Source organism: Paenibacillus endophyticus (assembly GCF_014192395.1).
GTDB classification, from domain to species: Bacteria; Bacillota; Bacilli; order Paenibacillales; family Paenibacillaceae; genus Pristimantibacillus; species Pristimantibacillus endophyticus.
Window position 1 is genome coordinate 225,331 of the sequence record NZ_JACHXW010000004.1, and the last position, 57,671, is coordinate 283,001.

General features: G+C 46.2%; 55 protein-coding genes and 1 pseudogene (1 of these 56 running past the window's edge). 15 read left to right on the plus strand and 41 right to left on the minus strand.

The features are described from left to right. Window positions 1-162 precede the first annotated feature (162 nt). From FHS16_RS08620 to FHS16_RS08640, 5 genes are all read right to left on the minus strand, one after another. On the minus strand, window positions 163-1,131 hold the full coding sequence (locus tag FHS16_RS08620) for an aromatic acid exporter family protein (RefSeq protein WP_183560940.1): 969 nt from the start codon (window positions 1,129-1,131) through the stop codon (window positions 163-165). 39 nt (window positions 1,132-1,170) lie between these two features. Beyond that, a complete protein-coding gene (locus FHS16_RS08625; RefSeq protein WP_183561391.1) occupies window positions 1,171-1,992 on the minus strand; it encodes an ABC transporter permease in 822 nt (273 codons plus the stop codon). Between the two features lie 49 nt (window positions 1,993-2,041). Next, window positions 2,042-2,848 (minus strand): ABC transporter ATP-binding protein, encoded by an 807-nt coding sequence (locus tag FHS16_RS08630; RefSeq protein WP_183560942.1) that lies wholly within the window; start codon window positions 2,846-2,848, stop codon window positions 2,042-2,044. A gap of 29 nt (window positions 2,849-2,877) precedes the next feature. Further along, complete coding sequence (locus FHS16_RS08635; protein ID WP_183560944.1) at window positions 2,878-3,888, minus strand: ABC transporter substrate-binding protein; 1,011 nt, start codon at window positions 3,886-3,888, stop codon at window positions 2,878-2,880. Window positions 3,889-4,034: 146 nt separating this feature from the next. Continuing rightward, complete coding sequence (locus tag FHS16_RS08640; RefSeq protein WP_183560945.1) at window positions 4,035-5,549, minus strand: carboxypeptidase M32; 1,515 nt, start codon at window positions 5,547-5,549, stop codon at window positions 4,035-4,037. Between the two features lie 150 nt (window positions 5,550-5,699). Here FHS16_RS08640 and FHS16_RS08645 point away from each other — a divergent pair, with 150 nt between their 5' ends. Together FHS16_RS08645 and FHS16_RS08650 are read left to right on the plus strand one after the other, a co-directional pair. Continuing rightward, on the plus strand, window positions 5,700-6,032 hold the full coding sequence (locus FHS16_RS08645) for an iron-sulfur cluster biosynthesis family protein (protein ID WP_183560946.1): 333 nt from the start codon (window positions 5,700-5,702) through the stop codon (window positions 6,030-6,032). Beyond that, on the plus strand, window positions 6,029-6,595 hold the full coding sequence (locus FHS16_RS08650) for a beta-class carbonic anhydrase (RefSeq protein ID WP_183560947.1): 567 nt from the start codon (window positions 6,029-6,031) through the stop codon (window positions 6,593-6,595). Before FHS16_RS08645 ends, FHS16_RS08650 begins: the two co-directional genes overlap by 4 nt. 31 nt (window positions 6,596-6,626) lie before the next feature. Here FHS16_RS08650 and FHS16_RS08655 read toward each other — a convergent pair whose 3' ends face one another. Then, complete coding sequence (locus tag FHS16_RS08655; RefSeq protein ID WP_183560948.1) at window positions 6,627-7,163, minus strand: DUF309 domain-containing protein; 537 nt, start codon at window positions 7,161-7,163, stop codon at window positions 6,627-6,629. A gap of 194 nt (window positions 7,164-7,357) precedes the next feature. Here FHS16_RS08655 and FHS16_RS08660 point away from each other — a divergent pair, with 194 nt between their 5' ends. From FHS16_RS08660 to FHS16_RS08670, 3 genes are all read left to right on the plus strand, one after another. After that, window positions 7,358-7,777, plus strand: a complete 420-nt coding sequence (locus tag FHS16_RS08660; protein WP_183560949.1) for an ABC transporter permease — start codon at window positions 7,358-7,360, stop codon at window positions 7,775-7,777. A gap of 2 nt (window positions 7,778-7,779) precedes the next feature. Next, window positions 7,780-8,061, plus strand: coding sequence for a YxcD family protein (locus FHS16_RS08665; RefSeq protein ID WP_183560950.1), 282 nt, complete (start codon window positions 7,780-7,782; stop codon window positions 8,059-8,061). Between the two features lie 184 nt (window positions 8,062-8,245). Then, window positions 8,246-10,165 (plus strand): glycosyl hydrolase family 18 protein, encoded by a 1,920-nt coding sequence (locus FHS16_RS08670; protein WP_183560951.1) that lies wholly within the window; start codon window positions 8,246-8,248, stop codon window positions 10,163-10,165. 167 nt (window positions 10,166-10,332) lie between these two features. Here FHS16_RS08670 and FHS16_RS08675 read toward each other — a convergent pair whose 3' ends face one another. The 9 genes from FHS16_RS08675 to FHS16_RS08715 form a co-directional block, all read right to left on the minus strand. Continuing rightward, window positions 10,333-11,601, minus strand: a complete 1,269-nt coding sequence (locus FHS16_RS08675; protein ID WP_183560953.1) for an ATP-binding protein — start codon at window positions 11,599-11,601, stop codon at window positions 10,333-10,335. 130 nt (window positions 11,602-11,731) lie between these two features. Further along, window positions 11,732-12,817 (minus strand): GerAB/ArcD/ProY family transporter, encoded by a 1,086-nt coding sequence (locus tag FHS16_RS08680; protein ID WP_183560955.1) that lies wholly within the window; start codon window positions 12,815-12,817, stop codon window positions 11,732-11,734. A gap of 20 nt (window positions 12,818-12,837) precedes the next feature. Continuing rightward, complete coding sequence (locus FHS16_RS08685; protein WP_183560957.1) at window positions 12,838-13,068, minus strand: hypothetical protein; 231 nt, start codon at window positions 13,066-13,068, stop codon at window positions 12,838-12,840. Between the two features lies 1 nt (window position 13,069). Further along, window positions 13,070-14,242 (minus strand): Ger(x)C family spore germination protein, encoded by a 1,173-nt coding sequence (locus tag FHS16_RS08690; protein ID WP_183560959.1) that lies wholly within the window; start codon window positions 14,240-14,242, stop codon window positions 13,070-13,072. Window positions 14,243-14,305: 63 nt separating this feature from the next. After that, window positions 14,306-15,886, minus strand: a complete 1,581-nt coding sequence (locus FHS16_RS08695; protein WP_183560961.1) for a spore germination protein — start codon at window positions 15,884-15,886, stop codon at window positions 14,306-14,308. A 236-nt stretch (window positions 15,887-16,122) separates the two neighbouring features. Next, window positions 16,123-16,887, minus strand: coding sequence for an SDR family NAD(P)-dependent oxidoreductase (locus FHS16_RS08700; protein ID WP_183560963.1), 765 nt, complete (start codon window positions 16,885-16,887; stop codon window positions 16,123-16,125). 65 nt (window positions 16,888-16,952) lie between these two features. Next, window positions 16,953-17,366: a hypothetical protein gene (locus FHS16_RS08705; protein ID WP_183560965.1), complete on the minus strand. Its 414-nt coding sequence runs from the start codon at window positions 17,364-17,366 to the stop codon at window positions 16,953-16,955. Window positions 17,367-17,436: 70 nt separating this feature from the next. Continuing rightward, window positions 17,437-18,012 carry a TetR/AcrR family transcriptional regulator gene (locus tag FHS16_RS08710; protein WP_183560967.1) on the minus strand — a complete coding sequence of 192 codons (576 nt, stop codon included), beginning with the start codon at window positions 18,010-18,012 and terminating at the stop codon, window positions 17,437-17,439. A 100-nt stretch (window positions 18,013-18,112) separates the two neighbouring features. Further along, the gene (locus FHS16_RS08715) at window positions 18,113-18,847 is read right to left on the minus strand and encodes a DUF7002 family protein (protein WP_183560969.1); all 735 of its coding nucleotides are present in this window, start codon (window positions 18,845-18,847) and stop codon (window positions 18,113-18,115) included. A gap of 710 nt (window positions 18,848-19,557) precedes the next feature. Between FHS16_RS08715 and FHS16_RS08720 the strand changes: the two genes are divergently transcribed. Further along, the gene (locus FHS16_RS08720) at window positions 19,558-19,986 is read left to right on the plus strand and encodes a VOC family protein (RefSeq protein WP_183560971.1); all 429 of its coding nucleotides are present in this window, start codon (window positions 19,558-19,560) and stop codon (window positions 19,984-19,986) included. Between the two features lie 106 nt (window positions 19,987-20,092). Here the strand turns inward: FHS16_RS08720 and FHS16_RS08725 are convergent, their stop codons facing one another. Continuing rightward, window positions 20,093-20,224 carry a DUF1697 domain-containing protein gene (locus tag FHS16_RS08725; protein ID WP_183560974.1) on the minus strand — a complete coding sequence of 44 codons (132 nt, stop codon included), beginning with the start codon at window positions 20,222-20,224 and terminating at the stop codon, window positions 20,093-20,095. A gap of 144 nt (window positions 20,225-20,368) precedes the next feature. Here FHS16_RS08725 and FHS16_RS08730 point away from each other — a divergent pair, with 144 nt between their 5' ends. After that, window positions 20,369-20,662: a hypothetical protein gene (locus tag FHS16_RS08730; RefSeq protein ID WP_183560976.1), complete on the plus strand. Its 294-nt coding sequence runs from the start codon at window positions 20,369-20,371 to the stop codon at window positions 20,660-20,662. A gap of 95 nt (window positions 20,663-20,757) precedes the next feature. Here the strand turns inward: FHS16_RS08730 and FHS16_RS08735 are convergent, their stop codons facing one another. The 3 genes from FHS16_RS08735 to FHS16_RS08745 form a co-directional block, all read right to left on the minus strand. After that, window positions 20,758-21,657 (minus strand): hypothetical protein, encoded by a 900-nt coding sequence (locus FHS16_RS08735; protein ID WP_183560978.1) that lies wholly within the window; start codon window positions 21,655-21,657, stop codon window positions 20,758-20,760. Window positions 21,658-21,817: 160 nt separating this feature from the next. Next, a complete protein-coding gene (locus FHS16_RS08740) occupies window positions 21,818-22,201 on the minus strand; it encodes a hypothetical protein (protein WP_183560980.1) in 384 nt (127 codons plus the stop codon). A 60-nt stretch (window positions 22,202-22,261) separates the two neighbouring features. Then, complete coding sequence (locus FHS16_RS08745; RefSeq protein ID WP_183560982.1) at window positions 22,262-22,876, minus strand: acyl-CoA thioesterase; 615 nt, start codon at window positions 22,874-22,876, stop codon at window positions 22,262-22,264. 139 nt (window positions 22,877-23,015) lie between these two features. Here FHS16_RS08745 and FHS16_RS08750 point away from each other — a divergent pair, with 139 nt between their 5' ends. Further along, the gene (locus FHS16_RS08750; protein ID WP_183560984.1) at window positions 23,016-23,918 is read left to right on the plus strand and encodes a LysR family transcriptional regulator; all 903 of its coding nucleotides are present in this window, start codon (window positions 23,016-23,018) and stop codon (window positions 23,916-23,918) included. 245 nt (window positions 23,919-24,163) lie between these two features. Here FHS16_RS08750 and FHS16_RS31675 read toward each other — a convergent pair whose 3' ends face one another. The 4 genes and pseudogenes from FHS16_RS31675 to FHS16_RS08765 all read right to left on the minus strand — a co-directional run bounded on the left by FHS16_RS31675 (window position 24,164) and on the right by FHS16_RS08765 (window position 27,588). After that, a complete protein-coding gene (locus FHS16_RS31675) occupies window positions 24,164-24,835 on the minus strand; it encodes a vWA domain-containing protein (RefSeq protein WP_312890819.1) in 672 nt (223 codons plus the stop codon). A gap of 66 nt (window positions 24,836-24,901) precedes the next feature. Continuing rightward, a pseudogene (locus FHS16_RS31680) lies at window positions 24,902-25,420 on the minus strand (TerD family protein); the annotation flags it as partial. A gap of 156 nt (window positions 25,421-25,576) precedes the next feature. Further along, a complete protein-coding gene (locus tag FHS16_RS08760) occupies window positions 25,577-26,536 on the minus strand; it encodes a diacylglycerol kinase catalytic domain-containing protein (RefSeq protein WP_183560988.1) in 960 nt (319 codons plus the stop codon). Then, the gene (locus FHS16_RS08765; RefSeq protein WP_183560990.1) at window positions 26,533-27,588 is read right to left on the minus strand and encodes an SPFH domain-containing protein; all 1,056 of its coding nucleotides are present in this window, start codon (window positions 27,586-27,588) and stop codon (window positions 26,533-26,535) included. Before FHS16_RS08765 ends, FHS16_RS08760 begins: the two co-directional genes overlap by 4 nt. A gap of 247 nt (window positions 27,589-27,835) precedes the next feature. Here FHS16_RS08765 and FHS16_RS08770 point away from each other — a divergent pair, with 247 nt between their 5' ends. Beyond that, window positions 27,836-28,207: a hypothetical protein gene (locus tag FHS16_RS08770; RefSeq protein WP_183560992.1), complete on the plus strand. Its 372-nt coding sequence runs from the start codon at window positions 27,836-27,838 to the stop codon at window positions 28,205-28,207. Between the two features lie 131 nt (window positions 28,208-28,338). On the opposite strand, the gene FHS16_RS08775 is transcribed toward FHS16_RS08770, so the two are convergent. The 5 genes from FHS16_RS08775 to FHS16_RS08795 all read right to left on the minus strand — a co-directional run bounded on the left by FHS16_RS08775 (window position 28,339) and on the right by FHS16_RS08795 (window position 33,122). After that, window positions 28,339-28,680, minus strand: coding sequence for an antibiotic biosynthesis monooxygenase (locus FHS16_RS08775; protein WP_312890808.1), 342 nt, complete (start codon window positions 28,678-28,680; stop codon window positions 28,339-28,341). Window positions 28,681-28,743: 63 nt separating this feature from the next. Beyond that, window positions 28,744-29,235 (minus strand): hypothetical protein, encoded by a 492-nt coding sequence (locus FHS16_RS08780; protein ID WP_183560994.1) that lies wholly within the window; start codon window positions 29,233-29,235, stop codon window positions 28,744-28,746. Window positions 29,236-29,395: 160 nt separating this feature from the next. After that, window positions 29,396-30,388 (minus strand): ABC transporter permease, encoded by a 993-nt coding sequence (locus FHS16_RS08785; protein WP_246431668.1) that lies wholly within the window; start codon window positions 30,386-30,388, stop codon window positions 29,396-29,398. Further along, on the minus strand, window positions 30,385-31,875 hold the full coding sequence (locus FHS16_RS08790; RefSeq protein ID WP_183561397.1) for a sugar ABC transporter ATP-binding protein: 1,491 nt from the start codon (window positions 31,873-31,875) through the stop codon (window positions 30,385-30,387). The genes FHS16_RS08785 and FHS16_RS08790 overlap by 4 nt, the downstream gene beginning before the upstream one ends. 122 nt (window positions 31,876-31,997) lie before the next feature. Continuing rightward, window positions 31,998-33,122 carry a sugar ABC transporter substrate-binding protein gene (locus FHS16_RS08795; protein ID WP_183560996.1) on the minus strand — a complete coding sequence of 375 codons (1,125 nt, stop codon included), beginning with the start codon at window positions 33,120-33,122 and terminating at the stop codon, window positions 31,998-32,000. Window positions 33,123-33,500: 378 nt separating this feature from the next. Between FHS16_RS08795 and FHS16_RS08800 the strand changes: the two genes are divergently transcribed. After that, a complete protein-coding gene (locus FHS16_RS08800; RefSeq protein ID WP_183560998.1) occupies window positions 33,501-34,271 on the plus strand; it encodes a hypothetical protein in 771 nt (256 codons plus the stop codon). 263 nt (window positions 34,272-34,534) lie between these two features. Here FHS16_RS08800 and FHS16_RS08805 read toward each other — a convergent pair whose 3' ends face one another. Further along, window positions 34,535-34,720, minus strand: a complete 186-nt coding sequence (locus tag FHS16_RS08805; protein ID WP_183561000.1) for a hypothetical protein — start codon at window positions 34,718-34,720, stop codon at window positions 34,535-34,537. Window positions 34,721-34,932: 212 nt separating this feature from the next. Between FHS16_RS08805 and FHS16_RS08810 the strand changes: the two genes are divergently transcribed. From FHS16_RS08810 to FHS16_RS08820, 3 genes are read left to right on the plus strand one after another with little or no spacing between them, the layout of a single operon-like run. Beyond that, window positions 34,933-35,799: a class I SAM-dependent methyltransferase gene (locus FHS16_RS08810; protein ID WP_183561002.1), complete on the plus strand. Its 867-nt coding sequence runs from the start codon at window positions 34,933-34,935 to the stop codon at window positions 35,797-35,799. Further along, window positions 35,799-36,512, plus strand: a complete 714-nt coding sequence (locus FHS16_RS08815; protein ID WP_183561004.1) for an RluA family pseudouridine synthase — start codon at window positions 35,799-35,801, stop codon at window positions 36,510-36,512. Before FHS16_RS08810 ends, FHS16_RS08815 begins: the two co-directional genes overlap by 1 nt. Before the next feature lie 17 nt (window positions 36,513-36,529). Next, complete coding sequence (locus FHS16_RS08820) at window positions 36,530-37,789, plus strand: CapA family protein (protein ID WP_246431669.1); 1,260 nt, start codon at window positions 36,530-36,532, stop codon at window positions 37,787-37,789. Window positions 37,790-37,810: 21 nt separating this feature from the next. Here FHS16_RS08820 and FHS16_RS08825 read toward each other — a convergent pair whose 3' ends face one another. Next, entirely contained in the window at window positions 37,811-38,215 is a 405-nt protein-coding gene (locus FHS16_RS08825) for a MarR family winged helix-turn-helix transcriptional regulator (protein WP_183561006.1), read from the minus strand. A 204-nt stretch (window positions 38,216-38,419) separates the two neighbouring features. Between FHS16_RS08825 and FHS16_RS08830 the strand changes: the two genes are divergently transcribed. Beyond that, entirely contained in the window at window positions 38,420-38,587 is a 168-nt protein-coding gene (locus tag FHS16_RS08830) for a hypothetical protein (RefSeq protein ID WP_179089723.1), read from the plus strand. Here the strand turns inward: FHS16_RS08830 and gyrA are convergent. Then, window positions 38,568-41,030 carry a DNA gyrase subunit A gene (gyrA, locus tag FHS16_RS08835; protein ID WP_183561008.1) on the minus strand — a complete coding sequence of 821 codons (2,463 nt, stop codon included), beginning with the start codon at window positions 41,028-41,030 and terminating at the stop codon, window positions 38,568-38,570. The two genes, FHS16_RS08830 and gyrA, sit on opposite strands and share 20 nt — an antisense overlap. A gap of 12 nt (window positions 41,031-41,042) precedes the next feature. After that, the gene (gene parE, locus FHS16_RS08840) at window positions 41,043-43,013 is read right to left on the minus strand and encodes a DNA topoisomerase IV subunit B (RefSeq protein ID WP_183561010.1); all 1,971 of its coding nucleotides are present in this window, start codon (window positions 43,011-43,013) and stop codon (window positions 41,043-41,045) included. A 531-nt stretch (window positions 43,014-43,544) separates the two neighbouring features. Between parE and FHS16_RS08845 the strand changes: the two genes are divergently transcribed. Beyond that, window positions 43,545-43,721 (plus strand): uracil-DNA glycosylase, encoded by a 177-nt coding sequence (locus tag FHS16_RS08845; RefSeq protein WP_183561012.1) that lies wholly within the window; start codon window positions 43,545-43,547, stop codon window positions 43,719-43,721. A gap of 141 nt (window positions 43,722-43,862) precedes the next feature. Here the strand turns inward: FHS16_RS08845 and FHS16_RS08850 are convergent, their stop codons facing one another. The 9 genes from FHS16_RS08850 to FHS16_RS08890 all read right to left on the minus strand — a co-directional run. Beyond that, entirely contained in the window at window positions 43,863-44,138 is a 276-nt protein-coding gene (locus FHS16_RS08850; protein WP_183561014.1) for a YqkE family protein, read from the minus strand. Between the two features lie 99 nt (window positions 44,139-44,237). Then, window positions 44,238-46,355: a methyl-accepting chemotaxis protein gene (locus FHS16_RS08855; RefSeq protein ID WP_183561016.1), complete on the minus strand. Its 2,118-nt coding sequence runs from the start codon at window positions 46,353-46,355 to the stop codon at window positions 44,238-44,240. Between the two features lie 171 nt (window positions 46,356-46,526). Further along, on the minus strand, window positions 46,527-47,708 hold the full coding sequence (gene purT, locus FHS16_RS08860; RefSeq protein ID WP_183561018.1) for a formate-dependent phosphoribosylglycinamide formyltransferase: 1,182 nt from the start codon (window positions 47,706-47,708) through the stop codon (window positions 46,527-46,529). Window positions 47,709-47,844: 136 nt separating this feature from the next. Next, entirely contained in the window at window positions 47,845-49,668 is a 1,824-nt protein-coding gene (locus FHS16_RS08865) for an ABC transporter ATP-binding protein (protein WP_183561020.1), read from the minus strand. Beyond that, on the minus strand, window positions 49,668-51,455 hold the full coding sequence (locus tag FHS16_RS08870; RefSeq protein ID WP_183561023.1) for an ABC transporter ATP-binding protein: 1,788 nt from the start codon (window positions 51,453-51,455) through the stop codon (window positions 49,668-49,670). The genes FHS16_RS08865 and FHS16_RS08870 overlap by 1 nt, the downstream gene beginning before the upstream one ends. A 295-nt stretch (window positions 51,456-51,750) precedes the next feature. Further along, window positions 51,751-55,416 (minus strand): dynamin family protein, encoded by a 3,666-nt coding sequence (locus FHS16_RS08875; RefSeq protein WP_183561025.1) that lies wholly within the window; start codon window positions 55,414-55,416, stop codon window positions 51,751-51,753. Window positions 55,417-55,426: 10 nt separating this feature from the next. Further along, window positions 55,427-55,699, minus strand: a complete 273-nt coding sequence (locus FHS16_RS08880) for an NAD/NADP transhydrogenase alpha subunit (RefSeq protein ID WP_183561027.1) — start codon at window positions 55,697-55,699, stop codon at window positions 55,427-55,429. Window positions 55,700-55,704: 5 nt separating this feature from the next. Beyond that, window positions 55,705-56,400, minus strand: coding sequence for an endonuclease III (gene nth / locus FHS16_RS08885; RefSeq protein ID WP_183561029.1), 696 nt, complete (start codon window positions 56,398-56,400; stop codon window positions 55,705-55,707). A gap of 163 nt (window positions 56,401-56,563) precedes the next feature. Beyond that, a protein-coding gene (locus FHS16_RS08890) for an S-layer homology domain-containing protein (protein WP_183561030.1) crosses the window boundary here: on the minus strand, window positions 56,564-57,671 show its 3' portion. It continues 1,379 nt past the right edge of the window; the window shows 1,108 of its 2,487 coding nt (coding positions 1,380-2,487); the start codon falls outside the window, past its right edge; its stop codon occupies window positions 56,564-56,566.

The window sequence follows — 57,671 nt, forward strand, 5'->3', positions numbered from 1 at the left end:
GCCTCCATTTGTCGTCACAGCCGTTTACGCTTGAAATGCAAGACCTTATAGGTTTCTCCCTATAGCGCTGCGCTTGTATTTCTTCGCGAAACGAAAGCTGCGCCTCCATTTGTCGTCACAGCCGTTTACGCTTGCATCGCAACGAATTTTTCCCTTTACATTCTATGGCTGAAGTTCGGACAACATGACTTTTCTTTTTTTAAGCCGCTTCGCAATACCCAAATACCGCTCCAGCTCTCGAAGCAGCATAAGCAGTGATGCCCTTATCTCGAACTCCTCACGCGTTTTCGGAAGCTCCATCGCACGGAATAGCTGGGACAGCTCACTTAGGCGCTCCTCGACTGTACCTTGGTACACATCCGATTTCACGTCGCTTGAAAGCTGGTCTAGCAAATCCGCGATCATGACTGCCTGCGGGAATTTCTGATAAACGAATGCCAGCTCCACCAGCATTTGCTGGACCGACTCCAGCTGCTGCCGTCTCATCTCGAAATAACTGGACCAGTAATGCTCTTGCCCCCAAAGTCTGTTCTCCCGATTGCGTACTGAACGCAGCGCACCTTCCTCAATCGCGGTGAATGCTTCCAGAATCTCGCCGCCATTCCACACATGCGTAGGATTGCGGAGCGTGACCGCCATCTCTTGAAACATGACTCCCAAGCACTGCTCGATAGAAGATCGATAATCGTTAAGCCGATGCTCATCCTTCGGCATATAAATGATATTCACAACCGTTGCCCAGCCTAAGCCCGCGAACAACAGTAAAATTTCATTGCCGATTATATCCGTCGTTACTTCTCCATGATTAAACAAATGGAAAACGATAACCGAGCTTGTCACGATGCCATCCTTAAGCTGGAATCGTGACAGCACTGGAAACGTGATGAGGATAAAGATGGCCACTGCCCAGATATGAAAACCAAGCAAGGAAAAGACTAGCGATGCGAAAAAAAGTCCAAGCGCAGAGGCTACGAACCGAACAAAGGCGCTTTTCAGCCCCTTCATCCGCGTCACTTCAACGCCGAGTATTGCAAGAATTCCTGCGCCAAGCGGCGGCTCCAGTCCTAAATATACAGCGGTGTAAATAGCTGCGATGGCGGCTAATGCCGTTTTAATGATACGAATGCCCATGAAAATTACCTCGAATACAGTAGGATTTATGTCTACATCCTACCGTTCACGCCAGCCTGCCGTCAACTTTCTTTCAAGTGCCGCGACGAGTTGGTACATAATCGTGGCAACTACAGCAATTACAATCAAGCTGGATAACACAAGCGTGAAGTTAAACACTTGAAATCCGTATATGATCAAGTAGCCTAGCCCAAGCTTTGCAACGAGAAACTCTCCAACGATGACGCCAATCCACGCTAATCCTACATTCACCTTCAGCGTGGAGATAATAACAGGGAAGGAAGCCGGCAAGATGACCAGCTTGAATAATTGAAGACGCGATGCCCCGAATAGCCTGACTACCTTAATGTACCCCGTATCGATTTCTCGAAATCGATTGTAAATATTCAATGTCGTAATGATGACTGTCACCGACAAGGTAATCGCAACGATCGACATAAAACCAGGGCCAAGACCTACGATAAAGATAGGTCCGAGTGCAACCTTGGGCATGCTGTTAAGCACGACTAAATAAGGATCGAATACACGAGACAGAAACGGGAACCACCATAGGGCTGCAGCTAATGCCGTGCCTATCAAGGTTCCAAGAACGAAGCCCACAATCGTCTCGGTTACGGTCATTCCGACATGCGGCCAAATGGAACCGTCAGCCATCGTCCTCCAAAGCTGCATTAACATTTTGGAAGGATAACTAAATAACAACGGATCAATCCAATCATTGCGCCCTGCCGCTTCCCATAAACCGACAAAGATTAATAGCAGTACGGCTTGTGTCGAAATGACTGCAGCGGTAACCTTGCGCTTCTGCTGCTTAAACCGATTGTGAAGCTCGCTCAGCCAGAAGCGTCTGCCCTCTTCCATGTTGATGCCGCCCGGAATGACAGGCGATACTTCCTCGTGCTTGCCCGATTTATTGCGATCGTCCACCTGTCGAACCCCCTTCATTATCATCCCGATCCAGCTCTGTCCAGAGTCGCTCGAAAAGCCCCTGAAAGCCTGAAAGCTTGCGTGCAGTCATCGGGGAGGCAAGACGAATCTCATCCGGTATCGCAAGCTCGCTGCGAATATAGCCTGGATTACGGCCAAGCACGATAACACGGTCGCTCATCGCGACAGCTTCAGCCAGATCGTGAGTGACGAGCACTGCTGTCTTGCCTAGACGCTTGAGCGTCTGGTGGACGAGATCCTCAAGCTGGAGCTTGATGTGCAGATCAAGCGCTGAGAACGGCTCATCCAACAGCAATACCTCGGGCTCCGTAGCAAGCGTCCTTGCTAACGCAACTCGCTGCCGCATCCCGCCGGACAGCTCCTGCGGATATTTGCGGGCAGAATCCGGCAAGCCGAGCTCTTCAAGCAATTCATCCACATATTGCAAGCCCTTCTCTGTTTTCCGATCGTTTATCTCAAGGCCGATTGCCGCATTTTCTTTTATTGAACGCCATGGAAACAAATAATCCTGCTGCAGCATGTAGCCTACCTTAGAGGAGGGTCCTGAAACCTGATCTCCATTGAGCAATACTTGCCCTTTGGTAGGGGGAAACAAGCCCGCAAGCAAGCTTAGAACGGTTGTCTTGCCACACCCGCTCGGCCCGACCAAGCTCACGAACTCACCGCGCTCTACCTTGAGATTAATATGCTCAATTGCCAGCGAGGCTCCCTTATCATTCACGTATACATGGGTCAGCTGCCGCAGCTCAAGCACCGTTTCTTGTTTCATGCTCAAGCCTCCCATTCCTGCGTAATCATTTATTTGACTGCTTCTATCGACTTCTCTGCGAAGGTTGTATTCACGAGTTCACTGTGCTCGGTACGTTTTTCCAGTTCGCCCGCGGAGGTAATCACATCAATCAAATTGTTCCACTCTGCTTCATCAATCACGGGATCAACAGAGAAAGAGCCTTGCTTTTGATAGCGATCAATAGAGCTGATTAGAATATCGCGGTCCACATTTTCGAAATAAGGCAAAACGACGTCTGTAATTGCTTCGGCGGTGTTGCTCTCTACCCAGAGCTGCGCTTTATGGATGGCATTCGTGAACGCTTGCACCGTTTTTTCATTTTTGTTGATATAGCTCTGTTTAGCCATAAATACGGTATACGGAAGATGTCCGCTTTCAGCGCCAAATGATGCTACGACATGGCCTTTGCCTTCCTTTTCAAATATCGAAGCTGTCGGCTCGAATAGTTGTACATAGTCACCTGTGCCAGATGCGAAAGCAGCCGGTATATTCGCGAAATCTACGTTTTGAATAAGCTCCAAATCAGCTTGGGGGTCGATGCCTAGTTTCTTAAGCGCGAATTCACCAGCCATTTGGGGCATGCCTCCCTTTCTTTGTCCCAAAAACACAGAGCCTTTCAACGCGTTCCAATCAAAGGTTTCAACTGCTTCTCTGGCAACCAGAAAAGTTCCATCGGTCTGTGTCAGCTGAGCGAAGTTGATTATAGGATCGTCCGTCCCTTGTTGATACACATAAATGGATGTTTCTGAGCCTACAAGCGCAACATCAATGGCATTTGACAGCAGCGCGGTCATCGTTTTATCGCCTCCAGGCGTCGTCGTCAACTCCACGTCAAGCCCTTCTTCTTCAAAATAGCCCTTCTCTATTGCCACATATTGCGGCGCATAGAACAAAGACCGTGTGACTTCTCCAATTCTCACCTTCACCTTGTCTGAATCCTTATTGCCACAGCCTGCCAATACAGTAGTCATTACAAGTGCTGCTACAAGCAGCAGCGACATTACCATACGTCTGTTCATCCGTGAGTCCCTCCTGCGTATTCGCGTTTAATAAATTTACTCCAGCCTATGCCACAAAGAGAACGACGGTGAATAGGCACACAAAAAGAAGGCTGTCCGGCATCGTCGTAACGATGGGACAGCCTTCCTCTACGTATTGATTAGGACTATAACTTGTAAATATCTGTGTACTTCCGTGTCAAATAGGTCACCAAATGCTGAGGGTCGAGCGGCTTGCCTGTCACGCTTTGGATAAGCTCAGAAGGCGTTCTTAGTTTTCCGTATTTATAAATGCGCTCGGTCAACCATTCTTTTATAGGCAGCAGGTTGCCGTTTCCGACGTTTGACCAGAAGCCATCCAGCTCGCGCTCCATCGTATCAGCGATTTGTGCCGCATACATATTTCCAAGCGAGTAAGAAGGGAAGTATCCGAATGCTCCGCCTGACCAATGGACATCTTGAAGAACGCCTTCCGCATCGTTTGGCGGTGTTATGCCTAAATACTCTTTATACTTATCATTCCATATGGCTGGAAGATCTGCGGCTTTGGCTCCACCGTTAAAGATGAGCTTCTCCATCTCGTACCGGATAATGATATGCAGGTTGTAAGTGAGCTCATCCGCTTCGATGCGTATCAAAGAAGGCTGAACCACGTTGTTCCCTCTATAGAACTGATCCACGCTCACATCGAGCTGACCTGGGAACCGTTTTTGCAGCTCGCCGAAATAGCGATCCCAGAATGGTCTGCTGCGTCCGATCACGTTTTCCCAAAAACGCGACTGCGACTCATGTATCCCCATCGAAGTTCCCGTACATAGCGTCGTACCAATGAGCTCTTCCATAATATTCTGCTCATATAAAGCGTGACCGCCTTCATGAATCGTGCCAAACAAGGCACTTGTTACGTCATTTTCGAGATATCGCGTTGTAATCCGAACATCGCCGGGACTAAGGCCGGTAGCGAATGGATGGGTGCTTTCATCCAGGCGTCCCGCTTCGAAGTTATAGCCCATTTGCTCCAATATGTATAAGCTGAACGCTTTTTGCGCCTCTTTATCGTAATTTTGTTTTAGAAATGCCGTATCCGGCTGGTGCGGTGATTGAGCGATGGCTGCCGCTAAAGGTACCAGCTGCGAACGCAAGCCGCCAAAAACATGGTCCAGTTCAGCAACAGTCATGCCTGGCTCATATTGATCGAGCAGCGTATCATAACGAGTCGCTTTCGGTCCCCACAGATCAATGAACTGATTGGTATAACTGATCACTTTCTCCAGATAGGGCTGGAAGCCCGCATAGTCATTGTTTTCTTTCGCTTCCTCCCACTTGGACTCGGACTGTGAAGCAAGCACCACATACTCCTGATACAGCTTTGGAGGTATTTTGACACTGCGGTCGTATTCTTTGCGGGTCTCGGCTACCAACCGCTGCTCCATTTCCGTTAATCCAGCGTATACCGACGTTTCTTCAAGCTTAGATATCCAGTCTCCCAGCTCCGGGGATGTTGACAGCTTGAATTGGTCAGCGGATAAAGCTCCGATCACTTCTGATCGGTTATCCATTCCCTTGCGGGGAGCGCCTGTCCGCAAATCCCAATAAAGAACTCCGAGTGCTTCCTCATAGCTTTTAATTTTGCGAATGGTATCCTTGAAGCTTTGCAAGGCCTCGGTTGATTGATTTGTCATCTTCATTCCGCCTTTCCGTTTTCTGTAACAGCTGTTTGTCATTGCTTGTTCTTCATTGGAACTTCACTTGATCTTACGTATTGCAATCCTTATAATCATCTTAAACCTGCTCGTCATACAGTGCAATAGAGAGAAAGAGAGGAAACCATTATGCATATTATTTTCTCGAAAACAGCAGTAGATCGGTTATCTCCCTATCTAACAGATGGTAAAACTGAGCTTAAGCTTCTTCATGATACAGAAGGCTGCGGCTGCGTCGTAAGCGGTGTGCCTGCTCTTCAATTGATTACAGAACCCTCCGTTGATGACAAACTAGCTCAAGGTGAGCCGTTTGACTTTTATTATGAGCCGCGGCATGAAGTTTATTACGAGCCTCGGATGCGCGTTGATTATGATGCGGCACGAGACAGCTTCTCCCTCAAAAGCGACAGCCAGATTTATACAACTAATCTTCGTTTTCTAACAAAAGGAAGTGCAGCGTGAGCAAACTCGACGATATTCTAAACGATAACAAACTATTCGTTGAAAGCCGCGAATATGAGAAATATTCAACCAGCAAATATCCGAACAAACGGATGGTTATTGTAACCTGCATGGATACTAGACTTACTGAAATGCTGCCTAAAGCGATGAACCTCAAAAACGGCGACGCCAAAATCATTAAAAATGCAGGCGCAATCGTTACACAGCCCTTCGGCAATATCATGCGCAGTATTTTAGTCGCATTATATGAACTGCAGGCTGATGAAGTTTTTGTAATCGGACACAACAATTGCGGGATGACTGGACTCAATCCCGAACTTATCATTCAGCATATGGAAGAGCGCGGCGTTTCAACCGAAACCATCACGACGTTAAAGCATTCCGGCCTTAATCTGATGCGATGGCTAACCGGATTTGATAATGTGCGCGACAGTGTCATTAACAGCGTCAGCATTATTCGCAATCACCCTCTTCTCCCTGCTAACATTCTCGTGCACGGACTGATCATCGACTCTGAAACAGGCGAACTCGAATTAGTGGATGGTGCTTATCAGCAGGCCTAGTCTTATAGAAAGAGAGCGTAAAGGCAACGAATTACATGCCATTACGCTCTCTTTTTTTTGCGAGTAAAGCATGTTGCCTTGCAGCAATCACATCCGACCTGTCCCGCTTTGTGTGCCTATGAATAATCGACTCGTCCTGCATGGGGCTCGGCGTTCCCCAAATGAACCCGCGCTGCGCGCAAGCTGCTGTACATGCCGTTTTCAAGTCTTCATTGGTTATATTAAGATCAATATCTATATACGGTGTAACGGTTCTCTGCGTCAATTGAGCCAACTTCGTGCTTAATTGCCGCTGCAAGCTTACCCAATCAATTCCGAGGTTGTCTAGTGGAGCATTGGACAGCTTCTTTTCGGCTTGCTGAAGCATTTTCTCCGCGCCTCGCAAATTCCCTCTTCGTGCATGATATTGCCCTACTGCTAATTGAATTAGTCCGACCCATGTCTGTTCAAGCGGATCTTCCGGATGTTCTTTCCAATATTCTTCAAGCAGCTCATGACATTCGAAATAATCCCTTGATCCGTGGAACTCCACGAGATAATCAATATACGATTTAGGAAATGTATGCATATCTGCCTCCTTTACCAACTTGCGAAGTCTTTCATGTCGATGTCGATCTTTTTAAAAATATTAGCATATGTCGCTTATACTTTCATACATTTAAACCAATCCTAAGTGGAGAAATGAAACCTTCGTCTATTTTAGCCGTATTCTATTTCTATATCAATCGATATATCAATGTAAATCAGGAGGAGAACAGACAGATGAAAAAAGGATTTATAGTCATGCTGGCGTTCGCGCTATTCTTGACACTAGGCTTCGGACAGCACGCTGATGCAAAACCACGTGGCGGGGGCATTAAATCACCGAAACAAAGCGTTACTCAGAACCCGAAAAAATCGGAAAATGTCAACCAGACGAATCCCGGTACCAAAGCAGGCACAACAGCCGGTGCGACAAAACCAGGATTTTTTGGCGGAGGCAGTTTAATGAAAGGCTTAATGATCGGCGGTTTGGCAGGCTTGATGTTCGGAAGCTTGTTTGCCGGAATGGGCGCTTTCGGTAATATACTCGGTCTAATGATTAATTTGCTTGCGATATTCGCAATCATCATGCTTATTCGCGTAGCATTTGTATACTTGAAAAGCAAACGTACCCCGCCAGATCGTCGGAGACCATACTAACGGTGCGCATTTATACGGACGAAATTATCAACGCCATCTGCTTAAACATGGCTGACCGCAGAGGCGTCAATCCCACAGACGTAGAGGTGCAGCTATCTTGGGAAGAAGAATATGGTTTCACGGCTGAGGTTTGGGTAAATGGACGCAGCCAATATATCATTGAAGCTAACATTCTCGAGGCCATTGAACAATATATTTACAAGCAGTACCAGATACGCGTATTCCGCTCCGGCATCACTCTTGATGCAGATGAGGAGTTTTGGGCAGATATCGCAGTCGAGTAGATTCAAGCATCCAGAAGCTCGTATTATCGAAAGATAAACGGCTGCTGGATGTTTTTTTGTGTTTTTCTCCGCATGATCATGTCTCCTAATAATTACTAGAGAAATAATCACTCATTTCGAGAAACCTCCGTACTCTTCTTGCGTCTAAACACTTGACCCTGAGAGGAGTGAATGTTGCTAGCTTATGAGAAAGAAACTTTGCACGGCGTTATTCCTGCTATTATTCAGTCAGTATGTGCTGCATGCAGCATCAGATCTTACCATTGCTGCCGTTTCACAGATGACAAAGTATCGCGTATATCAGAATGACCAAGCTTTGCGTGAATTTGTTGGAGAAGCACAAGCGGTAGCTTATGCAGGCAAATTCAGCTACAGCCATGTAGAAAAGATCGCCGATCGTACTTGGGTGTGGGATAACTTCCCGCGTTATAAAGTGTATCAGAAAGGCCTATCCAATCCCAAATGGGAATTCGCTTCTTATGCTCTCGCCTTATCTACTGCCAAGAAGCTTCGCAACGTACATATACGCGATTTAGCGAATATAGGCTGGAGCTATCATTCTTATGCTAAGTTCCAATTATTCCAAGGTGATAACACCAAAGATGCTTGGTCCTTTGCCTCTCTTGAAGCTGCCAAGCAAGAAGCAAAAAAATGGGGCAATGCGCATATTATCGATCTTGCATCGAACAAGTGGATATGGAGCAACCTCACAGCATCTCAGATTAAAGCACAGCGTGATGCCGTTGCAGTCTACCAGTTAGCTATTGGCGGGGTTCCAGTACAAGACAAGCCGATTTACGCTTTTCTTTATGATGCCATCACGGCTGCTGCTTCCATCGCTGGAAGCGAAGTCTTGGATTCAAAAACGGGAAAAATCGTGCACTCTAACGTACCTGCCTATCAGATCGCACAAAATGGTAAGATCATCCATGCTGCATGGAGCTTGGATGGGGCGGTTCAAACCGCTAAGAAAATAACTAATGCCGAGGTCATTTACAATGGAGTAGTATATTGGTCAGGCGTCCCTTATCTATCCGTATACCAAGGTGATAATCCGCTAAAATCCTTTAACTCGCGAGAGAGTGCGGTGGCGTATGCCAAGGCCTACTCGAATGCAACAATAAGAACGAGCGACGGCCGCAACATTTGGAGCAATGCTAAAAAGCTCGCTTATATGGGCTGGAACGGCAGTGCGTCTAGCGCAACCGTGTTAAATCACGCAGCAAATACACAAGGCTTATCGATCGATTCGCCAACTTGGTTCGAGCTAGCCTCCGCTGACGGAACGTTGACGGATACTTCTGATTTGTCAGTCGCGAACGCCTTGAAGGCGCAAGGAATGAAAGTGATGCCGCTCGTTCATAATCAGTTCAACAAAAAAATGACATCCTCCTTCCTCCTAAACAAAGCGGCACAGCAGAAATTTATTGCGAATCTTACGGCTAGGCTGGTTCAGCTTGGGGCTTCTGGGCTTAACCTTGATTTCGAGGAGGTCGCTGGCAGCGACCGCACGGCATATACAAGCTTTGTTACTGCACTCTCAAAAGCTGTTCATGCCAAAAACATGCAAATCTCCATCGATTTGCCGCGCGGCAGCTTAAGCTGGAATCATGCTACGGCGTATGACCACGCTGCGCTGTCAACCGTTGTCGATACCATCATCATTATGGCATACGACGAGCATTGGAGCGGGAGCCAAACACCTGGTTCCGTCGCTGGGCTTAAATGGGCGGAAGAAGGCATTAAGCAATTTCTAAGCTATGGCATCCCCCGCAGCAAGCTTATGCTGGGCATACCGTTTTATGTTAGGGAATGGAAGCTTGATAGCCAAAATAAACTCGTCGGAAACCGTGCTGTTGTGATGAAAGAGCTGCCTAAGCTGATTGCTGACACGAATGCGCAAGGCATATTCGATTCGGAATCAGGCCAAATGAAATATAAATATGCCAAAGATGGATTTACGTATCTGTTCTGGGCAGAAACCGAAACTACGGTCAAGGCAAGAATTGATATGGCGAAGCGTTATGATCTAGCCGGTGTCGCCGCTTGGCGCTTAGGCTATGAAAGCACGGAGCTATGGACGATGATGCTCCGAAATAAATAATGGAGAAGCCGCTAATCCATTGTCAGAGGTTGTTTTGCTTTACGTAGGCAACTCCAAGCTGTTATACACGAACTATCGCCTTAAGCGGCGCTCTTCAATCACGGAGTAAAGACAGTAAAAGGCTGCACGCATTTGCGTGCAGCCTTTTATTAGTACAAGGATTTATACTAAGACTCGGCTGCTGGAAAACGAAGAGTAACCTTCGTTCCTTTGCCTAGCTCGCTTTCAAATGAGATTTTACCGTGAAGCGCTTCAATAATTCGTATGGTCACGAGAATGCCAAGTCCTGTTCCTGTATCCTTTGTCGTAAAGAAAGCTGTCCCGATCTGACTCAAGTCTTCCTTGGACATCCCTTTTCCAGTGTCAATGATTTCAATAAAGATCTCTTCATTCCGGTAATAGGCATTTACAGTTACCTCTCCTGTTTCCGGAATCGCTTCCACGCCATTTTTGATTAAGTTCAAGATAACCTGAGATAGCCGCGGCTTGTCCGTTCTAACATATAAATCGGTTTGGTTGCAGTTAAGATGGATTTGAACATTCTGAATTAATCCGTATGAATTCATAATTTCGAGCGTGCTGCCAAGGAAAGTAGGAACCTCTACCAGTTCAAGCTGGTCTGCATGAGGCTTCGCCAAATTCAAATAATCTGTAATAATGTATTCGGCCCGTTCAAGCTCAGCAAGAGCGATTTTCAAATAATCTTTTTTCTTATCGTCCACCGATTCTTGCAGCAGCTGCAAAAAACCTTTTACTACCGTTAACGGGTTGCGTACCTCGTGCGCGACGGATGCTGCGATTTGACTGACGATTTTGAGCTTCTCGCTTCGCTCCAGCTCAAGCTTCAAATAGGCTGTTTCAATGAGATGCTCTTTTAGCATAGAAGAGATTCCCATGCCAATTAACGTTGCTATCGTTAGAATGGCAATGATCCATAAGCTATGCGATTCCGTATGTAGATTCAATGGCCGTGATTTCAAATATATAATAAGGAGCACAAAAGAAACAATTGAGCTATTGGCTGCTAGAATCACGGATACAACGACTCTTTTGATCTTTCGATAACTAAAAAAAGATTTTGCAAAAAAAAAGGCTGGACCTACGCTAAGCAGAAAAGAAAATACGGCAAGATACATAGCATCTCCATTTACATAAAGCCGGTACAATACACCGATAGACAGCGCCAAGAGTCCAGGAAAATATTTTCCAGAACCGTATAAAAAAGCAATAATCAAAGGAACGCATCTAAGATCACTTTGATAGCCATCGATAACGTTTACGGGGAATGCCATGCACAATACAGCTGATAATCCAAATAAACAGCCGTTTATCAATTGATAAATGATATTGCTTTTAGCTATGCGGACCATAAAGAACTGTTGGATAAAGATCGGAAACAATATGATAATAAGATGAATAAGCAATTGGTTTACCATATCTCTTAATATTTTCCCTTTCTTTTTACAATATTTGTATAGTTCTTTGGCACTAGCAACTAACAATTATAATATCATAAAAAATAGAGAGAATTAATAGGAAATTTGACAGCTCTGTATTTGAGTATGATTAATTCTTTTTTAACTTATGGATAGCCAATAATGTAATAGGAATAATGAAACCAAAAATTAAGGCATATGAAAACCAGGTTTGAGATGCAAATGAACGAAAGTATACGTTGTTGGGATATACGATGAGTGCGAGTACGACCGTAATTAATGCTAGTGGTGGCAGTAATGGCCGGTAGGTTTGCATCCGAAGCAGCTGAGCTAGCCCCAATCCTGCCGCATAAAAGCAAAGCACAAGCTTAAAGAAAATAGTTAGAAACCAAATTACAGCCATCATGACCTCGATGCGTTGAAGAAACTCACCGACCTGAATTTTCTTTGCAAGCGTATAGCTGGGAAAGCTATGCCTGGAAGTGAAATCCCAACCGAGCACCAATATGCAAAGCAAGGTAATGATTGATAATACAAGCCCGCCGAGAAAGCCACCCCATAGGAATGCATTGCCCCTCTTATTTGTTTGCCTCACATATGGCAATATCATTAAAAAGATCACAAGCTCCAAATAAGGAATGCCTAGAATCGTGAGGCTTCCTTTAATCATTTCTTTGACGCTAGCCTCAAATATCGGATATAACCGATTCATTTCCATTTGAGGCATGATAAAAACAATCAGGATGAATAGAAGCAATAAAATCCAAGGCAAAAAAATTTCTGCCGCGCGCCCTATTACTTCAAGACCTAACCCTGCTCCCATAACGATAATCACCATAAACAATATAAAAATCGCTTGAATAGGCGTTTCCGGCATCACAATCGTCGTCATAAAGTCACCAATGTTGCGAAGCACTAATGCAGACAGCAGCAAGAAAAAGGTCAAATACAAAAAGGAGATCAATCGGCCAACAAACTTCCCCGCTATTATTTCACTGTATTGAACCAGATTTTGATTTGGAAAGGACTTACCTAGCGAATGATAAAGGACAAGCAGCAACATTCCTAATAATACGCCAAGGAGTGCGGATATCCAGCTATCCTGCTTGGAAGTCAAAGCCATGGCAGACGGTACAATGAGAATCGCACTTCCCAAGCTGAACAAAAAGACCAGTATGAATAGCTGTTGCCTGCTTATTTGCCCATTCTCCAGCATGATATGGTCCTCCCGCTTCTCTATTGAAAGATATAGTTAATCACCATCGTTATAGGCTTGACTGCAATAGTAACGGCATCAAGCGGATTTGGAATTTTGATTCTCAAACTTTCGAGCGACGCCAAAACAAATGCAATAAATAGGAGCAGAAGGTAAACGCTCCGCTCCTTTCGCAGTTTTTTTTTGTTTAATGAAGGGAGCTGCAGCGCTGCCATGATACCAACTGCAAAGATGACAATAATAATCCACATCTCAATCTCCTTTCATTTTTTGCAAAAATGATTCAACGACTGAGCCTGTTTGCCGTATGCTCAACTCAGCTTCAATATTCACCGGTAAATGAACGAAATGCTCGTCCCATTCCTTCTCCAGTGGATACCACAATTGCCGATGTGAACGATGAACCGCATTCCCAAAACCGAAAATATCTGATTTTAATTGTTTGGCTTTCGTAATTGAAGCGGATGCCATTCGCTCTATTTCCTTGTTTGCTGCTAATTCTAACCCTTTAATGGTCTCAGGATTGCTTATATCTTCGCTTCCGCAAGCAACTTCGCCTATATTACCCTCAGCTTGGATTTTAACTTCCATATTCAATTTCCCATCATTCACTCGTGCTTTTACCTTTGTATTCTCTCTTAATAACTCAATGCTAATCTTGCCGCCTGAGGGACAACCGACGGTAACAATTGTGCTTTTAATTTGCCCCCGAATAAAGTTATAGCCTTTGCTCTCAAAAGGATTGAGCCAGCCAACCAAACGATCCTCATGAAAGACAGCCATCCCGTCGTACTCTTGTGTTACTGGCGGATGAACAGAGTCCAGATTTTTCTGAGATTCACCTATTTCAGGATCGCCGCTTATTTTGATGGCAGCTAGCGCTGGGTCCTTGCCTTTGCTCACCAGATCAAAAATGAGTTCATGCAGATCGATTTTGGAAGTAACCCCCCAGCTGTTTTGAGCCGAATTCAAGGAGGAATACAATTTATTGGATGGAATTTTCTCCAGTGGAGTCAAAACTTTGAGAATATCTTCAGCTTTCGTACCTTTAGCGATAATGAAATAAAAGTCGGTTCGAAGCTCATGATCCCTAGAGAGAATATCTAGAACCGGAGCAATACCTTCTCGTGCGAGCTTCTCTCCTATGACAACAATGCGTATATGTGAAGAGTATATTTTACGTGGTGTTGTTTTCGTGAGCTCTCTCATTGATTCAAATATGGTTGCTCCACCTGCCAATTGCTGAGTTATGACTGGCAATCGTTTGCCGCCTGATTTATTTGCAGATATTTCACTGGCATTGATCACTTGAACAGTTAGCTGATATTGATCCTTCTTTTTATCAAATCCGAAGGCAGATGCAATGCTCAATTCATTAAGTTCCCTTCGATTCCAGCAGCCGGTCAGTATAAATAATTCGATCACGACAAGCAGCAGCCATACCGCTTTTGTTCGAATGCTCATCAATCAATGCCTCCTTCTTGCTGCCTAGGGCTCTGGTGGTTTTGGCTGTGTGCTCTTTTCTCGAATCTCATTACCTTGACTTATGTATCGAGGTCTTCGATGCTGCAACCAGTGAGGTAGGCGGATCAAATTATCATTCTGGTCTTCCATGTCGAGCGGTCCGAATGGAGACATGTACGGAATGCCAAATGACCGTAGGCTGCATAAATGCAGGACAAGCGCAATAATACCAACAAGAATACCGAATAACCCAAAGGACGCGGCAAGCATCATTAGAATAAATCGCATCATCCGTACCGAAATGCCTAAACTGTAGGAAGGGATTACGAAGTTAGAGATTGCCGTAATTGACACAATAATGACCATCGTCGGACCGACAAGACCTGCCTCCACCGCTGCTTGCCCGATGACCAAAGCACCAACGATAGAGACAGCTTGTCCGACAGCTCGTGGCATCCGAACACCTGCTTCTCTCAGAATCTCAAACGTCACTTCCATTAAGATCGCTTCCACAAACGCAGGAAACGGAATCCCTTCCCGCTGAGCAGCAAAGTTAATCAAGAGCGGCGTTGGAATCATTTCTTGATGAAAAGTTGTAATTGCAATATAGATGGATGGCGCAAATAAGGCGATGAATAGCGATACAAAACGCAGGATGCGCAGCAAGGAGCTAATATCTGCACGTTGATAATAGTCCTCGGCTGTTTGCAGAAACTGTGTGAACAAAGCAGGCGCAAGCAATACAAATGGCGTTCCATCTACAAGAATGGCAACTCGGCCTTCTAGCAAGCCTGCAGCGACGACATCAGGACGCTCTGTATTATAAATCGTTGGAAAGGGCGTATAGGTTTCATCTTGTATGAACTCTTCGATATAACCGCTCTCCAAGATTGCGTCGGTATCTATTCGCGCTAGTCTTATTCTAACTTCATTGACAACCTTTTCGTTCGCTATGCCCTTTATGAACATAATAGCAACATCTGTTTTTGAGATCCTCCCAATCGGATTTGTCTCAAGCCACAAGTTGGGATCTTTGATTTTTCTACGTACTAGAGCCGTATTGATTCGAATTGATTCGGAGAAGCCTTCTCGAGGGCCACGAATAACGGTCTGTGATTGCGGCTCTGTGACCCCCCGCTCCGACCATTTTCTGACTCCGGCAGCAATGCTTTCCGCACTTCCATCGACGAGAACGATCGCATCACCAGAGAAAATAGCTATATGGATGCTGTCCATATCTGTAATTGTTTTGATATCCCCAACTTTAAGTAGAGATGACTTCAGTTTTTGTATTAGATTGTCGGAAGTTGCGTTGCGGTAAATCCCTGTTTCTTTGCCATCAATCAGCAAAGAATCCATAATCGTTGTCGAATCGGCCATACCGTCCAAATAGACGATAGCCGCATCAATCGAAACGTCGGCAGTATCGATTTGGAATTGTCTAATAATCAGATCGGTGCTATTCCCCGTGTTTTTTCGGATGATCTCAAGCGTCTCCGATAGTATGGTTGGTTTAGACAGATTAGGGCCTTGCTGTTTAAGGAAAACCTGCTCTGTTGTCTTCGCTTTGTGATTAGCCTGATTTCGTTTGAATATAGAGCGCATCTCTGTCCTCCCAAATTCCTGCTTATAACAGTGTGTCCAGAAATGGGTACCTCCATTACGCAGAAAGAATTACAGTTAAGCTCAGTGTTTACAACTACAACACTGACATATCGGTGCCTCATGAAATCGAAATGGTACAACAACAACAACAAAAAAAACCGTTCCCTCTATAAAAAAAGAGAATGGTCTGTGCGTTTCAAGCCAATTGCATTAATGCAGTTAATCATACCAACAACTTAACGATAAATAGGTGCTCCAAAGGGAGAAGAGCCCGCTCCGCCATCAACGCTGATCTCTGCTCCTTGGACATACGAAGATTCATCCGATGCTAGAAACAAAGCTACATTCGCGATCTCATTCGGTTCTCCCAACCGTTCTAGAGGAATAGACCGCGTGAGTGCAGATTCCATTTTAGCCAAGCCTTCGGGTTGCCCCCAGATTGGTGTTCTAGTTGCTCCAGGCAACAAGGTATTCACACGTAAACCCCGCGGTGACAGTTCTGAAACCAATACTTTTGCCATGCTAACGACCGCACCTTTGCTTGCCGCATACGCAGAATATCCGGGGCTTCCGGCATTAGCAAGTACAGAACCATTTAAGATGATCGAACCTCCAGTTCTCAAATAAGGCAAAGCAGATTGCACAGTGAAAAACACGCCTGTCACATTGACCTTCATTATATCCTCGAATAAAGAAAGTTCTGTTCCACCTGCTGGCGTATGGCCAGAAATGCCTGCATTAGCGAATACAATATCCAATCCGCCGAATGCTTCCACAGCAGCAATAGCAGCTTTTTTCATTTGTTCAGGATCCGTAGTATCCGCCTGTACAGCTATACTATTTACTGGTCCTATTTCTTCTGTTGCAGCGTTCAAAGTAGCTTGATTTCTGCCCGTAATCACAACCTTTGCTCCTTGTGCTACGAACAGCTTTGCCGTTGCTAACCCAATCCCGCTATTTCCTCCAGTAATTAATGCTACTTTCCCATTCAATTTTCCCATTATAATTATCTCCTTTATCTTGTTATTTGTTTTTAGAATGATCGTTCTCGAATTATCAAAAAAAATTAATTTGCTTTTGCAACAGCAGGCGTCTCAGCTACCCAATGCCTTGCTTCCTTCATGTCACTGAAATTTACCAGCTGGTATGGGAGCACGCCTAATTGGTTAACTGCCCGATCCAGGCTCAACTTAGCAATCATGCTCTGCGGCAATACCATAGCGAAATGACGAAGCCCATTTCCATATGCCCGTTGGACAAAATGTCGAGCTATCCATTCCTGATCATCCGGTTTTATTGCTGAACCTTTACGAGCATCCATTAATAATCTGTTGCTTTTCATTTTTTTAATCCATTCGATCCCCTTCAACATAATTAATTGAAACTCCTCTCCGTAAGCAAATCCCTTCCATTCAATGATGACGGCTTTAAGCTCTTCATCCCAAGCAACTTCTCCATGTTTAGAATCGAATAAAATCATCTCTATCATGCTCCTTTGAACGTATTATAATTCGAGAACGATCATTCTTAAATTAAGAAATTTTTTTAAACTACTTATCTAATATTTTTTTAGAAACGTTGGCAATCCGATACAGCTTTTTTTTGTCAGTTGAAGTCCTAGCAAGTACCCTTAGCCCCAGCAGCATATTGTGTAAACTTTCGGCAAGCTCTTCCGCTTTTAAACTTGAAGTGAATTCACCTGATTGCTTTCCTTTTTGAATAATACCTGTTAGAAGCTGCTCCGATTTAGTAAAGTTATCGTTTACTTTCGTCTCTACCTCACCATCCCGCGAGGCAAGCTCGACAGCCATATTTACAAATAGGCAGCCTGGAGGACTGTCTTCAACGCCTTCGATCATGAAATCGAACATGAAACCAATTGCCTGTGTAGGGCTTGCTCCGAGTAAACCTGAATGAAGTTCCGAGTTGACCAGCTTGCTGTAACGGTCAATCGCTGTCAGGTATAGTTTATGTTTATCTCCAAATGTATCATACAAGCTTCTGCGATGAATGCCCATACACTCGATAAGATCATTTATTGACGTTTTTTCATACCCTTGTTCCCAAAACAGCTTCATGGCCTTAAACAATACTGCATCCTCATCAAACTCTTTTGCCCTCGCCACTTTGCTCACCCCTCCTCTAGAAATGATAGTAACATATCGAGAACGATCGGTAAAGAATTATTTTTTACTGATCGTTCTCATAAATACTACTTTAGTTTGCTTAGAAAAACTCAGACTCAACCGAACCAGTTCTCTTATTCTGTCCAACTTCGTTCCATAATTCAGACCAGGGTTTTCCCCGCTTGGACCAGCATGATGGAATATGACGAAAATCCTCTGTATACACCGCCAGCAAGTGCTTTGAAATGCATGAAGCGTGGTTTTCTACCAATACCTCTTTGATCTCTGAAGATTTGACTGGAACAAGCGAGCACATTTTACTTTTAAATAGTGTCAATGGCAGGAACATGTTCGGACTTTTCCTATATAAGCATTTTTGCGGATATCTCGGTGAGCTTCCCGAATCATATTTCGTTATTTTTATATCCGCATAATGTTCCTGTAGAAATGCAGGAGCATCAAATTCAAGTACGGCAAACGCTTCATTCTTCTCTCTTTTTGCATACGTTTCAATCATCTTTCTACAATCTCTAATTGTCGGCCAAAAGAACACATGACCATTCAAACAAGCGCGGAACTGCTCCTGTGTGTATGACGCATCAATCATCTGATCTGGAATTCGAAGATGAGCATTCACAATCACATTTTGATTCCGAAAACCCACCTCTTTTGGTGCTGTACGGCGCTCCGCATTTGACTGAGGATACAACAATTGACTCGAGTACAAAGAATCGAATTGTGAAATCACGCTTAAATTTTTCACTCTTGTGAAATGATATAACCTTTTTCTTCCCTTGGCTTTAGTCACATCCGCAATGATCTCTTTCTTCAACATCTCTCTCACCCCTGAAGCTCCCTTTCTTATTAGGATGCCTTATTATGAATGCGTTCAAACGATTCGATTGTCACGGATGATTTGCCACCGGAACAAACACCCAATCATAAAGGAAACTTTCGGCATACATTACTGAGTACTCAACATGCAAGGAGGTGCTGTATACTATGTCCGGTCTTGTAGGTGGTGCTTTCAATAACACTGGAACGATCCTTGTGCTTTTCATCCTATTGGTGATAATCGCTTGTAGCTGTGGAGTATTTGGCGGAGGCTACTAATAGCAAAAACTTGGCTCTCATAATCTGAGGGCCATTTTCATGTTTGGAAGCCGATTTTAACATTCCTAATTCGCTTAACTTTTAATATTTGTTAAATTTTTCTCATTGATGTTTCACGCTGATAAATAGTGGGTAAATATGATTCTCAATAAATCAATTTCCTTTGGAGGCACGGATAATGGTTGAAGAAGAAACGTTTTATTGCATGATTTGCGAAGAGGTTCATGGACGTGCCGAAGTTCGATTCCTATATAAAACGGCCTTTAAAGCAACCAGATCCAATCATATGTCTGTAGGGATTTGCATGAAGTACAGTAAATGCTTAGAATCAAATCAACAGGATCTGAATTGTGAGAAAATCGGTTTAAGTTAAACCCTCGATTAGAATACCAGGACAAGCCATTACATAAAAACCGTGAAGGAGTCTTGAACATGTCGCTTGAGATTTATTTGAATTTTAATGGAAATTGCCGTGAAGCTGCAACGTTTTATGCTGAAGTATTCGGATCTGAAGTCACACACCTCGCAACCTTTGGTGATATGCCGCCAAACCCTGAGTATCCGCTGCCCGACGAAGCAAAGTCATTAATCATGCACGCCAGAGTCAATATTATGGGAAAGATCGTCATGTTCTCTGATGTGTTTCCTGGCATGCCCTTTACAGTAGGGAATCATATCCATTTAACCATAGTCAGCCAAGATGAACAGCAAACAAGAAGCCTTTTCGAAAAACTTTCAGAGGGCGGGAAAGTTACTATGGAGCTTCAATCAACTTTTTGGAGCAAAAGTTATGGTCAACTTACCGATCGATTCGGTATCGAATGGCAAGTAAGTTTGGATAGCGAAACGTTTGAAGCTTAGTTTAAAGCTTTTGCTATAGAGGAGAAGCATTTGCTGGCGTTTCAGTTGGTGCCTCTCAAAAGCACCACTTCTTATGATTCCAATGCTTTCCTCATTCCATCCAGCTTCAGAATCGTTTTCCAATTTCGCGAAGCTCTGACATATTGATCAAATGATGGCCGCTCACATTGATTCCGCGCAGCAAGCAAAATAAATAGTCATTCGAAGGCTTCTTCCACCTGTTGATTCGACTAGCCATCGCCATTTTCCGTCAAAGAATCCTAAAATCTGCTCCTATCGTTTGACATACTTTTTCAGTTAAATCATATATTCTTGTGTTGTTCTTATGCAAGTTCATAATAATATATGCCAACTATATTTATACAGAAAGAGGAGATTGCTCATGCTGATTAAAAAGAAAACAGACATTCATTTTATTTTAGACCATTTTCAAGAATTATCACAGTGGGACAGCGAAGGTCAGAAATTTTATCTCGTATTCGAAGACCGTAAACGTGGCGGCCAATGGACATTGATGAGTTATGGCGAGGAACGATTCAGCGTGCATGGGCTTGGACAAGACTATTCGGATTGCCAGGAGTACTTTTTTGAAGAACAAGCTGAAATCTTATCCTTTCTATGGCAGAACCGAGCTGCTTTCAACGCTGCTCTGAAACCAACGTCTATGTGCAGCTAAAAAGACTGGGTGGCATACCGTTTATGATCGATATGTTCATTTATAAATAACAAAAAACACACCAATTATTGCGTGTGTTTTTTGAATGTTTCTTCCTATGCCTTACCATTCAATCTTTGCTGCAGCATGGAAGCAAGATCCGCCGTATTCTCCCACATTAATGGACGAATCGGGTGCGAGCGAACAGTGAGCTCTGCATGGTTGCTGCTTCTCATGGTCCATATGACTGGTATATTTTTACCGAGCCCATAACCAGCAGCAAAATATACCTCAGGTGAATGCTCTGTAATATCAGCGATCATAACCTTGCTTTCTGCGTATTCAAGTAATGATTGTGTCTCCAATTGCTCGGGGCGCGATTGCTGAAGCAGTCTTGGCAGAAATCCGCATTGCTCTATTTTTGGAAAAATGTCTTCCAGCCATGTACTGCGCGTATCCTCATCATCAGGCAGCAAAACACAGCATGATTTGAGCTTTCTCCCCCCAGCGCTTGCTGCTGCAGTGTTCCAGCCTTTATCCGTCAGCTTGAAGCTCAGTCCTTCCCTAATCAGCAGCTGTGCTTCTTTGAGTTTCTCGATAATGTAGACCAGCTCTTGCAAGTTCGGAGAATACGTCAAATTGAAATGATTGCTTAACGGTTGTATGAGTATAGAATCCTCAGGCCCTTCCGCGTTGCGATAAATAAACTGAAGCAGCCGGTTTTCCTTATCCTCGATTGTTACCGGAATTATCGCTGCATCCTCGATTGCTTCTATTTCTTCCATTCCAAGCAGTACCTTTTCTCCGCAGTCTGTCTTCTCTCTTATATAGCCCGAAATAAGTGAAAATCGTTTGTTCTTAACCGTATATGGCAACGAATGAATCGTTAGATAATGGTCGCTTTTCAAACCATAAAAGCTATTCGGCGCGCAATGGCATCCTAGAAAATGGACATGCTCTCCCTTTTGCTCTACAGGTACAAATTCCGAACAAAATAAGCATCTTTTTTTCTCCATGCAAATCATCCCCTTTATTCCTTAGCTTTCGCACATTTTAGCTGATATGAGGGGGATTATGGGATTAGTATTTTTTAATATGCCAATTTCATCCTACTAAATGATGAGGATAATCAATAATTGATTAATCACTTATTTTACATTAAAAAAAGAAAAGAGGCTACTCATCGACCTTGTTGCACGCCTTAATCATTCGATAAAGCTCTTCTGTTTCTACATTTCGATCTTTCATTTCGCGGTATATATCACTTAACGGAGGTGGCGCTGCATATTCCCTCATCACACTCATACTCTGTTCATCATAACTACTGTCATTTTGGATATATCTACCATAACCATTTTTTCTTGGCTCAAGCGCATGTTGACTACGGTTAAGCCTGAGCACCAGAAATAGAACAGATGCTGTAAGGAGCATCATAGCTCCTGATTTCATATCCTCAGTGAGACCGATCACAAAAACTGAAAAGAGTATCGCCGGAACTCCAAACAGGAATACAGCAAAATAGAGCAGTACCTTCGCAACAGCATTTCCTATATGGCTCATGGCAAACTCCTCTCCCAGCAGCCCGCTTTGTATAACGTATGAAGCAATAGGTTATCCCTATTACCATTCAACACCCCAAGCCGATTCATATCCTTTATTAGCAGATTGTCCAGATACCGGCGGCGCATATACATTCTTAATGGCGGAGTCCGTACCCATGTAGTTAGCAAAATGTTTGCTTTCCTGCCTGCGAATGCGGCGCGCTTCCTTTCGTTCAGGTGCCGTATCGAATAGCAGTCTCTCTTCATCGGAAAGCGCGTTTACACCTGGTACCTCTACCGGCTTGCCATCATCGCCTAGCGCGACAAACGTTAAGAATGAAGTAGCACACACTTTCCGTTTCCCGGTCAGCAAATCCTCCGTCACGACACGAACGAAAACCTCCATTGAGGTTTTATGCGACCACGTGACGAACGCAGATAAGCTTACTGCATCGCCTTTCTTTACTGGATAGAGAAAATCTACAGAATCCGTAGACGCTGTCACAACGGGACGGCGTGAATGCTTGGTTGCAGCAATCGTAGCCACATCGTCAATGTAGGCCATTAGCTTGCCGCCAAAAATCGTGCCATGATGATTCGTATCCGGTGGAAGTACGATCGACTCTTTTATGGTTAGCGAATCTGAAGCGGGACGGGATGCATGGGGTATGGCAACTTTACTTAATATGTTCATGGAAACACCTTTTCCTTCAATCAATTTGTTAGAGCTAAGTTTACACCCCGCAGACATATAGGTAAAATACATATATCGAATAGTTGGCATTCCTTTTAACTATAGATGCATATATATTTTACGCAGAGGAGATGCCCTTATGGACCTTAAGCAATTGACATATTTTGTTGCGGTGGCTGAAGCGGGAAGCTTCACACAAGCAGCACGAGCGCTACATCTCAGCCAGCCCTCTCTTTCCAAAATGGTAAGGCTGCTTGAAGAGGAGCTTGGCGTACAACTGATTGACCGGTCTGCCAAGCAAATCACCTTAACAGACGCCGGCATGTCCATCTTGCGATCGGCTAAACCCATTATTCAATCATTCGAGGATATGTCGAGTGAGCTGGAGGAGGTTGTTTCCCTCAAGAAGGGTACGCTTCGCCTTGGCATACCGCCTATGGTCGGAAGCTATTTTTTGCCATCTGTCATTGAAAAATTTCTAACCCATTATCCTCAAATCAAGCTGCAGATCATCGAACAAGGCGGCAAAAGCCTTGAGCAGGATATTCTTCAAGGCGACTTGGATTTCAGCATGGTCATCCTCCCGATTAAAGATATGGAAAGATACCATGTATTGCCGTGCATGAACGAAAACCTAAGATTGGTTGTTCACCTTGAGCACCCGTTAGCACTCATGAACAAAGCTCAGCTCTCGCAGCTGGAGCGTGAATCCTTCATCATGTTCCGCAGCGATTTCACGATCCAGCAGGTCATTAAGGAGCACTGTGAAGCAGCAGGCTTCGAGCCGAGAATTGTATTCGAGAGCTCTCAGTGGGATTTCATGACGGAAATGGTCGCCGCCAAGTATGGCATAACCTTACTGCCTGAAGGGATTTGCATGCAATTGGACAGCAATCGATTTCACACGCTATCCATTGAGAAGCCCGCCATTCCTTGGCAATTGTCTATGATCTGGCGGAACGACAAATATTTATCCTTCGCGTCGAAGGAATGGATTCGATTTGTTGAAGCTGAGCTCGGAGAACATAGCCTTGAGCAATAAAATAATAATCCTGATGCGCAGCTTGACCGTGAGAGCCAGGCTCTTTATAGAAAAACATACTTTGCACGCATACCGCTTCTTCTACCTTTATTTGCGCAAGTGTTCTGCGTACAATGGGTAATTTCATGGCCTGACGTGAGAAGCTGTCATGCTGATGCGGATTAAACAAAAAACGAGCCAGCGCCTCCATCGAGGAGGTACTGGCTCTTATTTGGCTTGGCCTTGATTATCTTTTCCTTTGATTGTCACCGAATGATACGTTTCTCTTTAGCTGCCTTCAGCCAGCTCGGAAATTCATTCAACAGTTGATCATACAACACCTCGTCAGTAACTGCAGCGATATCGTCCAGATGAAAGAAATTCGCATTATCGACGACACGTCCCTCCATCGTATCCAGCTGCCTGAGCACTTCAAAATCGGAATGACCAATACCTACAAACTGCCAGAAGATCGGATGTACGGATGCAGCAGTAATCACCTTTTTGATCGGCTTGACGACTCCTCCATCGTTTATGAAAATAATAAAGACAGGCGTTCCGTCATCCTCCTCGTCCGTATATTTCTTAACAACGTCCTCCATGACAGGAGGCTCATTGTTTCGTCCAAATTTATGAATGGCATTGTTGTTCAAAATATTATTCTCGACATATTGTCCGAAATCTTGTTCCGTGACAGACGGCAACCGGCTGAAATGCGTGTCATACACCCAAACATCCAAAGCGCCGTTGTCATCGAATTTGCTTGCGACTGCCAATATGCGCTCTACGACCTCCTGTACTGTGCCGTTTTTGTACAAGGTTTGCATGGATCCCGTAATATCGAGCACGATTCCCACTCTTGCAACCACGTTAGTGAGTTGTTTTTTCTCTAATGTTATTTGTACCAGCTTCTTACGCAAGTCAATTGGCGAACGCACAAGCTCCTCTACCGCAGCTGCAGCCTCAGCAGACCCGCTTTCAATTTCGAGACCAAAGTTTGTGCACAACGCTTCAAGACCGCCATAGAAACCGCCGCCTATCGCATTGAACTTCCACTCGCCTTGATGTTTATACAACTCGCCAACGACTACTGCTGTTTCCTTCGTGAATTCATCACCGAATTCATAGCGGAATAGCTCCTCGTTACTGCTTTCATCGATAATTCGCATATATAATCCAGATACATCCTGCATGTATTGGCCTTGTTCTTCTCCTTCATGAATCGTTACGGTAAAAGCGATTTTGGCTGTTTGCTCATCCGTTCGCTGCAGATTAATCGTGATTGATTCTCGATCATTCGCATCGGACATCACGCTATGAGCAGTTGATCCGTTTCGAGCAGCTGGATTTCCATAAAATATGAAATCCTCATCTCGTTCACAGCGACTTCGATCCGATAATAGGAACGCGGCTGCGTCAATGCTAATCGAGCTGTCCTTTGTTTTCCATCCAAACAATAGCTTTACAGATACCAGCTTGCGTCCCTTTGTTACATCTATTTTCTGTCCTTTTGACAACAGCATGCATTCATCTCCGTTTCGTAAGCCTATTATATTATCTGGGTGCAGCACGAACTTGCTAGTAACTTTGAGTATAAAGACGTACTGTTACCAGTATACCTATAAACTCGCTTACATGTTATGGGAAAATATAAGCTGCCGACAGTCAAAACAATCCGACTAAACGACAAGCTGACCTTTTTTTGCTGCGATGCCGATAGTTGCCTCTACCCCTGAATGAAAGGCTAGAAAATCGCTTTCGAAGCCATCACTGAAAATGACACCGTCATCTGGCATTTGAGATGTAATGCGGAGCGGCTGGCGCTCATTAATCTGGCCGAATACAAGCTCAGCTGCCGTTGTTTTACTCGGGAAGGGCTCTCTTACCGTAAAATACAAATACTTCGAATCCCATGAAAATGGATTTTCTTCTGATCCCCACTCACCGTCATGCAGCGTCACTTTTTGTTTCGATGCCCCGCTAACAATGCCTGCTGCTCCAGCAAGGACACTTTTAAACCAGCCCGTTGCTCCTAGCCCAGTTGAAATAATAATCCCGCTGGAGGATTGCTGCTCAATTTGATTGCCAAGCTCGAGTTGATAGCGAGCCGATACATGCGTCCTTCGTCCGACAAACAAGTCGTTGACGCCGTACAGCATTTGCCCGTCATTCAATTGAGCTTGAGCTAGCGTTACTTCTTTGGTCTGGCGCCTTTTTTGAAGAACATCGGGCACAATCACTTTTAAATCCTTAACGGTGAAGGGGAGCAGGAGACCATCCCAGCGCATGGGGTCTGGATTAACGCCAAGCAGAGGCTGCTCGTTCAAATACTTCATGGTATTGGCGATAAGCCCATCCTGGCCAACGGCAACTACAATGTCATGCTTGCCGAATATAAACTGCGATACATACTCCCTGTCGATAACCTGTACCCTGCCGTACGTTTTCAACTCCGCCTCCGTCTGGACAACGGCCTCTCGGTAATGTGAATCCTCATTCAAATAATCGCTGAAATCGGCACCGAGTCGCTCGATATAGAATTGTGCCTGCTGAATCGTATTATAGCGAACAATTAATTCCTCGAGACGAGTTTTTCTTTTGATCAAAATAAACTTCTGGCTGAAGGCGTCCTCGCTCATCTCGTTTGTCCTCCTCTATTGCTGGCTGATGAAGTCGCTGTTGGACTGGACATCATGCTTTGCAAGAGATCCGGAGTAATCGTAAGCTGACCTATCTTCTCTGCTTTTTCCGCAATATCCTGGAACGCAATGGCGATAAGCTTATTTGGATCCATTCCCATATTCGTCATTGCCTGCAGAACATATGGCTCAATTCCACTCATAGCCTTCATGACAGCTGCAAGCTCATATGCCTTGGCATCTGCTTGCGCGTTTTTATTCGTGATGGCAAGCTCGATTAAGCTTCTCTTCTTTTCTTCCAAGGCAGTATCGAAGTATAATTGCTCTTCCTTCATTTCGTTCTGCTTCTGTTTCACGAGACGTTCTGCATCCAACTGCGTTTCTTTAATTTGTTTTTTCTTCGTTTCGACTGCTATTTCAGTACGAAGCTCGTTTTCCTTCACTTTTCTTTCTTGGTCAATAGAAGCATTTCTTCGCTCATATAACGCATCATCCGCATCCCGAAGTATTCCCTCCCGAGCCTTAGCTTCGAGCGCCCGCATGGTTTCCTTATTCGGCAGAACCGCCAAGACTGACAACCCCATGAGCTCTATGCCCAGATTGCCGATTTCTTCACTCCCTTTCACTTGGCTTGTGATGCGCTGAACAAGCTGCTCACTGGATTGTATCGCTTCCTTGAGCGGCAGCTGCGCTAGCTGCTTCTTAACCTGTACTTTTGCGATATGAATGACTCTCTGGGCTAATTTGCCCGGATCATCCGAGATATACGTTTTTTTCTTCAGATTGTACGTGTAATTCAGAAGCTGTATCGTTTTCTTGTAATCGACAATACGGTAAGTCAATTGGCCTTGCACAGTCACCGTCTGATAATCATGGGTGATTTCCTCAAACATAAACGGCACATCGATCGAAGAGATGGGAACGACTACGACGGACGTTGTAGGTTCATAGTAATGGAAGGATAAACCTATTCCTTCCTGTATAACCTTGCCGTTCTTCACCTTAATGACATAATCGCTTGGTTGAAACTTGACGAACCGGAATCCAAACATAATGAAAACCTCGCTTTCGCTATTTTATATACTCATAATGACATTATCAAAATAATATCAAATCGCGTCGATATTGTCAAATCGAAAATATCAAAAAAAAAAAAGTGGCTCCATGACCTTGGACCTCCTCCAAACTATCCATTTATTTGCAAAAAGCTCGTTTACAAATTAGTCTTTTTACTATAAAATTCTTTATAACGAACATAAAGTTCGCAATTGAAGCTTTGGCGGGGGAGGTGGTACTGTCATGTCCAAACTTAAAAAAATCATTAGTCTTACGCTGCTTCTAAGTCTTTGTATATTCCCCGCGACTGCGTTCGCTTCATCAGGTAAAGCTACTTCCGATAATAAAAAAGGGTTCTTGTCCAGCATTTTTTCGGTATTTTCGGTCACGAAGAGCAATAACAACAATTACAGCAATAACGGTAACAACGGTTATAACGGCAATAACAATCATTCGAATTCCAATTCTTCCAACAATCACAATTCGGATAAGGATTGGGACAAAAAAGGCTGGTTCGATTGGTTGGACGATGATGATTGGTGGGATGAAATTTGCTGGTGGGACAAGAATAAGGACGATTCCTTTAAAATTTGGGAACGTTATTATTGCTATTAGTCCCCAAATAAAGAGAACCGTAGGGCAACTAGCCCTACGGTTCTCTTTTCTATTTGCTTCTGGTCCTATTTACTCACATTCTCTTTTATGTTTTGAATTAATAAAACAAATAGAAGCGGATCAAACCTTTTTTACACGGTCTGTTCTTTCCCGAACGTTCCCGGTTTTATTTTCTTGACATCGTACATGGAGACGGATGAATGAATAATAAATGAAGGCTTCTCCTCGTCTTTCCTATTTCGGTGACCTGCAAGATGAACCGGGTCCTTTTCCCAATTTTTCCAAGCATCCTCCGATTCCCAGCGCACCAAAATGACAACTTCTTCTGAGTCTTTTGCTTTGCGATTCACCATAATGTTAATGTCAATTAAGCCTTCCATCCCGTCAATATGGCTTTTTTGCCCAAAATCGTCGACGATCTGCTGCGAATGCCCTTTTTGCACCTCAATTGTTCTTACTTGTATGAACATCATAATCACTCCTATTATCATTCCTAAATAAAATATAACGATAACGATTATCATTGTCAAATCATTCTAGTTTACTCTGTAAGTCTTGCACTGCAGCCTAACCGCAACAACAGCGATCCAATCATCGAAAGCACGCATCACACGGCCGGTTCTCTTTTCGTTCTTCAAGCTACGGTAGTCCTTCAACAGAGGGACGAGCCAGCTGCTGAGCGGAGATGCCGCATTTCCAATCGAATAACGCACTTGGCACCCTTTGGCATGCGGCTTTAATTCGTAATCGTTGCGGTACCACCAGCCGCCAAATATGGTGAAATGTCCATTCGCAGAATCTACATCCACATAAGCCACTCGAATTGCAGAAGCTTCCTCTCCTGTATACACGGTATATAATTGCGGTCCTCCTTTGACGTGAAGGGAACCTTCGCTTCCAGATGCTCCCGATAGAAGCAGCGGCAAATGATTCGCGGTTATGCTTCCGGTAGGCATCGTCGACATATAATGAATGACTTCCTGATAGGGCTTCTCTATGATGCCCGAATATGTAATGATCTCTTTCATTGCCTAACCCCCACCCGAATGTATGTCTTTTCATTCTGACAGATCTTAAAGCGCATAAACTCACGCCTCGGTTGGATTCCTTCTCCGTCTTTAGGCTGAGTTCAGCTGATAACAAAGAAAAAACCGCCTGGGTACAAGCCCAAACGGTGATGATTGGCAACTAATGTTTTCTTTTGTAATACGTAATGCCCAGCGCAAGCGCTAGTACAGAGCCTTTAACAATATCCATCGCGTAATACGGAATCGACAGCATAATTAATCCGTTGGATAAAATTCCGATTAAAACCGCACCGGCAAATGTACCGAATGCATTCGGTTTGCCCGCGCCGAATACGGAATATCCGATAAATGCAGCAGCCACGGCATCCATTAAATAAGGCCCGCCAGCATTTACTTCAGCATTCATGACCCGAGCTCCAAGCACGATCCCGCCTATTGCAGCGAATAATGCGGAGATCATATAGGCAAACAGCCGGTATCTGCTCACGGCAATCCCAGATAGCTTAGCGGCTTCTTGGTTTCCGCCAATCATATACATATAGCGGCCATGCTTCGTATACGTTAGGAACAGATGGACCGCTGCGACGATGACCAGCATAATAACAATAATCCACGGCACTTGTCCGAGCTTGCCGAACAGTTTCGGGATTTGCCCGGTTGCGAAATCCCCGCTAGGCATAACCATATTTTGCGATATCGTTGCTCCGCGGGTATACGTGAGCGCGACACCTTGGAACACGAACATCGTAGCAAGCGTCATGAGCATATCTTGTATTTTGAAGTTAATGACCAGCCATGCGTTGATTACGCCTACGACGAGACAGAACACAATCGTTACCGCAATCCCGAGCCCAAAGCTTTGACCATGCCAAACGTACATGGAGATGACAAGTGCATTCGCTAAGGAGGCGACAGAGCCTACAGACAGATCAAATCCGCCAACTGAAAGCGAAACGGTAAGGCCAATGGCTATAATGGTTACGATTGAGATCGAGCGCAATATATTAATGATGTTGGTCGTGCTTAAGAAATTATCGGTTACCGTACCAAAAAAGACGACTAGCAGCAAAATGGTAATAAGCGTTCCATACTTATATAAAAAATCAACGATCTGAACCTTTTTCTTCTCCCGAGTGGAATCGGCAGCCATCATGTTAATAAGCCTCCTGTACTATGTAGCAAAATCTCTTCTTCACTCGTATGCTGTGTCTCCAGTTCTTTTACGACTTGCCCGTCAAACATGACATAGATCCGATCCGTTATGCCGATCATTTCCGACATCTCGCTCGATGCATAAATGATGCATTTCCCCCTGCCGGCAAGTTCTGCGACAAGCTCATAAATATCGCGCTTTGCGCCTACGTCCACCCCTTTGGTAGGCTCATCGAATATATATACATCCGCATCGACCAGCAGCCATTTGCCAATCGCTACCTTTTGCTGATTGCCGCCCGATAGATTGCTGACTTTAGCATTTGCACTCGGTGTCTTTACGCCTAAGCTTTGTATGATTTCTACTGCGGCTTGTTTCTCTTTTGACTTGCTTAGCCAGGGCCCCCATTTCGTAAACCGCGATAGGATGGCCGCAGTCAAATTCACGCTTACGGATTCTTCAACGAATATCCCTTCGCGCCTGCGTTCTTCGGGGACTAGTGCGATGCCATTCTTGACTGCTTGGTACGGTGACCGAATGCGAAGCTCGCGGTTATCGATAAACAATTGTCCGGAAACAATAGGTGCTGCACCGAACAAGGCACGGCAAAGCTCTGTTTTGCCTGCTCCGACTAAGCCTGCCAACCCGATGATTTCGCCTTTGCATACATGCAGGTTCACTCCGTTTACTTTATCTCCGTCTCGGATGTCTTTGACTTCGAACCGTTTCTTGCCGATCTCTTTCTTTGCATGAGGGAATTGTCCTTCCATTCTCGCTCCAAGCATGAGCTCAACCACTTTATGCTGGTCGATATTAGCAAGCTCTTCACTTACAACTAGCTTCCCGTCACGCATAATCGTAATATCCTCACAAATTTCATAGAGCTCAGGCAGTCGATGCGAGATGAAAATAATGCCAACGCCTTCAACTTTCAATAAACGAATTAGACGAAATAGCTGATCGGTCTCGCTATGGCTTAGCGGAGCTGTAGGCTCGTCCAACACTAGAAATCGGCATTCCCTAGACACGGAACGTGCAATAAGCACCATTTGCTTTTCGGCAAGCGTTAGCTCCTGTACGAGCTTCTTTGTAGGGACTTTAATGTTCATACGGTCCAGAATAGCCTGTGCAGAACGATGAAGCTCCTTCCACTGAATCAGGTGCTTCCCTTTCATGTTATGTACTGTTTGCTCCAGCATAATATTCTCGCCAACGGATAGATTAGGAATTAATGCCGTATCGACCTCTTGATAGACAACCTGGATTCCATTGTCTTTCGCATCCTTAGGCGTACGAATACGTACTTCCTTGCCATCAATGGAAATGCTTCCGGTGTAATGGTCATGGGCTCCGGCGAGCACCTTCATCAAAGTAGACTTACCCGCTCCGTTGGCCCCGATCAAAGCATGCGCCCTGCCGGCAGCTGTACGAAAATCTACATCCGACAATGCTTGCACGCCTGGAAAGGCGATTGATATCCGCTTCATGACCAGCTCGCTTGCCTTTGAGTCTAACAACAGACCCACCTTCCTCCCCAAACAGGATAGAGCGCCCTTATCCATATGGATAAGGGCGCCATTTTTATTACTATTATATCATCATTTGTCGATTATTTGCCGTTTGCTGCTTTCAAAGACTTCATCCAGTCTTCTTCGAAAGCATCAGTCGTGCCCCAGCCTGGCAAAATATCAGCAAGGTTAACCATATTGACCGGCTCGCTTGATTTTTTAAGACCTTCTTGGTCGATAAGCGCTGCTTCCAAATTATAAGTTGAAGGCGTCTCTTCGCCTGCGATTTTTTTGGCAAGCAGTCTTACATTTACTGCTCCGATCATTTTCGGATCAACTGCTGCAGTTGCAACCCACGGACTGTTCTCTTCTTGCATAATTTGCAAATCAGCATTCGAGAGATCAATGCCGTAAATTTTAATTTCGGTGCGGCCTGCTTCGACAATTGCTCTAGCTGCACCGCTGGCGAAGGCATCCCAAGTTGCGAAAATTGCGTCTATCTCGCCTTTTGGATGCTTCGTCAACATAGCGGCAACCGCGTTTTGCGTGTCAACCGACGTGTTGTCATTCGCAACGCCAAAGCGCTCAACTTCTTTGATTCCTGGGTATTTGGCCAATGTATCTTGATAGATCTTGTTGCGGCGAACCATTGGAGGAAAACCGTCAACCCACAAGTATACGATCTTCGCTTCTTCGCCTTGCTCCTTAACAAGCTGATCAAGTGAATATTGAGCAAGCGCCTCGTCGTCTTGCGAAGTCAATGTAACGCCTTCGATGGCCGTAAGCTCGTTCACGGAGTCAAACGCAACGACAGGGATGCCTTTGTCCTTCAGCTTCTGTACGTCTGCAACAGTAGCCTCGTCGTCGCCATGCGAGATAATAACGCCATCATAGCCGCCATCCGTTGCTTGCGCGATTGCATCATGGAATTTGGCCGTATCGCCATTCGCTGAGAATGTATCGACTTTAAAGCCAAGTGCTTCTCCTTCTTGCTTTGCTCCTGCTAAAAATTGTGCGGTATGATCGTCACCGCCGATTTTGCGAATGACCATCAGTTTAATTTCATCCTTGGCTGCAATTGCCGCTGGTAGATTTTCAATCGTTTTTGTTCCTTCGTTGGCTGCTTCGCCATTCGAATTCCCTTTGTTCGCTTGTCCGCAGCCTGATGCCACTATCGCAATTGCGATAACCAAGCCGAACACCGCGCGTACTCTCGTCTTAATCATTCTGATTTCTCTCCCTAAGTATATTATGTCTGATAATATAAGTAATCCTATAGGATATTAAAACTAGCGTCAATAGTTTTATACAAAATTTGCTCTTTTTTGCACATTCGACACGAGTTAAACGCATTCATGTCAAAAAAGTGATAAAATAATAGGCAAGCGTAAACGGCTGAAGGCCGTATTCTGGCGGCAAAGCTTACGTTTCGCGTAGAAATATAGAGAAAGTAATGTGAAATACTATACATTCCTATATTTCAAGGTGAAACGGCTCCGCCTTCCTTTGGCGGCGCAGCGCATTTCATTCCGAAAAATTTAGAGAATGTATAGCTTAAGGACATACTTTCCTATACTTGAACAAACCGAAAGGCGGAGAAAAACATGGTACATCCTTTTATTATTGAACCTCAAACGTATACAGAATTCGAAAACGATGCGGAGCAAATAGAAAAATGCAAGGAATGGGGCTTGCTTTCCGAGAAGGCAGCCAAAACCAAAATGTTTACTTATAAAGGCCATGGAAGCCAGCTTTCTTGCAGCATCATTGGATTTGCAGATAAAATGACGGCCGTCGTTGCATTTGATAATGGTCAGAAGCATTGCATTCACCCCTCCTATCTCAAAGAAATGCAAGCTGCGAATTATGGATCGAAAGCTGCCGTCCTTACTGAAGAAGCTGCCAATCAAGAGGCTGTGGCAGAAGAGCTGTCTGCTGCGCCCGAGATAGCAGAACTCGAAGCAATGGAAGTTGAAGCAACACCTGCTGTCCAGGTGGAAGAAACGGAGCTGCAACCGGTTAAAGTAAAAGCTCCACCGAAAGAAAAAGCAAAAAAGGAAAAGAAGGCTAAGCTCGAGCTTCCGGAAGAAAAAGTGAAAATGACTGCTACAGTCAAACAATTTACGACTGTGCCTAACAACTTTTCCGATACAGAGGATGAGGTTGTCATTTATGAAGCTGTATCCATCGAAGATCCTGCGATTGCTATTGAAGATGCATGGTCAAGCCATAGCGCGACACTTAAGAAATTCGAGCTGGAGATTGGAGATATCATTCACTTCGAAGGTAAAATTGTCGCCAAGAAGCTGACGAAGCATCCGATTCCCTACAAAATCAACAATCCTGCTAAAATTCAAAAGAACAAACCGGAGTAATTCACTTGTGCAAAGCAGTTGAAAACAAGCTGTACAAGCATTTTTGTTTAAAATTTCATAGCATAGGCTCAGTTGCAAGGCAAGCGTTTCAAATCCTCGAATCCCCATAAGATGATGGACCAAAACAGGCTGCCTCTTCAAACCTTGCTAGGGTCGAAGAGGCAGCCTGTTTCATGAAACAATTAGACCGATCACTTTATAACGCATAAATAAACAGACGAAGAAGCTTAGAACATTCCAACTAAGCTGGTTGCGCATCTTGTTTAGATTTGCTCTAGACGGTAGGTATAGCCGCAGAAAGAACAGCGAAAAAGAACGCTTTTGTCACCGATTATGAAAGTAAGCCGCTCATCATCTTCAATCTCAATAAATTCCCTACCCTGCTCGTCCCGGTCACCTGTAGCGAACATTGCCGTTTTGTTGCCGCATTCACACTCGAAGTTCATCATTGACTCATTGCTCCTTTTTTTCGAACCATATGGACAATCATCTAACAAAGCTGCTCCATGCATGCTTGCAAAGTTTCCTATCCATGAAGCTTCGAATAAATACCAGCCTGCAATTGCTTAGGATTCATTGCTTCATTGTGTCAGCTTCGATATAATTATCGATGACATTTATTATATTACAAAAACGACGTCAAGGAAGGGTTACGAAAAACATGTACATAGCAGATAAATGGGTAGATTACGAGGTTATAGATACTGGTGACGGGGATAAGCTCGAGCGTTGGGGCAATTATACGCTGCGCCGGCCCGATCCGCAAATTATTTGGCCAATTACAAACGAAACGGGCCTATGGAAGAAAGCCGACGGTCATTATCATCGCAGCAATTCAGGCGGTGGCCAATGGTCCATGAACGAAACATTGCCCGAGCGCTGGACGATTTCTTATGGCGAGCTTAATTTCCATATTAAGCCCACTAATTTCAAGCACACAGGACTATTCCCTGAGCAAGCTGTCAATTGGAGCTGGATGATGGATAAAATCCGCTCTGCTGGCCGGCCTATCCGTGTATTGAACCTGTTTGCTTACTCCGGTGGAGCAACCGTTGCAGCAGCTGCCGCCGGCGCCGAAGTATGCCATGTCGATGCCGCAAAGGGCATGGTCCAATGGGCCAAGGATAATGCTCAGCTCTCAGGCCTTGAATCCGCGCCCATTCGCTATATCACAGATGATGTTTTCAAATTCGTACAGCGCGAACAGCGCAGAGGCAAGCAATATGATGCAATCATCATGGACCCGCCATCCTATGGACGCGGTCCAAATGGCGAGACGTGGAAGTTAGAAGAAAATCTTTTTCCGTTTCTTCAATCGTGTACATCCATTCTATCGGACAATCCATTGTTTCTACTCATTAACTCCTACACCACAGGGCTATCTCCTTCCGTACTGCATAACCTATTGCATATGACGATGAACGCGAAATACGGCGGCGAGATCAATTGCGGGGAAATCGGCTTGCCGATAACGAAATCCGGCTTGAATTTGCCTTGCGGCATACTTGGTCGTTGGGAGTCGAAGTAATGCCGATTCACATTCTATTCGAAGATAATCAGATTCTAGCAGTCGTGAAACCGCCCGGGATACTCTCCCAAGAGGATGACACAGGCGACCCTGACATGCTGACACTGCTAAAGCAAGATTTAAAGGATCGCTACAATAAGCCGGGAAATGTATTTCTCGGCCTTGTACACCGGCTTGACCGAATGGTAGGCGGCGTTATGCTTTTTGCCAAAACCTCGAAAGCAGCCTCTAGATTATCCGAATCGGTTCGCAACCGTGATTTCGGTAAAACGTATGTCTGCGTGGTACAGGGTACACCTAGCAAATCGCAAGCAAGGTTAACGAATTATATCCGCAAGGACAATAAACAAAATCAGGTTACCGTATTCAATAAACCGACAATGGAAGCCAAAGAGGCGATACTCGATTATGAAGTGGCGGCCGTTTCCGGTCGCTATTCACTTATTGCTGTGAAATTGCATACGGGAAGACCGCATCAAATTCGCGCACAGTTAGCCCATATTGGATGTCCGCTGGTAGGCGATCTCAAATACGGCGCAAAGCCTACTGGCGGAATAAATCAAATTGCTTTATGGTCAACCTCTGTTTCGGCCCCCCATCCCGTCTCTAAGGAATGGATGAGCTTTCGCTCATTGCCTAGCGGATCAGATGTTTGGACATGGTGGACGAATCCTCAACTTGAGGCTGCCTCTAGCATGCTAAGCCGTGCGTAACAAGGAAGGACGAATACATGATGCGCCGCAAACGGCACCGAAAGTTTCAAGCCCTGCTGTTACTATTATCTTTAATTGGTTTACTCATTATTTTTCTCGTTCCAGCATTAAGGGGTTCCGTCCCTTCGCCTAATGATCAGAATCCAGTTGCTAGCGCAGAGCCAACGCATAGTGAAGTGGCACAGGCAACGATAACTCCATCACCTACCCCGCCGCCTCCTACAGAGGAACCAAAGCCAGTTTATGCTGATGCGGTATGGATGGCCGTTGGCGACGTTATGATGCATACCCCCCAGCTTCCCGGATCTTTTGACAAAAAAACGAATCGTTATAATTTTCATCCGTTTTTTGCTGAAGTAAAGCCTATACTAGAAAAGGGAGACTGGGTCATTGCTAACTTAGAAACGCCAATGGCTGGCGCCGACTTTGGTTATTCCGGTTATCCGCTGTTCAACGCTCCCAAAGAGCTCGGCGAGGCGCTCAAGGCTGCTGGCTTTAACTTCATTACCAATGCCAACAACCATTCATTGGATCAGGGTGAAACAGGAATCCTCCGTACGCTTGAGAATCTAAATGCGCTCGAACTTCCGTTCAAGGGAACGGCATCTTCGCAAGAGGAAGCTGACAGTCTATTATTATCCGAGAAGAATGGGATCGTAATGGGATTGCTTGCCTATACGTATGGAACGAACGGCATCCCCATTCCTGAAGGCAAGCCTTACTTAGTTTCACTTATTAACGAAGAGAAAATAAAAGCCGATATCAGCCGTCTGCGTGAAGCTGGCGCAGATTTCATAACCGTTTCTCTCCATTTCGGAACGGAATACCAAATTGCACCGAATGATGAGCAGAAACGACTAGCGCGGAGCTTAATCGCTGCTGGAGCAGATATTATCGCGGGCTCGCATCCGCATGTGATACAGCCTTATGAAGTATTGGAAACTAGTGATGAGAACGGACATGCAAAAAAAGGACTTATCATCTATTCAATGGGGAATTTCATTTCTAATCAGCGTGGTGATTCGAAGGATTACGGAGTTATATTCAAAGTGAATGTTCGTAAAAATATGACTGATGGTACTGTAGATATTACCGACATTGAATCTATTCCGACATGGGTACATCGCTATAAGCCAGATCGTTCATTCCGTTACCGTGTGCTGCCTGTAGAAGCTACAATTGCAGCATCCAATGACGCTTTACTGACAGAAGCCGACTACGTGGTGCTTCAGAAAAACTTCAACATGCTGCGCAATCGGCTTGATTCTATGAAATAAGCATTTAGATAGCGCAGGCCTTTACAAATTAGCAACCTTACCGAGCAGATAAACCAACAGCTGCTGATTATGCGAAGAAATGCGGTCCAGCGATTGCTCGATTAATTCGGTCCGAATCGTTGTACCGCGATCTGCCTCGGCTTTACCTTTCTCCGACACATTCACCCACACGATTCTCCTGTCATTATCATCTCGAGAACGTTCAATAAGCTCATTCCGCTCCATTCGGTCGAGCAGAGTTGTAATGGCAGCCGGCGTTGTTGCCAAATATTGCAATAGATCCGACGGCTTCATCGGTTGATGCTGCAGCAGCAATTCCAGGACGTTAAGCTGGCCTTCCGTTAGCGGTGCAAGCGATTGCTCCAAGTTGGTTTTCCAATCACGTGATAGCTTCGTCCACAATCGAGTAAATTCTACAGACACCATACTCTCACACCTGCTCTCTGTCAATTTCTTTCTATTTGTTATTTATTATAGCAGTCTTCATTGTCGAATAAAAGATTAACCCAATTAATAATTTGCGCTATTAATCGATACAAAGTTGAACATTCTGACAGCTTTAGACATACAATGTGGCGAAGGCCCAGTGTTATGTCTATTTATGCTTGTAAAGCAAGGAGCGTGCAGCCTGTGGAAGAAAGAAAAGCAGTCATTATTCAAAAAATTAAAAATTACGGCATCATAAAAGACCCACAATGGTTGGACCGCCCGGATGAGCTGGTACCATTGTGGGTCATGCTTGAAGCGATTTTAGAGGTTATTGAACGGTTTGACCCGCCTAATCGACCTTTTGATTAACATCTTGGATGGAGCGTGCCAGCGTATTTACAATGACATCCGTTTTTTCTACAGGGATCAAAAGCTTGCCAATCGATTTACGCTCTTCAATTGGCGCTTTTTCAGAGCTAGCCACAAGCTTAGCGCCTGAAGAAGTAATCGCAACGATTTCCTTCTCGGATTTGCAGTAATAGGCTGCAACTAAAGATGCTCCATTCGGACGTACTCGCTTACCTTCTTTGAATTCAAAGGTTTGAACACCTTTGCCTCCTCTGCCCTGAATCGGATAATCCAGTAGCAGTGTCCGTTTAGCGAACCCAATATCGGTTATGACGAGTACTTCGCCTTCATCCTCAGCTACCCATTCCGCTGCGATAAGCTCGTCTCCATCCTTCAGCTGAATGCCTCTGACGCCTGTCGCTACCCTGCCCATCGGGTTAACCTCAGTCTCCGCAAATCGAATGCTCATCCCTTGCTTCGTCACGAGCATGATCTGTTTCGATCCCTCGCTTAGCACAACTCGGATAACCTCATCGCCATCGGACACCTTGCAAGCCGCTACTGCTGTCGATCTAGTGGTAGCATATTCCTTCAGCTCCGTACGCTTGACTTGCCCTTTCCTCGTCACGAATACGAGTGAAGCTGTCGATGCCAAAATATCCTTGATCGGAATGACGCTGACGATAGAATCATCCTTTGGAATAGGAACGACATTCACGATGGCTGTTCCGGTTTCTTTCCATTTGAATTCTGGTATTTGGTGCACAGGAAGCAAATAATATTGTCCCTTGCGCGTAAATAACAGCAGATTGTCAATCGTATTGACTGCCAATCGCTCTCTTATAATGTCGCCTTCCTTAACGCCGGCATTCTGCAGCTCTCCGCCTGATCTCGTGAATGAGAGCATACTCGTCCGTTTCACATAACCATCCTGGCTCAGCGTTACCAAAACATCTTCCGGCGTAACCAATACTTCCAGATTCACCTTCAGCTCCTCGATTTCACCGCGGAGATCCGAACGCCGATCAATACCGTATTTCGTTTGAATTTCAAGCAATTCGTCTCTAATGACACCAATCAGCTTCTTATCGCTTGCCAGTATCGATTTCAAATATGCAATCTTCTTCATCGCTTCCTTTAACTCTTTCTCAAGCGTCGTAATCTCAAGATTCGTCAAGCGATACAGCTGTAAAGTGAGAATTGCGTCTGCTTGCCGGGCGGTGAAGCCGAACTTAGCGATCAAGTTATCTTGAGCGTCAGCACGGTTTTTCGAAGCTTTGATTGCAGCGATAACCTCGTCCAAAATATTGAGTGCCTTCACTAAGCCTTCCACAACATGAGCGCGGTCTTCTGCTTTCTCAAGATCATATTTGGTTCGGAAGGTTACGACTTCCTTCTGATGCTCGATATACGCTGACAAAATCTGCTTCAGGCCCAGCTGCATAGGGGTCTTGTTTACGATCGCCACCATGTTAAAGCTATATGCAACCTGCAGGTCCGTTTTCTTGAACAAATAAGCAAGAATCCCCTGCGCGTCAGCATCCTTCTTGAACTCTACGACAATACGAAGCCCGTTGCGCCCGCTTTCATCGCGAACCTCGGCAATGCCTTCGACCTTTTTCTCCAGCCTAATGTTCTCCATCGCCGTCACAAGCCGTGATTTGACGACCTGATACGGAATTTCAGTAATCACAAGCTGCTGCTTTCCGCCGCGCATGTCTTCGATTGCTGTTTTTGCGCGTATATAGATGCGTCCCTTGCCGGTCGCATACGCGTCGCGTATCCCTTCCTCGCCCATGATGATGCCACCGGTAGGAAAGTCCGGCCCTTTGACATATTTCTTTAATTCTTCAAGCGGAAGCTCAGGGTTGCCCATAAGCGCGATACACGCATCGATTACTTCACGAAGGTTATGAGGCGGTATCTCCGTGGCAAAGCCGGCAGAGATGCCGCTGGTCCCGTTTACGAGCAGATTGGGGTACCGCGACGGCAGCACGACCGGCTCCTTCGTCGTATTATCGAAATTATCTTTGAATTGAACTGTTCTTTTCTCGATATCACGAAGCAGCTCCATCGCGATGGCGGACAAGCGAGCTTCGGTATACCGCATGGCTGCTGCGGGATCATCATCCTGGGAGCCCCAGTTTCCATGTCCGTCAACGAGCGGATGCCCCATCTTCCATGGCTGCGCCATTCTGACCATACCCTCATAGATAGATGAATCTCCATGGGGATGGTAATTACCCATGACATCGCCGACCGTTTTCGCAGATTTGCGGTACTGTTTGTCAGGCGTATTGCCAGAATCATACATCGCGTACAAGATACGGCGCTGAACCGGCTTAAGACCGTCTCGAACATCAGGAATAGCGCGGTCCTGTATTATATACTTTGAATAGCGTCCGAAGCGGTCTCCTACAACCTCCTCCAAAAACGCCGGTAAAAACTGTTCCAGCATAGTCATTCAGTATTCCCCCTATTCCTCATATTCCGTAAAATCAACGTTCTCAACAATCCAGCGCTTTCGAGGGTCAACCTTATCGCCCATCAGCGTAGATACTCTGCGCTCTGCTTTGGCTGCGTCCTCGATCTGCACCTGCAGCAGCGTACGTTTCTCCGGGTCCATCGTCGTTTCCCATAGCTGATCGGGATTCATCTCCCCTAGACCCTTGTAGCGCTGCAGCTCGTAATTTTTGCCGTATTCCTTCAAATAGTTCTGTAGCTGCTCGTCGGTCCATGCGTATCGAATCGTTTCGAGCTTCCCTGATTTACGTGTAATCTTATATAACGGCGGCTGTGCGATATAGACGCGACCCAGATCAATCAACGGCTTCATATACCGGTAGAAAAAAGTTAGAAGCAGAACTTGAATATGCGCGCCGTCCGTATCCGCATCCGTCATAATAATAATTTTATTGTAGTTGCATTCTTCCGCGACGAATTCCGACCCGACTCCAGCGCCGATTGCCGAAATGATCGCTTTATACTCGTCGTTTTTCAATATATCGATTAGCTTCGCTTTTTCCGGGTTCATCGGCTTGCCTTTGAGCGGCAGCAGCGCTTGATATTTGGAATCCCTGCCCTGCTTCGCCGAGCCGCCTGCGGAATCGCCTTCCACGATAAACAGCTCGGTACGCGTGTAATCTTTGGACTGGGCAGGCGTGAGCTTGCCATTCAGGTTCGAGCTTTCACTGCGCTTCTTGCCGCTGCGGATTTCCTCGCGCGCCTTGCGGGCAGCCTCGCGTGCTTTCGACGCTTGAAGCGATTTCTTGAGGAGCATTTGCGCGATTTGCGGATTCTCTTCGAGAAAAACCTGCATCTTCTCCGAAACGATCGCGTCAACCGCGCTGCGGGCTGATGAACTGCCAAGCTGGTCCTTGGTTTGTCCAACAAATTCAACCTCAGACATCTTAATATTAATGACAACCATCATGCCTTCGCGCAAATCATTGCCCTCAAGATTTTTGTCTTTATCCTTGAGCATCGCAGCTTTGCGGGCATAGTCGTTCATAACGCGAGTATATGCGGTTTTAAAACCGGTTTCATGCGTTCCGCCGCCGCGTGTCGGAATTGAGTTGACGAAGGAAGCAATCGTCTCGGTGTAGCCATCGTTGTATTGAAGGGCAACCTCAACCTCAATTTCATCCCGCTCGCTTGCAAAATGGATGACATCATGAAGTACCGTCTTTTCTTCGTTTAGAAATTGAACAAATTGGCGTGCACCGCCTTCATAATGGAACACATCCTGCTTGCCGCTGCGGTCATCCTTAATCGACACCTTAAGTCCCGAGTTTAGAAATGCGATTTCCTGCAGACGTTCCGCAAGCGTGTCGTAGCTTAGCGTTGTGCCGTTCTGAAACACGCGTCCGTCCGGTTTGAAAGTGACCTTCGTGCCTGTCCGGTTTGTCGTACCGATAATTTCCAGTCCGCGTACCGGTTCGCCGACATGCTCCCTGCCAGACTCATCCACCCAATATTCAAAACGCTGGCGGTGAATCTTCCCATCGCGGAATATATCGACCTCCAGCCATTCGGAGAGGGCATTCGTAACCGAAGCGCCAACGCCGTGCAGGCCGCCGGACTTTTTATAGCCGCCGCCGCCAAACTTTCCGCCTGCGTGCAGTATAGTAAATACGACTTGCGGAGTAGGAATGCCGGTCTTATGCATGCCGGTTGGTATGCCTCGACCGTTGTCGTGAACGGTAACTGCCCCATTCTTATGCAAGGTCACTTCGATAGCCGAACAAAACTTGGCCAAATGCTCATCGACCGCATTATCGACAATTTCCCATACCAGATGATGCAAGCCTGAGCTGCTTGTACTGCCTATGTACATGCCCGGTCTTTTCCTAACTGCCGTCAAGCCTTCAAGTACCTGTATATCATCGGCCTCATAATTCCGGTCTGCGGCCGCTGTATTTGCAAAGAGATCTGTTTGCTCTGACATGAGCGTCCCCCAATCTGTAATCACGTTTCCGTATCTTCAAGCTATTTTAATTCAAACTGTCCTGTTTCGTAAAGACATCCAAGTAGAGAAACAACTGCGCAGCGCCAACATTGTAAGCATAGCAAGGGATAAGTCCATTAATAGATTGTATGAAGCACGATGAATCCTTCACTGCAATACCTATAAGGATAACACAATATGCTTGCTAAACAGCATTTTCCAGCAAGGTTCTTTTTTGAAGCAGCATTCCTTAGTGGATTTGCACCAGCAAAAATAAAACGATACCATATATTCTTCCTATGTTCCATAATCCTGCAAGTACAATTACTGCACAGGTTAATAAAGATGATGTTAGCATGTTTTGCAGATTAATGGGATTTATGTATGAAAGCCAAAAATTGATGCAAAAAAGAGAATGCTTCGCATTGAAACATCATCTATTCTAATCCGATTAATTGACAAAACAGGTCAACCACCGTATTATGGGTTACGATTATTATGTAAATTCATAACATGCGCAGAGGTTAAACGATGAATGCGATTGAACGAATCGATTGTATGAAATGCAAATATTACTTTATCACTTGGGAGCCTGGAGCGTCCAAGGGCTGCAAAGCTTTCGGCTTCAAAACCAATCAATTGCCCAGCATGGTCGTATACCGATCATCCGGCAAGCCTTGTCTAGAGTTCGAAAGCAAGCAGAAATAGTAGATGCATCAATTGCTCTCTCTCACCAATAATTAACTAACTCATAGTCATTCATAGTCCTCTGACTGTAGAGCCAGCGGAACGAATTCGGATGGCAAGCTTGTTTTCAAACAAAAAAGCACCGTGAGGTGCTTTTTCGCGTTATTTATGCTTGGACCAATTAGGATCGCTATTATCGAGCAGATAAGAAAAGTCATTTTCCAGCCTTTTTTGCTCTGCTTTTTTCTTATCTTCCTCCTGCTTTCGCTGTTCCTCTTTCTTTGCAGCATCCGCCTGCTTCATCTCGTCAGCCTGTAATTTAAGCTTGCTGAGCACATCGCTGCTTAACAAATCCTTTAGGGTTACTCCGTTTTCAGACTCCGGCTTTGATGCCTGTCTAGGAGGTGTAGAAGCTATTTTTTTCTGTTTTTTCCCCATCTACGATAACACCTGCCTTTAGTCGTTCTGGCAACGCTTCAGCGTGAAAGTCAAGCGTGCCAATAAATCAAATGATCGTTAATTATAATAACTTGCTTCTCACTCTCTTGCAAGCACAAACTGGCTCATATCATCTTGAAGCTGCTGCGAAAGCTTTCTCAGCGATTCCGATGACGTTTGGATTTTTACCATCGAAGCTAGCTGCTGTTCAGCAGCAGCGGCCATCGTTACCGCCTCTGAAGAGGTTTTGCGCGATACGTCCGCTACTTCATCTATCGTTGCCGTAACCTCTTCCATACCTGCTGATATCTGCTCTGACGCTGCGGATACCTCTTGTACCTGCTCACTCATCTTCCTGATGTCTGATAAAATTCTGCTCATCGTAGATTGTGTATTCCCAATCGACTGCAAGCCCGTATCTGTCTCTAACCGCATCTCATTCATTGCGGCTACCGTCTCGTCAACATGAGTTCGAACTGCAGACAACAGCTCCTCTATTGATTTCACAGACAGCGCAGTTTGCTCTGCCAGCTTGCCAACCTCCGAGGCAACGACGCTAAAACCGCGCCCATGCTCACCAGCTCTTGCAGCCTCTATATTGGCGTTCAATGCAAGCAGCCGCGTTTGCCTGGCAATCGTCATGATGACCCCAATTATTTGTTCCATTTGAACAGAGTGTCCGTCCAGCCTCGCAACGACCTGTGCAGATTCAACTTGTGAGCTCTTAATATTGCTCATCTGCCGAGCCGTCTCTTCTAAAAGTTGATTCCCAAACTTAACATGCTCGGCAGCATGAAAGGCCGACTCTGCGGCATCTGAAGACGCTTCGGCGATTCGAGTAATGCCGATTGACATTTCATTCATTGCTGATGCCGTTTCGCTCGTTGAAAGGCTCTGCATCTCCGTTCCGTTTGAGACATTCTGAATGGCGTCAGCAATAAGCTTCATCGCTGTAGTTGATTCAAGCGATATGACGTTTAATTGTGTTGACGATGATGCAGCATTGTCCGAAACGTGTTGATTTCGCCGCATCAGAACATTTAAAGCGCCTAACATCTCGTTGAAGGCAAGAGCTACGTGCTGCAGCTCATCCCTCGTATCGAGCTGAAGCTCCTGCGACAAATCTCCTTTAGCCATTTGCTCTACACGAGTTTTAAGCGCATTAACCGTTGCCATCACATTGCGGTAAAAACCTACATAGAACAAAGCGACCAACAGGATGATAAGGAGCGTAACGCTAAGAATGAGATTTCTACTGCGGGATAATTCCTCGCTTCTGTTCTGAAGAACAAGATCAAGATCATTGTTCACGCTTGTGAACAGCTCAGTCAGCACCGCGATCGTGGCCGTCCCTTCTGCAAAAAATTCGTCGCTCTTCGCTTTTAATTGTGGAGCATCTAAAATATCAGACTTCACCCGCAATTGGAACCGGTCTGCTGCATCGATGGATCGTTCGCCATCCTTCAGCAAATCTGTATGAATCCCTTTATTCCAGGTTTCAACAATGCCTATTGCTTTGTTCAAATCTTTAAAGGCAGTTTCCATTTTGGCCATTTCAAGCAAAATAGTGATATGGGCATCCTCGGGTAAGGATTTCGATACGAGAACGCCATTTCCTTGCCCTCTGATGACTGCCGTGTTCTCCATTAATATCGGCAGCTGCTGCACAAGCATTGTCATTAAATAAAAGGAATCTATAGCCGTGTCCAACGAGAGCCCTGACTCGTCCGAATAGCTGCCGATAAGCGATCTCATTTGATCAATGATCGCCGAATGAGCCGCAAAGCTTTCTTTTGCTTTCATTTCACTAAATGATCCTTCAAGCTTACTCCACTCTTCTGCAATGGATTGCCACTGACCAGAAGATTCAGGAAATGCCTCATATTGGATCGTTTTATTCATATCAGCAATAAAACGGTTGATTTCCTGCTCTTTTTTGTCCAACTCCGCTTTTAATTCCGAATTCCCGCTTAAGAAACCGTTCGCTAAACCACGATGCTGCTGAATCATCAGCATGAACGGCATAATTTCGTTAATCTCCGAAGCACCCGCTCTTTCATTCTTGATAAAAACGAGCTCCTGCTGCTGCTCCGACATCCATACATACAACAGCATCCCAATCGGTATAACCATCAAAAAACTGATAAAAGCAAACTTTTGACCATAACGGAGTTTGGACATGACCGCAGCAAACGGTCGCAACAATCGATTAAGCATAGAATCCCCTACCTTATGTATTTTCTCTAATCTACAACCTATATCGGTAGGGAGCGAGATACTTTTAACACCAATGTTAGGTATAGTGACATATATATGCCGAAATGCAAAAAGACCGATTCCCAAGCGGATATCTCCGGGAATCGGTCTTAGTATTCATATTATATTCATCTAATTGCCATACTCAATAAAGAGAGCTTCAGCAGCTGTTCGTGCCCATTCACGCGCCTGCTCAACGTTTGAGGCTGTGCTTAGCGCAACTGCCATGCGTCTTCCCGTCTTGGTCTCCGGTTTACCGAATACGCGGACTTGGGTATGAGGCACGGATAGCGCCTCTTCAACGCCGCCAATACGGAACTCGCCAGCTTCTCTGTCTGCTTTGAGCGTATGCGAAGCGCCAGGCGTCAACAAACGAATGGAAGGAATCGGAAAGCCGAGGATCGCCCTCACATGCAAGGCAAACTCCGATAAATCCTGCGTTGCCATAGTCACCATGCCCGTATCATGCGGGCGCGGCGAAACTTCGCTGAATAGGACTCCGTCTTTCGTAATAAACAGCTCCACACCATAAATTCCGTATCCCCCGAGCTCATCAGTAATACGAAGCGCGATCGCTTCCGCCTGCTCGATCTGCGCTGCCGTCATATCATGCGGCTGCCAGGATTCAATATAATCGCCATCCTTCTGCACATGACCGATCGGCGGGCAATAGCTTGTACCGGAAACGGAACGGACAGTGAGCAGCGTAATCTCGGACTCAAAGGTCACAAACCCTTCTACGATAATGCGCTGCTTTTTGGCGCGCCCGCCTTCCATCGCATAGCTCCAGCAAGCTTCAAGCTCTGCTTCGGAGCGGCATACGCTCTGACCTTTTCCTGATGAGCTCATGATAGGCTTAATGACACAAGGAAATCCGAGCACCGCAGCAGATTCACGCAGCTCATCCAGCGAATCAGCAAAACGGTAAGGAGCTGTCGGCAATTCCAATGTTTCTGCAGCTAGGCGCCGAATGCCTTCCCGGTCCATCGTAAGCCATGCAGCACGAGCCGTTGGAATTACGCGATGGCCTTCTTTCTCAAGCTCTAGAAGCGTTTCGGTTGCGATGGCTTCAATTTCAGGTACGATGAAATCCGGCTTTTCCTTCTCTATGATTCTGCGAAGCTCCATTCCGTTCAGCATATCAGTCGTATAGCTGCGATGTGCGACCTGCATGGCCGGCGCATGCTCATAGCGATCCACTGCAATCGTCTCAATGCCTAAGCGCTGAGCCTCCAGCACGACTTCCTTGCCGAGCTCTCCTGAGCCTAGCAGCAGCATTTTACGAGCATTTGTAGTTAACGGTGATCCATACATAAAGAAAAAGAACCTCCTGGAAGCAAATCGAAGTCGATCCCTAGCCTTGAACACGGCAAGAAGATCGCTTCGGTTCGTTTTTTCTTCCATTGTGGAGGTTCTACCATGAAAAATCAACTATTTTTGCAAAAGCCTATTACAGATAACGATACTGAGCTTCGATTAGCCCGTTGTACACGCCTTGCTTCGCAATCAATGCTTCATGATTGCCCTGCTCGACAATCTGACCATGATCAAGCACGATAATTTCATCGGCATGACGAATAGTTGATAAGCGGTGAGCGATCATAAATGACGTACGGCCGGACAACAATATTTTGAGCGCTTCTTGGATCTTGAGCTCCGTCTCGGTATCGATGCTTGCTGTCGCTTCATCCAAGATTAGAATTTGCGGATCTGCTAGCAACGCCCGAGCGAAGGATAGAAGCTGGCGCTGCCCCATCGAAAGCACATTCCCGCGTTCCTCAACCTGCGTATCGTAGCCATCCGGCAGATCCATAATGAAATCATGCGCATTCACCGCTTGGGCCGCCTTAACGATCTCCGCGTCCGTCGCATTCAATCGGCCATAACGGATATTATCGCGAATTGAACCCGCGAATATAAACGTATCCTGCAGCACGATACCAACCTGTGAGCGCAAGCTCTCAATTGTCACATCCCTAATATCGATCCCATCGATCAGAACACGTCCCTCAACCGGATCATAAAAACGGCATAGCAGGTTGATAATCGTGCTTTTACCGGAACCTGTGTGGCCAACCAGTGCGATGGATTGGCCTGCTTTCACGTCAATTGTGACATTTTTGAGTGCCGGCCGTCCCTTCTCATACTCAAAGACGATATGGTCGAAGGTCACCGCACCTTTTATTGGCGGAAGCGGCTTCGCATGCGTTAGTTCGCCTACGGTTGGCTCCTCATCAATAAATTCAAAGATTCGCTCTGATGATGCCATCGCAATAAGCAGCTGGGAATACATCTGGCCGAGACGGTTGATCGGATCCCAGAAGTTGCCGATATAATTGGCGTAACCAACGAGCAAACCAATCGTGATGGCTCCTGTTTGGATCAGATGGGAGCCGTACCAGAATAAAATAAAGGTTCCGATTGCTGACGTTACCTCTATAACCGGTCCGAACGCTTGGTTGAGCGCAGACGCTTTGTTCCATGATTTCACGTTAACCGAGTTCATATGGTCGAAGAAGCTCATATTGTCCTTCTCTTGCACATATGCCTGAGTAACCTTCATCCCTTGAATACTTTCGTTCAAATGAGAGTTGATGCGTGATTGCTTAATGCGCACGTCCTGCCAAGCGAACCGTATTCTTTTGCGGAGCGTCGTTGACACCAGGAACATGAGCGGTACCGTAATCATTACCGCGAGTCCCAGCTTGAAGTTCCACACAAGCAGGATGATTACAATACCGAATAACTGAACGCAGTCCATCAATAGATTGACTACGCCGTTCGTAAAGAGATCCTGCAGCGCATTAACGTCGTTCGTTACACGCACAAGCACTGAGCCGGCCGGTCTCTTGTCGTAGAAGCGGAAGCTTAGCTTCTGAATATGCTGGAACAAATGGTTCCTCAGGTCATAAATAACCTTCTGGCCGATAATGTTCGTATATTTAATGCGGTACGTATTGGAAGCCCATTGAATAATATACAAAAATAGCATCAGGCCCGCGATGATAAGCAGCTTTGGCACGCTTGTTTGGCCGTTCGCCGGAGCGATCGCTTCATCGATCGCAAATATGACGAGCGCAGGCACGCCAAGGCGTGTCACCGTACCCAGAATCATCATAATAATAACCGGCATCAGCTCTTTGGAGTAAGGTTTCATATACATAAACAAACGGCGTAATTGCCCCCAGTTAAAGGGCTTTTCGATCAGCTCGTCATCTTGATAGATGAAGCGTTCGTTTTTATTGCTTGCCTTTGCTTTGACACTGCTGCTCATTAGACGGTACTCCCTTTCCGATCATTCGCATCCTCGGCATCTAGTCCGTCTACGAGCGGATGATCAGCGTATTGAATGTTGTAAGTATCTCTGTACGGACCACGCTGCGCGATAAGCTGCGCGTGCGTACCGCGTTGCACGACATGGCCTTTATCTAATACGATGATTTCGTCAGCATGCCTCAGCGACGAGATCCGATGCGCGATAATGAAGGTTGTGCGCCCTGCCATCAGCTCTTTGAAGCCTGCTTGAATTTCATGCTCCGTTTCCATATCGACTGCACTGGTTGCGTCATCCAAAATAAGAATCCGCGGATTTTTGATCAACGCTCTCGCAATCGCGATCCGCTGTTTCTGTCCGCCGGATAGGCCCATCCCTCTCTCGCCCACGATCGTATCGTAGCCTAGCGGCAGCTCCATGATGAAATCATGTGCATTCGAGAGCTTAGCCGCATATTCGATTTGCTCTGGCGTAACATCTCGTACGCCATAAGCAATATTGTCGCGAATCGATGCCGAGAACAAAAATGTTTCTTGGAAGACCGGCGCGATCAAGCGGCGCAGGCTAGCTACATCCAGATTCCGAATGTCAATGCCGTCAAGCGTTATCGTACCTTTTTTAACATTGTAGGCTCTCATGAGCAATTGGATAATCGTTGATTTCCCTGAACCGGTCGCACCTAGCAAGCCGATTACAGAGCCCTCGGGCGCATCAATAACCAGATCGGTAACGGCTGGTGATTTGTCTGGATAATTAAAGGTGACATGGTCAAAGCGGACATGCCCCTTCGACGTCTCGTTATTAACCTCAATGGCGTCTTCGATATTTTTGACATGCACATGCTCATTCAGCAACCCGAGCACACGCTCGCCTGAAGCTTTGAACTGCGTGTAGTTGTTAATGTGAAAGCCAAGTCCCCACATCGGTCCAATAATGTACCAGATCAAGCTGAAGAACGCTACGAATTCACCAAGCTGAAGAGATTTGTTAATGACTAGAATACCGCCCGTTACGAGCAGGATAACCGCACTTAAGTTGGCGACCAGCTCCATGACAGGAAAATACTTGGCCCAAATCTTGGCTGCCCCGACTTGGTTCGTCTGGTAAGCCTCGCTCCGTACCGAAAACTTCGATACTTCATGCGATTCGCGCGCAAACGATTTAACAGTACGCACGCCAGTTATATTTTCCTGTACCGCAGTCGTCAGATTGCTCATCGCTTGACGCATCTCCCGGAATGCCGGATGAATGTTCTTCTCGAACCGAACAGCCGTGAAGGCGAGCAGTGGAATGGTCACCAATGTGATCAAGGTAAGCTGCCAATGAATCGATAGCATCATGGCTCCGCCAAAGACAATCATAAGCACCATGTTCAAAATTTGAGCGAAGCCAAAGCCGATAAAGTTTCGGATCGCCTCTAGATCCGCAGTTAGGCGCGACATGAGATCGCCCGTTTTCGCTTTGTCATAATACTGAAACGATAACGTTTGCAGCTTGTCGTATAATCCGTTGCGCATCCTGAATGCAACCTTATTGCCAAGCCGCCCCCCAAAGAATCCATGCAAAAACTGCATAAAGCCTTTAAACGAAACGACTCCGACTACCGTGAACGCAAGTGTCGGCACTAGCTCGAACTTCCTTGGTGTAATCACATCGTCAATCAGGTAACGCAGCAAATTCGGATAGACAAGTCCGAGCGCCGTAGCGCACATCAAGCAAAAAATGGAAGAGAACAAAAATTTTCGTTCCGCCCAATAAAATGCTTTCAATTGTCTTAAAACGTCCAAGTAAATCCATCTCCCCGTTGCTATTTTGTAAGTATGAGTGAATATTATCAGCATCCCGAAAAGCGAGCAAACTGTATAAGTATGCATATAACTGATTGAATCCGCTTATAGTCGCGATATGTAAATTGGAAACGGTTAATGCTCTCAAATGGTCCTAAATCGTGACAAATATGTGCCAATTGCTCACTTTTTGCACAGAAACACACAAAATAAAAAAATGCTTTTGCGGGAACCGACGGTACCCGCAAAAGCATTCAGCTGTTAATGCGATAGGATGGACTATATCCATTGACTATTAGAGATGAATCAATTGTTTGTGAAGCTGGCTAAGCTCAACGATATCCGCGCTTCCCGCAAGGGAGCTTCGCTTGCCGCTTTCGTATGCAAGCATGTCTTCGGCAAGCTTCGAACCCGCAAGCTCGGCTGCATTGCTCCAAATCTGCTCATACAGTAAGGTCCAAGCGGCTGTTTGCTCGGCCATCCATCCGTTCAAGGAAGGGGCAAGCAGCGTATCCAGCTCTTTGCGAAGGAGCGACTTCCCTTCGCCTTCGAAGAAATGGCGTGGCGTTTTGAAGCGGCTCCACAGCAGCTTAGCATCAACCGACTGCGCTTCCCATGCTGCAGGCTGCTCTGGCGTTGGAAGTGCAGAAGGTGAATAAGGAACCGCGCTATACGCGGCGATGGTCGACTCCAGCCGCTGGGCTGTGCTTGCGAACTGTTTCTGCAGCTGGGTGTGAATGCCTCGTTCCATGCGCAGGGAGGTAGCAAGCATCTCTTGCGAGAGCTCAAGCTGAACAAGCCTTTGAAGCTCCAGCCAAGAGGTCCAGATCGCTTTCTTCAAATCCCGCCCGTCATCCTGCAAGGAAGCTGGATTGAAGGCAAAATTGTAAAACTCGCCGAAGCGATATTGAATTCTCTGAACGACATAATAGAGCAATTCGCTCAGCTCTTGTTTCAGCTGTTCAGGCAATGATCCCGCTTGCAGGGTCGCAATATCCTGTTTCGCCGCTTGCACGGCGTTTTGGAGTGCATGAAGCTCTGCCTCACGCACGGAAGCATCGCCTTCCGCGCTTTTCAGCCAGCCTGCAACGGTTGCTGCCGCCCGTCTCAAATCCTGTTCGGCTGCTTCAATTGCAAGCCGGCCAAGGTCATTCTGGATAAAGGATAGGAAGGATTGCTCGAATGCTTCAATGCCGGAGCGTTTCACCAGCTCCTCATTTCCATCCGTCTTGCCGTCAAGCGCCTGCAGGCTTGAAACCGGGAACAAGCGCGGCGATCTTATCGCATGCTGCAGCAAATTCGTTTCAACATGCTTCAGCACGCCCGTCAGCTCCTCCTCGTCTGCTGCAAGATCCGCTGCGTTCACGAGGAAGAACATTTTATCAAGCTCGAATTGATCCTTAACCCGGCCAAGCTGCATTAGAAATTGACGGTCTGCTTGCGAGAAGGCATGGTTATAATAAGTGACGAACAATATGGCATCCGCATTCTTAATGTAATTAAAGGCAACGCCAGTATGTCTGGCATTGACAGAATCCGCGCCAGGCGTATCCACGAGCACGATGCCCTGTGCGGTCAGCTCGCAATCGTAGTAAAGCTCGATTTCGCTTACGAAGCAAGAGCGTGACTCTTCTGCTACGTAGCGCTCATACTCGGCTTGATCGACGGAGAGCTGCTGTCCGAGCAGCGGCTCATGCCGCTCCCAGCCTGCGCGGGCTGCGCGCAGGAAGCTGAAATGCGGGCGTCCGCCTGCCCCGATAGAATCGGGAGTCAAGCGGTCAATTGCCCGCATAAGCGCTGCGGCATCGGGCAATTGGTCGATGCCGGCCTTCTCTCCGAGCAGCGCTAAGGAGTAGCGAACGTCGTCTTCGATTGCAGCGCGCGACTTCATGACGATGCGCGCTGTGCCATGGCCGTGCTCCGCCGTTGGGGGCACGATCCGGTTGATCGCCGCCGTCGTCGGATTAGGCGATACCGGGAGCACCGGTTCGCCGATCAGCGCGTTTGCGAGCGATGATTTGCCGGCGCTGAAGGCGCCGAACAACGCGATGGTGAAGCGGCTGTCCTGCAGCCGCTTCGCCTTGTCGCGCATCGCTTCCGCAGCCGCGGCCAGCGCTGCATGCGGCGCGAGCAGCTCCGCCGCGCCCGCTAAGCGCGCGGCTGCGCCATGCTGCTGCGCGAGGGCGGCTCCGCCCGCGAGCGAGCTGCGCCGCGCTCCAGCATCACGCTGCGCCCCTGCGGCTCCGCGTGCCAGCTGCGCTTCGCTCGCAGCTGCAACAGCTTCAGCGGCCTCGCTCGCCGCCTTCGCCGCAGCTCCGGACCCGGCCGCTGCGCGCGGCGCGGGCAATGCCGGCCTAGCCGGCGCATCATGCAGCGCTGCCGTAAGGCGCGCTTCATGCTCGCCAGCTCGCTTCGCAATCGCTGCCAGCGCCATAAGTGCGCCAGCCTGCGCGCGAAGCGCTGCAAGCTGTGCCTGTGCCTCAGCCGCGGCCAGATCGCCTGCCGCAGCAGCATGATCCGCCAGCGCGTCAATCAGCACTAGCGCCCGCTGGCGATATTCAGCCTTCACGTCCGCTGCCAGATCGCGGCTGAACGTCATCGTGTATTCATTGCTAATGACTGCACCGGCTTTCACCCGTGAAATAAGCCATTCCGCATTAGGGAGCCAAGCGAGGCTTTGCGCCATTTGCGCTTCAAGAACAGCGCCGTCAAAGTCCGCCCGTTCGGCTTCCGTGCGGAGCAAATGCTTCACATGCCAATCAATTGAAGCGCTGATCAAGCTATTCAATTCCTCGCTGAAAGCCGTCAATCTCCGTTCCTGCTCGGCAGCCGTTTTCGCAGCTGCAAACAGCAACCCTGCCTTGAATCCAGGCTTTCTGCTTTCAAGAAAAGATTGCGCCAAATCACGCAGCCCTGCCGGCGTAATATTCGCATTGTCGAGCAGCGTTTGAAGCTCCTTGCGAAGCTGTGCCCGGTACACTTCTTTTTTGTTCCCAATCTGCTCAATAACTTGCTTCAAGCGATCCATCTCAAACGATACGCGGGCTGCCGCTTCCTCTCCGCCCGCTGCTTGGATCAACCGCTCACGCTCAGGCTCAGCTTGAAGCTCGCTCCACTTCAAATGGCCGGCAGCCAGATGACGCAAAGAAGCGTCTACGCTATAAATGCAGAGCGGCTCCCGAATCTTCTGCAGTCCGTCTAGCAGACCGAGAAATTTGTCCCATTCCTGATGGGGATGGCTGGGTTCGCGCAACGACAAATAGACGATTCCTGCCGGCTCTAGATGCCAAGCATGAAATGCGTCTTCTACGCTTTGGCGATAGCTTGAGAAGGAAAGCTCGCGCTCGCGATGCTTATCAATCTGATTGACAATAAAGTATAAGGGCTTGCCCCAATCCTTCAGCTGCTTGGCAAATGCGAAATTGATTTCGGATTGCACATGGTTATAGTCCATCACATAGAACACCACGTCCGCCAGATGGAGCGCTGATTCCGTAGCCATCCGATGGGCATCATCCGTTGAATCAATACCAGGCGTATCAAGCAGAACCGTATGGTTGCCCAGCTGCTCGCTCGGATAAATGATCGAAACGGAAGTAAACTGCTCGCCGTCTACGCAATAGCGGTCCAGTTCATCAATCGGTACCTCTGCTTGCGAGCGAACCCCGTTTTTGACTGTTTCTACCTCGGCGTATGCCCGATCGCCCCCGCGAATCGAAACAACGTTCGCGCTGGTTGGAATAGGGCTTGAGGGCAGCAGCTTCGTACCGCATAAACGATTAATCAAAGTTGACTTTCCAGCCGAAAAATGTCCACAAAAAGCGACAGTAAGCCGACCCTCGGTCAGCTTACTGTTCAGCTCCTGTGCTTGCTTTGCATGTAATGTATCTCCTGCAGCGGCCATCAAGCCCGCTGCCTCGGATATAGCTCCCGCTATGCTTTGCACGGTTATTTCTGTCATTTGCTTCTCCTTAAACGGCTTGCTCTTCTTCAGACGGCAGGCAGATTTCAAATACGTTGCCATGCTGCAAGATCATAATGTTGCGTTCTTTGTCACGCATAACGACAACTTCGGGCTTAACGCGCATACGTTCGATATATTGCTCAGGAACATCGCCGGAGCCGCTTACGGTAATGCCTTCTACTACGATGTCCTCGTTTTCTTCTGGAGGAGACTCTAGCACTTGCTCATAAATATCGGAAAAAAGCTCAAAGTTTTTTGTGTACACAGAAATACAGTTCATTGTCATCATCCTTCATTGGCTATTTTAGGTTTTATGCTCTTATTTTTGGTTTTAAAGCCTGGCTTCATACGTAGTTTTCCTTCTTTGCACGAATCGAGCAGCGGACAGATCGGACACTGCGGGCTTTGCGCTTTGCAATGATAGCGGCCAAAAAAGATGAGCCTATGGTGAGTTAACGTCCATTCCTCGCGAGGCACAAGCTTCATGAGCTTCTTCTCTACCTCAAGAACCGAATCATCCGGCTTAGCGAATCCAAGCCGCTTCGACACGCGGTCCACATGCGTATCGACTGCGATAGCAGGCACGCCAAATGCGTTGGACATAACGACATTCGCCGTTTTTCTGCCTACGCCTGGCAGCTCCGTCAATCCTTCATGGCTCCTTGGCACTTCACCGTCATATTTATCGATAACGATTCGGCATAGCTTCTGTATATTCGAAGCTTTGCTTCGAAACAGTCCGATGCGGCGAATATCCTGCTCCAGCTCTTCAAGCGGAACGCTCAAATAATCCTCAGGCTGCTTATATTTCTCGAATAAGCCCACCGTAACCTTATTGACCGTCTCATCCGTGCATTGCGCTGACAGCAGCACGGCTATCGTAAGCTCGAACGGATTGCTATGGTTAAGCTCGCAGTGTGCATCTGGAAACATTTCCGCAATGATATCCAGTACATGACGCATTTTCTGTTTCGTGCTCATCGTCCTCTCCCCTAATCAAACACTATCGTTCAAAGTGTAGCGAATATTGTCACGCTTCGCAACCGTAATCAAGCACATTCTATAAAAAAACTGCCCTTTAGGGCAGTTTTTTCACAAAATATAAATATCTAACCCTAAAAATGGGCTTATTTCACTTCATTTGCTATTTGACCACTGCGATCGCATAGTTTCTGAATCCATAAATCGTAATGGCTTCGCCCGCTTTGAAAGCCGTTGCGGCAGTCACGTTTCCATTATAAAAATATTTTGTATTGCTGTTTACGTTGAAATAATTTCGATTGTCGGAATCCGAAACCTTTTCTGTCCAAATTTGCGCACTAGCTATGTTATAGCTTGTAAAAATCCGGCTTTCACCAATCGCCACTGATATTTGCGTCTTATTGCCTTCATACTTCTGCACTTCTACATAGTCGCCAACCGCGATTAGGTTAGATGCGTTGTTCTGAGAAGTGCCTTTAATGGCAGTGAACCCTGCGTCTACATTATACACCGTCGTTTGACCTGCAAGATCCACGATCGTCACGCTGCTTGCCGATACGGCTTGCACTTTGCCGAATGTGGCTGCTACTGTACGTGCAGTGACCGCTTGTTTGCCGATATAGCTGACGTTGATCAGATTGCCTGGCGCAACTTGCTCCACCGTCAGCTTGGCACCTGCTTCATTTGTGATTTCCGTGCTAATTACGGATAATTCAAAGACAGCTGTCATCGCATTTTTCACGCGTATCTTCTTCGCTGTGGCATCAACGGAAACGACCTCATATTGGGCATTTCCATGTACTTTTATCGTAGCTACACGGTCCTGCGTGTTGTTTAATTCCAATGTGATCAGATCGCCTGTCTTTAAGTCACTAAACGCGGCACTTGTGATGGACGGGTGCTCTACATAAGCAGAATTATAAGGCAAAGCGACCGTAGAACCGTTATCCAGCTTAACCATCATCAAATTTGACGCCGAATTCATAGAAACGAGATTGCCTGTATATTTCGTTACGAATTGAAGGGAAACAATCGAATTCCCTGTATAAGTAATCACGATTTTGCGATTCTGAGTCAACAAGCTCGTCGCCGAAGCTAATGTAATGAGATTACCGCTATATTCGATTTTCGTTTTATCCGTAAAGTATAAGGCCTGGGCATTGCCGCCAGAAGCGTCAACGACGGTCAACAGTTTTTTGTCATATACGAAACTAGCAATTTGCGCGCCGGCAACTGTTTTTACGTTTCGATTAGCAACCTTGATTTTCGTA

What these genes read in the sequence shown, in the direction of transcription:
- FHS16_RS08790 (WP_183561397.1), bottom strand. Translation starts at nt 31,875, where the DNA reads ATGAAGCGGATATCAATCGCCTTTCCAGGCGTGCAAGCATTGTCGGAT.
- FHS16_RS08810 (WP_183561002.1), top strand. Translation starts at nt 34,933, where the DNA reads ATGTACATAGCAGATAAATGGGTAGATTACGAGGTTATAGATACTGGT.
- gyrA (WP_183561008.1), bottom strand. Translation starts at nt 41,030, where the DNA reads ATGACTATGCTGGAACAGTTTTTACCGGCGTTTTTGGAGGAGGTTGTA.
- FHS16_RS08875 (WP_183561025.1), bottom strand. Translation starts at nt 55,416, where the DNA reads ATGACAGAAATAACCGTGCAAAGCATAGCGGGAGCTATATCCGAGGCA.
- FHS16_RS08775 (WP_312890808.1), bottom strand. Translation starts at nt 28,680, where the DNA reads ATGATGTTCATACAAGTAAGAACAATTGAGGTGCAAAAAGGGCATTCG.
- FHS16_RS08735 (WP_183560978.1), bottom strand. Translation starts at nt 21,657, where the DNA reads ATGGAGAAAAAAAGATGCTTATTTTGTTCGGAATTTGTACCTGTAGAG.
- FHS16_RS08795 (WP_183560996.1), bottom strand. Translation starts at nt 33,122, where the DNA reads ATGATTAAGACGAGAGTACGCGCGGTGTTCGGCTTGGTTATCGCAATT.
- FHS16_RS08880 (WP_183561027.1), bottom strand. Translation starts at nt 55,699, where the DNA reads ATGAACTGTATTTCTGTGTACACAAAAAACTTTGAGCTTTTTTCCGAT.
- FHS16_RS08770 (WP_183560992.1), top strand. Translation starts at nt 27,836, where the DNA reads ATGTCCAAACTTAAAAAAATCATTAGTCTTACGCTGCTTCTAAGTCTT.
- FHS16_RS08645 (WP_183560946.1), top strand. Translation starts at nt 5,700, where the DNA reads ATGCATATTATTTTCTCGAAAACAGCAGTAGATCGGTTATCTCCCTAT.
- FHS16_RS08695 (WP_183560961.1), bottom strand. Translation starts at nt 15,886, where the DNA reads ATGCGCTCTATATTCAAACGAAATCAGGCTAATCACAAAGCGAAGACA.
- FHS16_RS08745 (WP_183560982.1), bottom strand. Translation starts at nt 22,876, where the DNA reads ATGAACATATTAAGTAAAGTTGCCATACCCCATGCATCCCGTCCCGCT.
- FHS16_RS08740 (WP_183560980.1), bottom strand. Translation starts at nt 22,201, where the DNA reads ATGAGCCATATAGGAAATGCTGTTGCGAAGGTACTGCTCTATTTTGCT.
- FHS16_RS08820 (WP_246431669.1), top strand. Translation starts at nt 36,530, where the DNA reads ATGATGCGCCGCAAACGGCACCGAAAGTTTCAAGCCCTGCTGTTACTA.
- FHS16_RS08670 (WP_183560951.1), top strand. Translation starts at nt 8,246, where the DNA reads ATGAGAAAGAAACTTTGCACGGCGTTATTCCTGCTATTATTCAGTCAG.
- FHS16_RS08760 (WP_183560988.1), bottom strand. Translation starts at nt 26,536, where the DNA reads ATGAGCGAGGACGCCTTCAGCCAGAAGTTTATTTTGATCAAAAGAAAA.
- FHS16_RS08855 (WP_183561016.1), bottom strand. Translation starts at nt 46,355, where the DNA reads ATGCTTAATCGATTGTTGCGACCGTTTGCTGCGGTCATGTCCAAACTC.
- FHS16_RS08785 (WP_246431668.1), bottom strand. Translation starts at nt 30,388, where the DNA reads ATGATGGCTGCCGATTCCACTCGGGAGAAGAAAAAGGTTCAGATCGTT.
- FHS16_RS08625 (WP_183561391.1), bottom strand. Translation starts at nt 1,992, where the DNA reads ATGGAAGAGGGCAGACGCTTCTGGCTGAGCGAGCTTCACAATCGGTTT.
- FHS16_RS08750 (WP_183560984.1), top strand. Translation starts at nt 23,016, where the DNA reads ATGGACCTTAAGCAATTGACATATTTTGTTGCGGTGGCTGAAGCGGGA.
- FHS16_RS08765 (WP_183560990.1), bottom strand. Translation starts at nt 27,588, where the DNA reads ATGTTTGGATTCCGGTTCGTCAAGTTTCAACCAAGCGATTATGTCATT.
- FHS16_RS08845 (WP_183561012.1), top strand. Translation starts at nt 43,545, where the DNA reads ATGAATGCGATTGAACGAATCGATTGTATGAAATGCAAATATTACTTT.
- FHS16_RS08640 (WP_183560945.1), bottom strand. Translation starts at nt 5,549, where the DNA reads ATGACAAATCAATCAACCGAGGCCTTGCAAAGCTTCAAGGATACCATT.
- FHS16_RS08715 (WP_183560969.1), bottom strand. Translation starts at nt 18,847, where the DNA reads ATGTTGAAGAAAGAGATCATTGCGGATGTGACTAAAGCCAAGGGAAGA.
- FHS16_RS08635 (WP_183560944.1), bottom strand. Translation starts at nt 3,888, where the DNA reads ATGAACAGACGTATGGTAATGTCGCTGCTGCTTGTAGCAGCACTTGTA.
- FHS16_RS08815 (WP_183561004.1), top strand. Translation starts at nt 35,799, where the DNA reads ATGCCGATTCACATTCTATTCGAAGATAATCAGATTCTAGCAGTCGTG.
- FHS16_RS08825 (WP_183561006.1), bottom strand. Translation starts at nt 38,215, where the DNA reads ATGGTGTCTGTAGAATTTACTCGATTGTGGACGAAGCTATCACGTGAT.
- FHS16_RS08850 (WP_183561014.1), bottom strand. Translation starts at nt 44,138, where the DNA reads ATGGGGAAAAAACAGAAAAAAATAGCTTCTACACCTCCTAGACAGGCA.
- FHS16_RS08720 (WP_183560971.1), top strand. Translation starts at nt 19,558, where the DNA reads ATGTCGCTTGAGATTTATTTGAATTTTAATGGAAATTGCCGTGAAGCT.
- FHS16_RS08660 (WP_183560949.1), top strand. Translation starts at nt 7,358, where the DNA reads ATGAAAAAAGGATTTATAGTCATGCTGGCGTTCGCGCTATTCTTGACA.
- purT (WP_183561018.1), bottom strand. Translation starts at nt 47,708, where the DNA reads ATGTATGGATCACCGTTAACTACAAATGCTCGTAAAATGCTGCTGCTA.
- FHS16_RS08680 (WP_183560955.1), bottom strand. Translation starts at nt 12,817, where the DNA reads ATGCTGGAGAATGGGCAAATAAGCAGGCAACAGCTATTCATACTGGTC.
- FHS16_RS08700 (WP_183560963.1), bottom strand. Translation starts at nt 16,887, where the DNA reads ATGGGAAAATTGAATGGGAAAGTAGCATTAATTACTGGAGGAAATAGC.
- FHS16_RS08730 (WP_183560976.1), top strand. Translation starts at nt 20,369, where the DNA reads ATGCTGATTAAAAAGAAAACAGACATTCATTTTATTTTAGACCATTTT.
- FHS16_RS08780 (WP_183560994.1), bottom strand. Translation starts at nt 29,235, where the DNA reads ATGAAAGAGATCATTACATATTCGGGCATCATAGAGAAGCCCTATCAG.
- FHS16_RS08725 (WP_183560974.1), bottom strand. Translation starts at nt 20,224, where the DNA reads ATGGCTAGTCGAATCAACAGGTGGAAGAAGCCTTCGAATGACTATTTA.
- nth (WP_183561029.1), bottom strand. Translation starts at nt 56,400, where the DNA reads ATGAGCACGAAACAGAAAATGCGTCATGTACTGGATATCATTGCGGAA.
- parE (WP_183561010.1), bottom strand. Translation starts at nt 43,013, where the DNA reads ATGTCAGAGCAAACAGATCTCTTTGCAAATACAGCGGCCGCAGACCGG.
- FHS16_RS08705 (WP_183560965.1), bottom strand. Translation starts at nt 17,366, where the DNA reads ATGATTTTATTCGATTCTAAACATGGAGAAGTTGCTTGGGATGAAGAG.
- FHS16_RS08630 (WP_183560942.1), bottom strand. Translation starts at nt 2,848, where the DNA reads ATGAAACAAGAAACGGTGCTTGAGCTGCGGCAGCTGACCCATGTATAC.
- FHS16_RS08620 (WP_183560940.1), bottom strand. Translation starts at nt 1,131, where the DNA reads ATGGGCATTCGTATCATTAAAACGGCATTAGCCGCCATCGCAGCTATT.
- FHS16_RS08805 (WP_183561000.1), bottom strand. Translation starts at nt 34,720, where the DNA reads ATGATGAACTTCGAGTGTGAATGCGGCAACAAAACGGCAATGTTCGCT.
- FHS16_RS08800 (WP_183560998.1), top strand. Translation starts at nt 33,501, where the DNA reads ATGGTACATCCTTTTATTATTGAACCTCAAACGTATACAGAATTCGAA.
- FHS16_RS08865 (WP_183561020.1), bottom strand. Translation starts at nt 49,668, where the DNA reads ATGAGCAGCAGTGTCAAAGCAAAGGCAAGCAATAAAAACGAACGCTTC.
- FHS16_RS08655 (WP_183560948.1), bottom strand. Translation starts at nt 7,163, where the DNA reads ATGCATACATTTCCTAAATCGTATATTGATTATCTCGTGGAGTTCCAC.
- FHS16_RS08685 (WP_183560957.1), bottom strand. Translation starts at nt 13,068, where the DNA reads ATGTGGATTATTATTGTCATCTTTGCAGTTGGTATCATGGCAGCGCTG.
- FHS16_RS08675 (WP_183560953.1), bottom strand. Translation starts at nt 11,601, where the DNA reads ATGGTAAACCAATTGCTTATTCATCTTATTATCATATTGTTTCCGATC.